Origin of the sequence: Micromonospora sp. HM5-17, assembly GCF_003762835.1 — a bacterium.
Taxonomy (GTDB): Bacteria; Actinomycetota; Actinomycetes; order Mycobacteriales; family Micromonosporaceae; genus Plantactinospora.
The window spans coordinates 1,090,736-1,147,399 of sequence record NZ_RJWA01000001.1 but is presented as its reverse complement, the minus strand read 5'-3'; the positions used below and the strand labels follow the sequence as shown (position 1 = coordinate 1,147,399).

At 72.8% G+C, this 56,664-nt stretch carries 53 protein-coding genes and 2 pseudogenes; 17 read left to right on the top strand and 38 right to left on the bottom strand.

Going from position 1 to position 56,664, the window contains the following annotated elements:
* Positions 1-289: 289 nt before the first annotated feature.
* Positions 290-1,210 carry an NUDIX hydrolase gene (locus EF879_RS05305; RefSeq protein ID WP_123555095.1) on the bottom strand — a complete coding sequence of 307 codons (921 nt, stop codon included), beginning with the start codon at positions 1,208-1,210 and terminating at the stop codon, positions 290-292.
* 237 nt (positions 1,211-1,447) lie between these two features.
* A complete protein-coding gene (locus EF879_RS05295) occupies positions 1,448-2,422 on the bottom strand; it encodes an NUDIX hydrolase (RefSeq protein ID WP_123555457.1) in 975 nt (324 codons plus the stop codon).
* 252 nt (positions 2,423-2,674) lie between these two features.
* Between EF879_RS05295 and EF879_RS28730 the strand changes: the two genes are divergently transcribed.
* The gene (locus EF879_RS28730; RefSeq protein ID WP_123555455.1) at positions 2,675-3,151 is read left to right on the top strand and encodes a PspC domain-containing protein; all 477 of its coding nucleotides are present in this window, start codon (positions 2,675-2,677) and stop codon (positions 3,149-3,151) included.
* A 29-nt stretch (positions 3,152-3,180) separates the two neighbouring features.
* Here EF879_RS28730 and guaA read toward each other — a convergent pair whose 3' ends face one another.
* Both guaA and EF879_RS05280 read right to left on the bottom strand, forming a co-directional pair.
* A complete protein-coding gene (guaA, locus tag EF879_RS05285; RefSeq protein ID WP_123555091.1) occupies positions 3,181-4,734 on the bottom strand; it encodes a glutamine-hydrolyzing GMP synthase in 1,554 nt (517 codons plus the stop codon).
* Positions 4,735-4,800: 66 nt separating this feature from the next.
* Positions 4,801-6,489: a GMC oxidoreductase gene (locus EF879_RS05280; RefSeq protein ID WP_123555453.1), complete on the bottom strand. Its 1,689-nt coding sequence runs from the start codon at positions 6,487-6,489 to the stop codon at positions 4,801-4,803.
* A gap of 153 nt (positions 6,490-6,642) precedes the next feature.
* Here EF879_RS05280 and EF879_RS05275 point away from each other — a divergent pair, with 153 nt between their 5' ends.
* On the top strand, positions 6,643-7,797 hold the full coding sequence (locus EF879_RS05275; RefSeq protein WP_233604217.1) for an LCP family protein: 1,155 nt from the start codon (positions 6,643-6,645) through the stop codon (positions 7,795-7,797).
* A 67-nt stretch (positions 7,798-7,864) separates the two neighbouring features.
* Here EF879_RS05275 and EF879_RS05270 read toward each other — a convergent pair whose 3' ends face one another.
* The 3 genes from EF879_RS05270 to guaB are packed head-to-tail and all read right to left on the bottom strand — an operon-like array spanning position 7,865 to position 12,026.
* Positions 7,865-9,271 carry a M1 family metallopeptidase gene (locus EF879_RS05270; RefSeq protein WP_123555087.1) on the bottom strand — a complete coding sequence of 469 codons (1,407 nt, stop codon included), beginning with the start codon at positions 9,269-9,271 and terminating at the stop codon, positions 7,865-7,867.
* A gap of 23 nt (positions 9,272-9,294) precedes the next feature.
* The gene (locus EF879_RS05265) at positions 9,295-10,413 is read right to left on the bottom strand and encodes a GuaB3 family IMP dehydrogenase-related protein (protein ID WP_123555085.1); all 1,119 of its coding nucleotides are present in this window, start codon (positions 10,411-10,413) and stop codon (positions 9,295-9,297) included.
* Between the two features lie 50 nt (positions 10,414-10,463).
* Positions 10,464-12,026, bottom strand: coding sequence for an IMP dehydrogenase (gene guaB / locus EF879_RS05260; protein WP_123555451.1), 1,563 nt, complete (start codon positions 12,024-12,026; stop codon positions 10,464-10,466).
* A gap of 239 nt (positions 12,027-12,265) precedes the next feature.
* Between guaB and EF879_RS05255 the strand changes: the two genes are divergently transcribed.
* Complete coding sequence (locus tag EF879_RS05255) at positions 12,266-12,679, top strand: DUF5319 domain-containing protein (RefSeq protein WP_123555083.1); 414 nt, start codon at positions 12,266-12,268, stop codon at positions 12,677-12,679.
* A gap of 105 nt (positions 12,680-12,784) precedes the next feature.
* Here the strand turns inward: EF879_RS05255 and EF879_RS27955 are convergent, their stop codons facing one another.
* Positions 12,785-13,864: a helix-turn-helix transcriptional regulator gene (locus EF879_RS27955; protein ID WP_233604216.1), complete on the bottom strand. Its 1,080-nt coding sequence runs from the start codon at positions 13,862-13,864 to the stop codon at positions 12,785-12,787.
* 264 nt (positions 13,865-14,128) lie between these two features.
* On the opposite strand from EF879_RS27955, the pseudogene EF879_RS28560 reads away from it, so the two are divergent.
* Positions 14,129-14,503: pseudogene (locus EF879_RS28560) on the top strand (WhiB family transcriptional regulator); the annotation flags it as partial.
* Between the two features lie 275 nt (positions 14,504-14,778).
* Here EF879_RS28560 and groL read toward each other — a convergent pair.
* Together groL and groES are read right to left on the bottom strand one after the other, a co-directional pair.
* Positions 14,779-16,422, bottom strand: coding sequence for a chaperonin GroEL (groL, locus tag EF879_RS05235; RefSeq protein ID WP_123555079.1), 1,644 nt, complete (start codon positions 16,420-16,422; stop codon positions 14,779-14,781).
* Between the two features lie 79 nt (positions 16,423-16,501).
* Positions 16,502-16,816, bottom strand: a complete 315-nt coding sequence (gene groES, locus EF879_RS05230) for a co-chaperone GroES (protein ID WP_109802944.1) — start codon at positions 16,814-16,816, stop codon at positions 16,502-16,504.
* Positions 16,817-17,064: 248 nt separating this feature from the next.
* On the opposite strand from groES, the gene EF879_RS05225 reads away from it, so the two are divergent.
* Positions 17,065-18,273, top strand: a complete 1,209-nt coding sequence (locus tag EF879_RS05225) for a methyltransferase domain-containing protein (RefSeq protein ID WP_123555077.1) — start codon at positions 17,065-17,067, stop codon at positions 18,271-18,273.
* A gap of 96 nt (positions 18,274-18,369) precedes the next feature.
* Here the strand turns inward: EF879_RS05225 and EF879_RS05220 are convergent, their stop codons facing one another.
* The 6 genes from EF879_RS05220 to EF879_RS05195 all read right to left on the bottom strand — a co-directional run bounded on the left by EF879_RS05220 (position 18,370) and on the right by EF879_RS05195 (position 21,832).
* Entirely contained in the window at positions 18,370-18,828 is a 459-nt protein-coding gene (locus EF879_RS05220) for a SitI3 family protein (protein ID WP_148086356.1), read from the bottom strand.
* A 23-nt stretch (positions 18,829-18,851) separates the two neighbouring features.
* Positions 18,852-19,310, bottom strand: a complete 459-nt coding sequence (locus tag EF879_RS05215; protein ID WP_148086355.1) for a SitI3 family protein — start codon at positions 19,308-19,310, stop codon at positions 18,852-18,854.
* 346 nt (positions 19,311-19,656) lie between these two features.
* Positions 19,657-19,959, bottom strand: coding sequence for a hypothetical protein (locus EF879_RS05210; protein ID WP_123555072.1), 303 nt, complete (start codon positions 19,957-19,959; stop codon positions 19,657-19,659).
* Between the two features lie 19 nt (positions 19,960-19,978).
* Complete coding sequence (locus EF879_RS05205; protein WP_123555070.1) at positions 19,979-21,124, bottom strand: WXG100 family type VII secretion target; 1,146 nt, start codon at positions 21,122-21,124, stop codon at positions 19,979-19,981.
* The gene (locus EF879_RS05200) at positions 21,121-21,441 is read right to left on the bottom strand and encodes a type VII secretion target (protein ID WP_123555068.1); all 321 of its coding nucleotides are present in this window, start codon (positions 21,439-21,441) and stop codon (positions 21,121-21,123) included. The genes EF879_RS05205 and EF879_RS05200 overlap by 4 nt, the downstream gene beginning before the upstream one ends.
* Positions 21,428-21,832, bottom strand: a complete 405-nt coding sequence (locus EF879_RS05195; protein ID WP_148086353.1) for a YbaB/EbfC family nucleoid-associated protein — start codon at positions 21,830-21,832, stop codon at positions 21,428-21,430. The genes EF879_RS05200 and EF879_RS05195 overlap by 14 nt, the downstream gene beginning before the upstream one ends.
* Before the next feature lie 168 nt (positions 21,833-22,000).
* On the opposite strand from EF879_RS05195, the gene ybaK reads away from it, so the two are divergent.
* The 5 genes from ybaK to EF879_RS05170 all read left to right on the top strand — a co-directional run bounded on the left by ybaK (position 22,001) and on the right by EF879_RS05170 (position 27,502).
* Positions 22,001-22,483, top strand: coding sequence for a Cys-tRNA(Pro) deacylase (gene ybaK, locus EF879_RS05190; RefSeq protein ID WP_123555064.1), 483 nt, complete (start codon positions 22,001-22,003; stop codon positions 22,481-22,483).
* Between the two features lie 428 nt (positions 22,484-22,911).
* Positions 22,912-24,000, top strand: coding sequence for a sugar ABC transporter substrate-binding protein (locus EF879_RS05185; RefSeq protein WP_123555063.1), 1,089 nt, complete (start codon positions 22,912-22,914; stop codon positions 23,998-24,000).
* 194 nt (positions 24,001-24,194) lie between these two features.
* Positions 24,195-25,016 carry an ATP-binding cassette domain-containing protein gene (locus tag EF879_RS05180; RefSeq protein WP_123555061.1) on the top strand — a complete coding sequence of 274 codons (822 nt, stop codon included), beginning with the start codon at positions 24,195-24,197 and terminating at the stop codon, positions 25,014-25,016.
* Complete coding sequence (locus tag EF879_RS05175) at positions 25,013-26,275, top strand: sugar ABC transporter permease (RefSeq protein WP_123555059.1); 1,263 nt, start codon at positions 25,013-25,015, stop codon at positions 26,273-26,275. Before EF879_RS05180 ends, EF879_RS05175 begins: the two co-directional genes overlap by 4 nt.
* Before the next feature lie 9 nt (positions 26,276-26,284).
* Positions 26,285-27,502 (top strand): ROK family transcriptional regulator, encoded by a 1,218-nt coding sequence (locus EF879_RS05170; protein ID WP_123555057.1) that lies wholly within the window; start codon positions 26,285-26,287, stop codon positions 27,500-27,502.
* 49 nt (positions 27,503-27,551) lie between these two features.
* Here EF879_RS05170 and EF879_RS05165 read toward each other — a convergent pair whose 3' ends face one another.
* From EF879_RS05165 to glmS, 13 genes and pseudogenes are all read right to left on the bottom strand, one after another.
* On the bottom strand, positions 27,552-28,028 hold the full coding sequence (locus EF879_RS05165) for a DUF6194 family protein (RefSeq protein ID WP_123555055.1): 477 nt from the start codon (positions 28,026-28,028) through the stop codon (positions 27,552-27,554).
* Positions 28,029-28,157: 129 nt separating this feature from the next.
* A complete protein-coding gene (locus tag EF879_RS05160) occupies positions 28,158-28,784 on the bottom strand; it encodes a Dps family protein (protein WP_123555053.1) in 627 nt (208 codons plus the stop codon).
* A gap of 192 nt (positions 28,785-28,976) precedes the next feature.
* Positions 28,977-29,231, bottom strand: a complete 255-nt coding sequence (locus EF879_RS05155) for a hypothetical protein (protein WP_123555051.1) — start codon at positions 29,229-29,231, stop codon at positions 28,977-28,979.
* A gap of 41 nt (positions 29,232-29,272) precedes the next feature.
* On the bottom strand, positions 29,273-30,319 hold the full coding sequence (gene tsaD / locus EF879_RS05150) for a tRNA (adenosine(37)-N6)-threonylcarbamoyltransferase complex transferase subunit TsaD (protein ID WP_123555049.1): 1,047 nt from the start codon (positions 30,317-30,319) through the stop codon (positions 29,273-29,275).
* On the bottom strand, positions 30,312-30,770 hold the full coding sequence (rimI, locus tag EF879_RS05145) for a ribosomal protein S18-alanine N-acetyltransferase (RefSeq protein ID WP_123555048.1): 459 nt from the start codon (positions 30,768-30,770) through the stop codon (positions 30,312-30,314). The genes tsaD and rimI overlap by 8 nt, the downstream gene beginning before the upstream one ends.
* Positions 30,771-30,778: 8 nt before the next feature.
* Positions 30,779-31,480, bottom strand: a complete 702-nt coding sequence (gene tsaB / locus EF879_RS05140; RefSeq protein WP_123555046.1) for a tRNA (adenosine(37)-N6)-threonylcarbamoyltransferase complex dimerization subunit type 1 TsaB — start codon at positions 31,478-31,480, stop codon at positions 30,779-30,781.
* Positions 31,481-31,547: 67 nt separating this feature from the next.
* Positions 31,548-32,234: pseudogene (locus EF879_RS05135) on the bottom strand (uracil-DNA glycosylase).
* An 85-nt stretch (positions 32,235-32,319) separates the two neighbouring features.
* Entirely contained in the window at positions 32,320-32,820 is a 501-nt protein-coding gene (tsaE, locus tag EF879_RS05130; RefSeq protein WP_123555044.1) for a tRNA (adenosine(37)-N6)-threonylcarbamoyltransferase complex ATPase subunit type 1 TsaE, read from the bottom strand.
* Positions 32,813-33,913 (bottom strand): alpha/beta fold hydrolase, encoded by a 1,101-nt coding sequence (locus EF879_RS05125; protein WP_123555449.1) that lies wholly within the window; start codon positions 33,911-33,913, stop codon positions 32,813-32,815. The genes tsaE and EF879_RS05125 overlap by 8 nt, the downstream gene beginning before the upstream one ends.
* A gap of 118 nt (positions 33,914-34,031) precedes the next feature.
* Entirely contained in the window at positions 34,032-35,150 is a 1,119-nt protein-coding gene (gene alr / locus EF879_RS05120; RefSeq protein WP_123555042.1) for an alanine racemase, read from the bottom strand.
* 46 nt (positions 35,151-35,196) lie between these two features.
* Entirely contained in the window at positions 35,197-36,666 is a 1,470-nt protein-coding gene (locus tag EF879_RS05115) for an NAD(P)H-hydrate dehydratase (protein WP_123555447.1), read from the bottom strand.
* Positions 36,667-36,715: 49 nt separating this feature from the next.
* Entirely contained in the window at positions 36,716-37,084 is a 369-nt protein-coding gene (locus EF879_RS05110; protein ID WP_123555040.1) for a holo-ACP synthase, read from the bottom strand.
* 40 nt (positions 37,085-37,124) lie between these two features.
* Positions 37,125-39,038 (bottom strand): glutamine--fructose-6-phosphate transaminase (isomerizing), encoded by a 1,914-nt coding sequence (glmS, locus tag EF879_RS05105; RefSeq protein WP_123555038.1) that lies wholly within the window; start codon positions 39,036-39,038, stop codon positions 37,125-37,127.
* A 246-nt stretch (positions 39,039-39,284) separates the two neighbouring features.
* Between glmS and EF879_RS27500 the strand changes: the two genes are divergently transcribed.
* The gene (locus tag EF879_RS27500; RefSeq protein ID WP_199736126.1) at positions 39,285-40,289 is read left to right on the top strand and encodes a hypothetical protein; all 1,005 of its coding nucleotides are present in this window, start codon (positions 39,285-39,287) and stop codon (positions 40,287-40,289) included.
* 140 nt (positions 40,290-40,429) lie between these two features.
* Entirely contained in the window at positions 40,430-41,620 is a 1,191-nt protein-coding gene (locus tag EF879_RS05090) for a pyridoxal phosphate-dependent aminotransferase (protein WP_123555036.1), read from the top strand.
* Between the two features lie 67 nt (positions 41,621-41,687).
* Here EF879_RS05090 and glmM read toward each other — a convergent pair whose 3' ends face one another.
* The 7 genes from glmM to EF879_RS05055 form a co-directional block, all read right to left on the bottom strand.
* Positions 41,688-43,040 carry a phosphoglucosamine mutase gene (gene glmM, locus EF879_RS05085; protein ID WP_123555034.1) on the bottom strand — a complete coding sequence of 451 codons (1,353 nt, stop codon included), beginning with the start codon at positions 43,038-43,040 and terminating at the stop codon, positions 41,688-41,690.
* A gap of 133 nt (positions 43,041-43,173) precedes the next feature.
* A complete protein-coding gene (gene rpsI, locus EF879_RS05080; RefSeq protein WP_123555445.1) occupies positions 43,174-43,626 on the bottom strand; it encodes a 30S ribosomal protein S9 in 453 nt (150 codons plus the stop codon).
* Between the two features lie 20 nt (positions 43,627-43,646).
* A complete protein-coding gene (gene rplM / locus EF879_RS05075) occupies positions 43,647-44,090 on the bottom strand; it encodes a 50S ribosomal protein L13 (RefSeq protein WP_123555032.1) in 444 nt (147 codons plus the stop codon).
* 391 nt (positions 44,091-44,481) lie between these two features.
* Positions 44,482-45,912: a NarK/NasA family nitrate transporter gene (locus EF879_RS05070; RefSeq protein WP_123555027.1), complete on the bottom strand. Its 1,431-nt coding sequence runs from the start codon at positions 45,910-45,912 to the stop codon at positions 44,482-44,484.
* A gap of 298 nt (positions 45,913-46,210) precedes the next feature.
* The gene (locus tag EF879_RS05065) at positions 46,211-46,516 is read right to left on the bottom strand and encodes a type II toxin-antitoxin system PemK/MazF family toxin (protein WP_199736125.1); all 306 of its coding nucleotides are present in this window, start codon (positions 46,514-46,516) and stop codon (positions 46,211-46,213) included.
* A gap of 49 nt (positions 46,517-46,565) precedes the next feature.
* Positions 46,566-46,820, bottom strand: coding sequence for a DUF6364 family protein (locus EF879_RS05060; protein WP_123555024.1), 255 nt, complete (start codon positions 46,818-46,820; stop codon positions 46,566-46,568).
* 96 nt (positions 46,821-46,916) lie between these two features.
* Positions 46,917-47,618, bottom strand: coding sequence for a class I SAM-dependent methyltransferase (locus EF879_RS05055; RefSeq protein WP_123555022.1), 702 nt, complete (start codon positions 47,616-47,618; stop codon positions 46,917-46,919).
* Positions 47,619-47,843: 225 nt separating this feature from the next.
* Between EF879_RS05055 and EF879_RS05050 the strand changes: the two genes are divergently transcribed.
* Genes EF879_RS05050 through EF879_RS05030 form a run of 5 tightly spaced genes read left to right on the top strand, consistent with a single transcriptional unit; the run spans position 47,844 to position 55,533 of the window.
* Complete coding sequence (locus tag EF879_RS05050; RefSeq protein WP_123555019.1) at positions 47,844-49,970, top strand: molybdopterin oxidoreductase family protein; 2,127 nt, start codon at positions 47,844-47,846, stop codon at positions 49,968-49,970.
* A 40-nt stretch (positions 49,971-50,010) separates the two neighbouring features.
* Entirely contained in the window at positions 50,011-51,477 is a 1,467-nt protein-coding gene (locus tag EF879_RS05045) for an FAD-dependent oxidoreductase (protein WP_305036037.1), read from the top strand.
* Positions 51,477-54,056, top strand: a complete 2,580-nt coding sequence (nirB, locus tag EF879_RS05040) for a nitrite reductase large subunit NirB (RefSeq protein ID WP_123555016.1) — start codon at positions 51,477-51,479, stop codon at positions 54,054-54,056. Before EF879_RS05045 ends, nirB begins: the two co-directional genes overlap by 1 nt.
* A gap of 2 nt (positions 54,057-54,058) precedes the next feature.
* Positions 54,059-54,445 carry a nitrite reductase small subunit NirD gene (nirD, locus tag EF879_RS05035; protein WP_123555440.1) on the top strand — a complete coding sequence of 129 codons (387 nt, stop codon included), beginning with the start codon at positions 54,059-54,061 and terminating at the stop codon, positions 54,443-54,445.
* The gene (locus tag EF879_RS05030; protein WP_123555014.1) at positions 54,445-55,533 is read left to right on the top strand and encodes a uroporphyrinogen-III synthase; all 1,089 of its coding nucleotides are present in this window, start codon (positions 54,445-54,447) and stop codon (positions 55,531-55,533) included. The genes nirD and EF879_RS05030 overlap by 1 nt, the downstream gene beginning before the upstream one ends.
* 109 nt (positions 55,534-55,642) lie before the next feature.
* Here EF879_RS05030 and EF879_RS05025 read toward each other — a convergent pair whose 3' ends face one another.
* The gene (locus tag EF879_RS05025; protein ID WP_123555012.1) at positions 55,643-56,275 is read right to left on the bottom strand and encodes an ATP/GTP-binding protein; all 633 of its coding nucleotides are present in this window, start codon (positions 56,273-56,275) and stop codon (positions 55,643-55,645) included.
* A complete protein-coding gene (locus tag EF879_RS05020) occupies positions 56,256-56,624 on the bottom strand; it encodes a DUF742 domain-containing protein (protein ID WP_123555010.1) in 369 nt (122 codons plus the stop codon). Before EF879_RS05020 ends, EF879_RS05025 begins: the two co-directional genes overlap by 20 nt.
* Between the last annotated feature and the right edge of the window lie 40 nt (positions 56,625-56,664).

Sequence of the window (56,664 nt, the reverse complement as noted above, 5' to 3'; positions counted from 1 at the left end):
CGACGTACGACGCCGACGCCATGGGGCTCTCGGCACGTCTCCTCCATCACGGATGAACTATGTCCGCCACGACGGCGGTCACCCGGCTCCTACGGACCGGGGGCTGCTCGGTCGGTCGACCGATTGCGGCCTACACCATTGCACAGACGGAGGGGATTCGCGATAGCCGTCTCGGGATATTCTTCGCAAACCTCGCGAGACACCTAAGACTTCCCAGCTCGGGACGTGTCGCCCGGTGGGTGCCGTACCGTCCTTTCCCCACTCTAGTCAAACCCGCCACACCACCCGATCAGCCGGGACTCTCCCCCCTGGCCAGGGCCAACGCGGCGTTGACCACCTCGGTACGGGGCAGCGCGGCGGCGTCGGAGAGCCGAAACCATCCGGCGTCGGCGGTCGATCCTCCGGCGGCCTCGGTCACCCGCGCCTCGGTCGGGGACTCGACCACGACACGATAGATCACCCGGACCCCGTGCCAGTCCAGCGGGCGCCCCTCGGGGCCGTACTCGGCCCGGCTGTGCCGGTGCGAGACATAGAGGAGGTCGCTGACCCGGCCCAGTTGACCCGTCTCCTCGACGAGTTCTCGGAGCAGCGCGGTGGCCGGCTGCTCACCGTGGTCGGTGCCGCCGCCGGGCAGGTGCCACCGGCCCGCCCCCGGGTAGCCGTCGGCGATCAGGGTCAGCAGGATCCGATCGTCCGGGTCGGTGACCAGTCCGTACGCCGCGAAGCGCTGGCGGCGGTCGACCGGCGGCTCCGCGGCCGCCACCGGCGGCGGCCCACCCTCGGGCAGCGCCCGCACCGGGCGACCGAGCAGTTCGGCGGTGAACGGCATCAGGGGAAGGCCGGTCAGGTCCTCCGGGGCGAACCAGGCCACCGCGTCGCTGCCGCCGGCCGCCTCGGGGCGGAGCGTGCCGCCGGTCACGGTGACGTCGTAGACGATCCGGTCGGTGTGTTCGGCGACCGGGCCGGCCGGGGCGGCCAGCCGGGCCACGTCGGCGACGGCGGCCCGGAGCCCGCTGGGGGTCACCGTCAGCCCGGTCTCCTCGTGGAACGCACGGAGCAGGGCGTCGGTCGGGTGCTCGCCGTGCGCCACGGTGCCCCCGGGAAGCTGCCAGTAACCGGGGAAGGGTGATGCCGGGGAGCCACGGACGAGCAGCACCCGCGCGCCGTCCCGGCACAGCCCGTACGCCCCGATTCGTCGTCGCCGATCCATGCCGCTCCCTTCCCACCGGCCCTGTCGATCATGCAGGTCCGGCCGGACCCGGCCGGAACCGGGGGCGGCGACATCGGCGGGGCGGACCAGCCCGGGCGCGAACTCCTCCGCCTCGTCGGCGGACGGTCCGGGGTGGCGGACGCCCGGTGCCGGTACGGCTGGCGAGGCGTTCCCGGCGAGGCCGAGGACGGCCGGGCGCGGAGCCGCATCGGGCCGCGCGTCCCCGGACGCCGGCGGTCAGCCCACGACGGCGGCGGGTTGTGGACGCCGTAGCCCGGCCGCCCGGACGGCCTCGGCGGTCACCTCGGTGAGCTGCTCCGGCGGCAGTTCCTCCAGCTCCTCGGGCCGGAACCAGCGGGCCTCGGCGGTGGAGCCGCCGACGTCCCGGACGACCGGTCGCACCGGCCGGTCGACCACGACCCGGTAGAACGCGCGTACGCCGTGCCAGTCGATCGGATAGCCCTCCGGGCCGAGCGAGGCGGCGTCCCGGTGGCTCGCCACACCGATCAGTTCGACCAGTCGGCCACGCTGACCGGTCTCCTCGACCAGTTCCCGGATCAGGGCCGCGCCCGGCTGTTCGCCGTAGTCGGTACCGCCGCCGGGCAGGTGCCAGCAGCCCGCCCCCGGATAGCCGTCGGCGATCCGGGTCAGCAGGACCCGGCCATCCGGGTCGGTGGCGACCGCGTACGCCGCGAAGCGCTGGGCTCGGTGCAGACCGTCCGGCCCCGGCACCGCGTGGAAGGAGGGAAACTCGGGAGCCTCCTCCGGGCGCAGGTCGAGGGGGACGCTCGGCAGCCCCAGCGCCCGGGCCGTGAACGGCCGCAGCGGCAGTTTCCGGGCCTCGTCCAGCGTGTGCCACCGGGCCAGGTCGGTCGGCTGGCCGACCCGGTCGGAGAGTGTCCCGCCCCGGACGGAGACCCGGTACAGCAGCCGGTCGGTGTGGATGGTGACGCCCCGGTGCGGCAACGACCTCATGTCGGCGAGGACGTCGTGCAGGCCGATGACGGACACGGAGAGGCCGGTCTCCGCGGCCGTCTCGCGTACCACCGTGTGGTTGGGGTCCTCGCCATGGTCGACGGCGCCGCCAGGCAGCGACCATACGCCGGGTGTTCCGGACCGGGACGAGGCCCGGACCAGCAACACTCGGCCGGTTGAATCGGTGCAAATCGCGTACGCCGCGATCCTGCGGATCGGTTCCAGCGCGGGGGTCACGGAACCGAATTCTCCCTTGATCATCTAAGCGCCCCGAGAAAAGAGTCGGATTCCTGACAGTAGGTCGCCACACCGGCCGGGACGCCACCGGCGGGACGGCGGGCGCCCCGGGATCAACCGCGGACGCACACCGGGGAGACCCTTCCCGGCACCCCGTCACGGGCCGCGCCCGAGGACCCTCAGGGGTTGGTCAGGGTCGAGATCCGGGCGGTCACGGAGGACGACGCCGCCCGACGGCCGGACCGTGGAGGTATGACACACCTGCCTCCCACCCAGCCTCCGTACAAGCAACTGCGCCGGCCGACCACGGACCGGATGGTCGCTGGTGTGGCCAGCGGGCTGGGGCGCTACTTCAACGTGGACCCGACCCTGGTGCGGGTGCTCTTCGCGGTGATCGTGATCTTCACCGGGGGTCTGGCCCTGCTGGCGTACCCGGTGCTGTGGTTCCTGATGCCGGAGGAGCCACCCGGCGCTCCCGCCTGGCCCCACCCGCCGGCCGGCGGCCCGGTCTGGCCGCCGAGCCCGCCCGGCACGCCTGTGTACCCCGACCCGGCGAGCGCACCCACCGCCCCTCCGGCGCCGCCCAGCCAGGCGACCCCACCTGGCGAGGCGTCGGCCAGCGGGCCGGGGACGTCGACGTCGGCCGGGGCCCCGGAGGCCGAGCCGCCGCGGCCGACCGCGACCGCGACACCGGCGGGCCCGCCGACCGGACCGTCACAGGACGGGTGAGGCGGCGCCGCGGACCGGGGCGGCCTGGCTCACTCCCACTCGATGGTGCCCGGGGGCTTGCTCGTCACGTCGAGCACCACCCGGTTGACCTCGGGCACCTCGTTGGTGATCCGGGTGGAGATCCGGGCGATCACGTCGTACGGCAGCCGCGACCAGTCGGCGGTCATCGCGTCGGAACTCGACACCGGGCGGAGCACGATCGGGTGCCCGTAGCTGCGCCCGTCGCCCTGCACGCCGACGCTGCGGACATCGGCGAGCAGCACCACCGGGAACTGCCAGACGTCCCGGTCCAGGCCGGCGGCGGTCAGCTCCTCCCGGGCGATCCGGTCGGCGGCACGGAGCAGGTCGAGCCGCTCCCGGGTCACCTCGCCGATGATCCGGATCGCCAGCCCCGGGCCCGGGAACGGGTGCCGCCAGACCATCGCCTCGGGCAGCCCCAGGGCCAGGCCGAGCTGGCGCACCTCGTCCTTGAAGAGGGTACGCAGCGGCTCGACCAGGGAGAACCTCAGATCCTCGGGCAGCCCGCCGACGTTGTGGTGGGACTTGATGTTGGCGGTGCCGGTGCCGCCGCCCGACTCGACCACGTCGGGGTAGAGCGTCCCCTGCACCAGGAACTCCACGTCCCCGGCGGCGGCGACCTCACGGGCCGCGGCCTCGAAGACCCGGATGAACTCCCGGCCGATGATCTTGCGTTTCTGCTCCGGGTCGGTCACCCCGGCCAGCGCGGCGAGGAACCGCTCCTCGGCGTCGACCACCCGCAGCCTGATCCCGGTGGCCGCGACGTAGTCCTTCTCCACCTGCTCGGCCTCGCCGGCCCGGAGCAGGCCGTGGTCGACGAAGACGCAGGTGAGCTGGTCACCGACGGCTCGGTGCACCAGTGCGGCGGCGACCGCGGAGTCGACCCCGCCGGAGAGGGCGCAGATGACCTCCTTGTCCCCGACGGTGGCCCGGATCCGCGCCACCTGCTCGTCGATGATGTTCTCGGGCGTCCAGGTCGGCTCGATCCCGGCGACGTCGTAGAGGAAGCGCTCCAGGATTCGCTGGCCGTACGCGGTGTGCTCCACCTCGGGATGGAACTGGGTGCCGGCCCGGCGGCCGGCGAGATCCTCGAACGCGGCGACCGGCGCCCCGGGCGACTCGGCGGTCACGGTGAACCCGCCAGGCGCCTCCGTCACACAGTCACCGTGGCTCATCCAGACCGAGATCTCGGCGGGCAGGTCCCGGAACAGGGCCGCCCCCTCGGGCCGGGTCCGCAGCGGGGTGCCGCCGTACTCCCGGCCGCCGGTGTGCGCCACCGTGCCGCCGAGCGCCTGGGCCATCGCCTGGAAGCCGTAGCAGATGCCGAAGATCGGCACACCCGCGTCGAAGAGCTTCGGGTCGACCTGCGGGGCGCCGGGCGCGTAGACGCTGGCCGGGCCGCCGGAAAGAATGATCGCCGCCGGGTCCCTGGCCAGCATCTCGGCCACCGGCATCGTGTGCGGGACGATCTCCGAATAGACCCGGGCCTCCCGCACCCGGCGGGCGATGAGCTGGGCGTACTGGGCTCCGAAGTCCACCACCAGGACCGGGCGCGGCGTGTTCATGTGAACGAAGCCTACCCAGGCGCCGGTCGGCCCTGGTAACGGCGGGCGGCACGCCCGGACGCCGCCCTACCGCCCGGGCCCGGAGGGGACGCGGCTCGGCAGCCGGACGTACGGCGCACCGAGCGGGGGCCTCGGGTCTGGTTCGTCCCGGTTCGGCCAGAACGACAGCGCCCGTTCCGCCTGCGCGGCGATGGTCAGCGCCGGATTCGCGCCGAGGTTCGCCGAGACCGCCGCCCCGTCGACGACGTGCAGGCCGGGATGCCCGAAGACCCGGTGGTACGGGTCGACCACACCCTCCTCCGGGGTGGCCCCGATCACCGCCCCGCCAAGCAGGTGCGCGGTGATCGACATGTCGAGCGGCTGGGTCAGCGGCGCGCCCGGCCGCCCACCGATCTCCTCGGCGAGCAACCGCGCCGCCTCGTTCGCGGCCGGAAGCCAGCTCGGGCTCGGCGCCCCCGGCCCCTCGCTGACGACCAGCCGTTCCCGGCCGAACCACCCCCGCCGGTGGTGCACCGTCACCGCGTTGTCCCGCGCCTGCATCGCCAGGACGATCACGGTCCGCCGGGACCAGTCCCGGACCGACCCCGGCGGCAGGTACGCGAACGGCCGACGTGCCAGCGCGGCGAGCCACCGGCGGCGTCGCCCCGGACCGCCGTCGACCAGCGCGGTGAGCAGCAGCGCCATCGCGTTGGCGCCGGGGCCGTACCGGACCGGCTCCAGGTGGGTCTCCGGATCGGGGTGGAAGGAACTGGTGATCGCCACCCCCTCGGTGAGGTCGACACCGCGCCGCCGGGCAGCCCGGAACGGCACGGCGGCGCCGACGATCGCCTCGGAGTTGGTCCGGGTGAGCGCACCGAGCCGGGACGAGAGGTGGGGCAGCGCCCCAACAGCCCGCATCCGGTGCAGCAGTCGCAGGGTCCCGATCGTCCCGGCCGCGAGGACCACCTGCCCGGCGTGGACCACCTGCCGGTGCCGCGGTGGCCAGGCGCCGGTCCGCACCGTCTCGACCCGGTAGCCCGCGCCGTCCGGCGCCGGCCGGACCGCGACCGCCGTGGTCAGCGGTCGCACCTCGACGCCGAGACGTTCGGCGAACCAGAGGTAGTTCTTCACCAGGCTGTTCTTGGCGCCATACCGGCAGCCGGTCATACAGGCCCCGCAGTGCAGGCAGCCGGTCCGCTCCGGGCCGGCGCCACCGAAGTACGGATCGGCGACCCGCTCCCCGGGACGTCCGAAATAGACACCGACCGGGGTCGGGTGGAAGGTCGCTCCCGCCCCCATCCGCTCGGCGACCGCCCGCATCGCCCGGTCCGCCGCCGTCTCACCCGGGTACGTCGTGACACCGAGCATCCGCCTCGCCTCCGCGTAGTACGGGGCGAGTTCGGCCCGCCAGTCGGTGATGTCCCTCCACTGCGGATCGGCGTAGAACGCGGGCAGCGGCTCGTAGAGGGTGTTGGCGTAGACCAGCGACCCGCCACCGACCCCGGCGCCGTGCAGCGCCAGCACGGTCGCCGGTGCGATGCCGGCCCGCCGCCCCACCGAGCGGAGCAGGGTGACCCGCTGGATGCCGTAACAGCCCAGCGCCGGGGCCCAGAGGTAGCGACGAAGCCGCCAGGAGGTCTCCGGCAGCTCGTGGTCGGCGAAGCGCCGCCCCGCCTCCAGCACGACGACCGAGTAGCCCTTCTCGGCCAGGCGCAGCGCCGCGACGCTGCCCCCGAAGCCGGAGCCGATCACCGCCACGTCGTACCGGTTGCCCATGCCCGCCATCATTGGTCAGCGGTCGTGGTCGCGCCAGGCGTCGGCGACCCCGTCCCGACGACTGTTCATCGGCCGGCGTGCAACGCCGACGCGGCGACGGCACGTCTACAGGAGCGGCGGGGCGAACCGCGGGCGCGGGAAGGGAGTGGGCGGGTGGCAGGCGACGGGGGCACCGGCGGCGAGCGCGGCTCCCGCCCGGCGGTGCGGCGACGCCGGGTCGCCGTGGCCGCGACGATCGTCGCGGTCGCGGTGCTGCTGGGCGGTGCGGCGTACGCGACGTACCAGCGGTGGGGCGGCGGCCCGGCCGCACCCCCGGCGGCCGGGCCGAGTGGCGTACCGACCCCGAGCCCGACCCCGTCGCCGACCCCGAGCCCGACCCCGGAACCCGGCGCCGACCTCACCGGCCCGCTCAACCTGCTGCTGGTCGGCGTCGACACCCGGGTCAGCGTGCCGGGCTGGGAGCCGCACGCCGACGCGGTGCTGATCCTGCACGTGACCGAGGCGCTGGACCGGGCCTACCTCTTCGCGCTCCCCCGCGACCTGGTGGTGGAGATCCCCGCCTTCCCGAAGGCGCGGTTCCCCGGTGACCGCACCAAGCTGACCCACGCGATGAGCTACGGCAGCCGGGGGCCGGGCCGGGAGAAGGAGCCGAGCACCGCCCAGGGCTACGAGCTGCTGGCCCGGACCGTGAGCGACTACACCGGCATCGAACGGTTCGACGCGGGCGCGGTGCTCACCTTCGGCGGCTTCAGCACCCTGGTGGACGCGCTCGGCGGGGTCGAGCTCTACATCGACCAGCGGGTCGTCTCCCGGCACCGGAAGCCGGACGGTACGCACCGGGAACTGCGTGGCGGCCGGTACGTCGGGCCGCAGATGGTCTACGAGAAGGGCACCCGGACGCTGAACGGCTGGCAGGCGCTGGACTACGCCCGGCAGCGCTACACCGCCGGCGGCGGCTACGCCCGACAACGGCACCAGCAGCAGCTCGTCAAGGCGCTCGTCGGAAAGATCCTCGACCAGAACCTGGCCCGGGACCCGGCCCGGCTCACCCAGGTGGTCGCCGCCCTGGACGACGCCCTCACCTTCCAGGGCAACGGGCGCGAGATCATCGAGTTCGGGTACGCCCTCAGCCGGCTCCGCCCCGAGGCGATCACCCTGGTGGACCTGCCGGGTGCCGGGATCGGCACCGGCAGCGCGTACCGGGGCGAGCAGCTCACCTCGACGAGCCGGAGGTTCATCGCCGAGCTGCGCGCCGGGCGGGCCGAGAAGTTCCTGGCCGAGCACCCGAAGCTGGTCATCCGCCGCTGACCCGGTCGGCGGGCGACTCTCGGGGCAGCGGCGGGGAACGTGCCCGTACCGGGTCGGCGGACGCGGGTCAGGGTCGCGGCGGCGCGGTGGTGCCGGTCAGCCAGGCGTCGAAGAACGCCGTCAGCGACCTGCCGGAGACCCGTTCCGCGAAGGCCACGAACTCGGCGGTGTCGACGGTGCCGTCGCGCCGCTGCGCCGCCCAGTCCCGCAGGATCCGGAAGAAGACGTCGTCCCCGACGGTACGCCGCAACGCGTGCACGGTCAGCGCGCCGCGCTGGTAGACCGCCCGGCCGAAGAGCGCCTCCCGGCCCGGATCCAGCGCCGGCTGGGACCAGTCGGTGGCGGCGTACTCCCGCTCGAACGCCTGCTGCGCCGACTCACCGCCCTCGTGCTCCGTCCACAGCCACTCCGCGTAGGTGGCGAAGCCCTCGTTGAGCCAGAGGTCGCGCCAGCTCCGGATCGAGAGGCTGTCCCCGAACCACTGGTGGGCCAGCTCGTGGGCCACCACCGTCGGGTTCGGACCGCGGGTGAAGAACGCCGGCCCGTACACCGGGCGGGTCTGGGTCTCCAGGGCGTACCCGATCCGCTCGTCGGCGACCGCGATCCCGCCGTACGCGGCGAACGGGTACGGCCCGAACCGGCTGGCCAGGAAGTCGGCGATCTCGCCGGTCCGGGCCAGCGAGCGTTCCGCGGCCCCGCCCGCCGGCAGGGTCGCCGCGACCGCGGTGACCAGCGGCCGACCGGCGTGACTGCCGGTGCTGACCCGGTAGTTCCCGATCACCAGCGTCGCCAGGTAGCTCGCCATCGGCGACGACTCGGACCAGCGCCACGTCGTCCAGCCGCCGGAGCGCTCGGTCCCCTCGGGAACGCCGTTGCTCAACGCGACCAGCCCGTCCGGGACGGTCACCTCGATCCGGTACGTCGCCTTGTCCCGGGGGTGGTCGTTGACCGGGAACCAGCTGCTCGCCGACTCGGGCTGGCCGAGCGCGATCGCCCCGTCGGCGGTGTGCAGCAGTCCGCCCGTGCCCAGGTCGGAGCTCTCGATCAGCGTCGGCGTGCCCGCGTAGCCGACCCGCACCCGGAACCGGCGGCCCTCGGCGATCCCGGCGGCCGGGGTGACCACCAGCTCGGCGCCGTCCCGGTGGTGCCTGGCCTCCGCGTCGTCGATCCGGACCGACGAGACCGTCAGCCCGGCCAGGTCGAGGTTGAACCGGGACAGGTTCTGGGTGGCGGTCGCCTCGATGGTGGCGTCGCCGGTGAGCTGGTCGGTCGCCGGGTCGTACCGGAGCCTGAGGTGGTAGCTGAGGACGTCGTAGCCCCCGTTCCCGGCGGTCGGCAGGTACGGGTCGCCGAGCCCGGCCGCGCCGGGCCGGAAACGGTCGGGGCCGTCGTCCCCGCGGCTGGCGATACAGCCGCCGGTCGACAGGGCCAGCGCCGTCACCAGCGCGGCGGCCAGGATGTGTCGTCGCGTCATCACCGGTTCAACGACCGTGCCGGCTACCGGTCGAGGACCAGCCCGACCCGCTGGAACTCCTTGAGGTCCCGGTAGCCACACTTCGCCATCGCCCGACGCAGCCCACCGAAGAGGTTGAGCTGCCCGTTCGGGTCGTCCGCCGGGCCGAACAGGAGCTGCTCCATCGAGCCCAACGGCTCGCCCGCCATCCCGTACGCCCCGCGCGGCAGCTTCGGGTGACTCGCCGCCGGATGCCACCAGGCACCCCCGGCCGGTGCCTCGACGCAGCGCGAGAGCGGCCTGCCGAGCATCACCGCGTCGGCGCCACAGCCGAGCGCCTTGGCGATGTCTCCGGAGGTCTGGATGTCCCCGTCGGCGATCAGGTGGACGTACCGGCCGCCGGTCTCGTCGAGGTAGTCCCGCCGGGCGGCGGCGGCGTCGGCGATCGCGGTCGCCATCGGCACCCGGATACCGAGCACCGACTCGGTGGTGGAGCAGCCGTCGCTGCCGAGCCCGACGATGATCCCGGCCGCCCCGGTCCGCATCAGGTGCAGCGCCGTCTTGTAGTCGGTGCAGCCGCCGGCGATGACCGGCAAATCGAGATCGGCGATGAACTCCTTGAGGTTGAGCGGTTCGTCGGTGGTCGAGACGTGTTCGGCCGAGATGATGGTGCCCTGGATGACCAGGATGTCGACCCCGGCGTCGAGGATCACCGGCGCGAGCGCCAGGGTGTGCTGCGGCGAGACCCGGACGGCGACGGTCACCCCGCCGTCCCGCATCTGCCGGACCCGCTCGGCGATCAGCTCCGGACGGATCGGCTCGGCGTACACCTCCTGCAGCCGCCGGGTGGCGGCCCGGCCCTCCTCCAGCCCGGAGAGCTCCTCGAGGATCTTGGTCGGGTCCTCGTACCGCGTCCAGAGTCCCTCGACGTTGAGCACGCCGAGACCGCCGAGCCGGCCCAGGGCTACCGCCGAGGAGGGGCTCATGGTCGCGTCCGACGGATGCCCCACGCAGGGGATCCCGAACTGGTACGCGTCGAGCTGCCAGGCCGTGGAGACATCGTCGACGTCCCGGGTACGGCGGCTCGGCACGATCGCGATGTCGTCCAGGTGGTAGCCGCGCTGTGCGGTCTTGCCCAGCCCGATCTCGACCACGTCACGCATGAGTCACTCCAGGGTAGAAGGGGGTGGTGGCGGTGGGGACGCGTGAGGTGTCAGCGGGTGTGGTAGTTCGGCGCCTCGACCGTCATCTGGATGTCGTGCGGGTGGCTCTCCTTGAGACCGGCCGCGGTGATCCGGATGAGCCGTCCACGGCGGTGCAGCTCGGGCACGGTCTCCGCGCCGACGTACCCCATCGCGAGCCGCAGGCCGCCGATGAGCTGGTGGGCGACCCGGGCCAGCGGGCCCCGGTACGGCACCTGGCCCTCGACGCCCTCCGGCACCAGCTTCTCCTCGCTGGTCACGTCGTCCTGGAAGTACCGGTCCTTGGAGTAGGAGCGGGCCTGGCCGCGGGACTGCATCGCGCCGAGCGAGCCCATCCCCCGGTACGCCTTGTACTGCTTACCGTTGATGAACATCAACTCGCCCGGGCTCTCCTCGGTGCCGGCGAACAGGCTGCCCAGCATCACCGTGTCGGCCCCGGCGACCAGGGCCTTCGCGATGTCGCCCGAGTACTGGATACCGCCGTCCCCGATCACCGGCACCCCGGCCGGGCGGCAGGCCCGGGCCGCCTCCATGATCGCGGTGATCTGCGGTACGCCGACCCCGGCGACGACCCGGGTGGTGCAGATGGCGCCCGGCCCGACCCCGACCTTGACCGCGTCGGCGCCGGCCTCGACCAGCGCCAGTGCCCCCGCGTACGTCGCCACGTTGCCGCCGATGACGTCGACCGGGGTGTCCTGCTTCAGCCGGCGGACCATGTCGAGCACGGCCCGCTGGTGCCCGTGCGCGGTGTCCACGACCAGCACGTCCACCCCGGCGTCGACCAGGGTCCGGGCCCGCTTGTACGCGTCCTCCCCGACCCCCACGGCGGCGGCGACCCGCAGCCGTCCGGCGTCGTCCTTGGTGGCGTTCGGGTACTGCTCGCTCTTGGCGAAGTCCTTGACGGTGATGAGTCCACGGAGCCGGTTGTCGGCGTCGACGATCGGGAGCTTCTCCACCTTGTGCCGGCGCAGTAGCGCCTGCGCCTCCTCCTTGGTCACCCCGACCGGCGCGCTGACCAGCGGCATCGGGGTCATGATCTCCCGCACCGGGGTGGCGCCGTCGGTGACGAACCGCATGTCCCGGTTGGTCACGATGCCGACCAGGGTCCCCTGGGCGTCGGTGACCGGCACCCCGGAGATCCGGTACCGGGCGCAGAGCGCCTCGACGTCCCGCAACGTGTCGTCCGGGCTGCAGGTGACCGGGTTCGTGACCATGCCGGCCTCGGAGCGCTTGACCAGGTCGACCTGGAGGGCCTGGTCCTCGATCGAGAGGTTGCGGTGCAGGACGCCGATGCCGCCCTGCCGGGCCATCGCGATGGCCATCCGGGCCTCGGTCACCGTGTCCATGGGGCTGGAAACCAGCGGGATCGCGAGGGTGACGGAGCGGCTGAGCCGGGTGGTGGTGTTGACCCGGCTCGGGATGATCTCGGACTCGGCGGGCTGCAACAGCACGTCGTCGAAGGTCAGCCCGAGCGGCACCACCCGGGCCGAGCCGGCCGGCAGTTCGGGAAGGTGCCCGGCGAGCTGCTCCGCGCCGGTGCCCAGCGGAAGGTCGTTGGTGGGTCCGTTCTCCACGATGTGTGTCCCCTGGCTGCTGTTGGTGTGGACGATCCTGGCCGACGGCGGGGCGTCGGCGTCGAACCGGTCGGACGGGCTCGTCGGCACCGTGGGCGCGTCAGCGGCTCGCCCGGGCTGGCGGCGCGATGGTTCATCGTACCCAGTGGGGTGCCCGGCGGCCGCAGGGCGCGGGCGGACCGGCGGTGCAGGCCACAACGGGTGACCACGCCGGGGGGTGTTGGGACTACGGTGGAGGGGTGCACGAGGAGCCGATCGACCCGTTCAAGGGTGACCCCGCCGATCCCTCCGCCGGCCTGAGCGACCCGGCCGAGGAGGTCGAACTCGACCCGCTCACCGAGGTCGAGCGGCAGGACGTGCTCGAAGACCTCGCCGACCTGGAAATCTACCAGGCACTCCTGGGTCCGGTCGGGGTGCGCGGCCTCGTCATCGAGTGCGAGGACTGCCGGGAACCGCACTATTTCGACTGGGATCTGCTCCGCGGCAATCTCCGGCACCTGCTGAACTCGGGCCGACCCCGGGTGCACGAACCGGCGTACGACCCCGACCCCGACCACTACGTCACCTGGGAGTACGCCCGGGGGTACGCCGACGGTGTCCACGACACCCTGACCGAGGCCGCCGAGGACAACGACGGCGACGGCGGGTCCTGACCGACCCGTCCCGCCCCGGCGAGTCCCCCCGCCCCGTCGGGCGCCGCGCGTCCCGGCGGGTCCGACCCCGGGCCGCCCCGGCCCACCGTGACGGTCCGGGGAGGCTCAGCTCACCAGCCCGGCACGGAAACCGGCGGCCACGGCGTGCGCCCGGTCGCGGGCGCCGAGCTTGCGGAACAGCCGACGGGCGTGGGTCTTGACGGTGTCCTCGGAGACGAAGAGTTCGCGGCCGATCTCCGCGTTGCTCTTGCCGTCGGCCATGCCGATGAGCACCTGCATCTCGCGCTCGGTCAGCAGCGGCCGCCGGGGTGGCCCAGCCCGCTCGGGTTCGGGCCGACTCTGGTCACCCGGGCCGCCCGTCCGGGAGTCACCGCCACGGGCCTCGGGACCGCGGCCCCGCGGGTCCGGCGCTGCCCGCCCGACCGGCTCCACCGGTACCCCGGTCGAGGTACCCTCGGACTCCGCCGGGTCGGCCGCGCCGTTCGGGTCGTCGCCGCGCTGCGCGGGCACCACCGCCGGACCGGTGAGCGCGTCCCCCGCCGTCGGGGCGCCCCGCACCCCCGGATCGTCGGCCCCGATCCGGTCCGCTCCGGCGCCGTCCCCGGGCGGTCCGACCGGGCCGGCGGAGCCGGGGCCGAGGTCCCCCGGTGCCCGCACCACGCTCCCCAACCGGTGGCCCACCGCCGGACCCCCGCCCTCGGCGAGATCGCCGGGCCGGACCTGGCCGGCCGCGCCGGGCATGGCGCCGCCGGCCGAGACCGCGCCGCCCGCCAGACTGGCCCCGGCGGCCGGTGAGCCTCCGGTCCGGCCGGACCGGCCGGCGGTGCCGAGCAACAGGATCGCCTTCGCCACCACGCTCACCAGGTCGTTGTCCCCGCCCTGGATCAGGCCACGGGCGCCGGCGGCGATCGCCGCCGCGGCCGCCGCCGGCTCCTCCGCGCCGAGCAGCAGGATCGCCGCCCCGGGCGAGCGGGCCAGGACCCGTCGGGTGAACCCGACGCTGTCCGGGCGGGTGAGGGCGGTATCGGCGAGTACCACGTCCGCGGGTCGCTCAGCCAGCCGCAGCATGGCCTCGGGATCGGACACCGCGGTACGGACCGCCGAGGCGACCCCGAGCCGGGCCGCCGCGGCCGCGACGCTCTGCGCGGCGAGCGGGGTCCGGACGCAGACAAGCACGGTACGCACGCTGCTCTCCTCCTCTCCGGAACGAGGAGACCACGGAGGGGAATGATCATGATGAGTTTCCACGGATGAAGAGCAAGTTTTTTGGACGATTCACCCCAGCGCACGCCTGGAGCGGAGGAACGTCGCGATCGGCGCGTGTGCGTCGACGGCGCGTGGGGTACCGGGAAACCCGAGGCCGGGGCGGTGCGCCGGCTCCGCCCGCCGCCCGCACTCCGACCCCCCGGCGGGTCGGCCACGGCGGTGCCGCGCGACGGGAGGGTGTTGATGTCGAACGTACGCAGGCTGCCTGGACCCATCGTCGAACTCTGGGACCGGCAGCGCCTCGGCGCCTGTCGGGGACGCGACACCGCCCGGTTCTTCCACCCGGACGGGGAGCGGGGGGCCTCCCGAAGGCGCCGGGAGGCGAGCGCCAGGGCGGTCTGCGCGACCTGTCCGGTCCGCGCCGAGTGCGCCGCCCACGCGCTGGCCGTACGCGAGCCGTACGGCGTGTGGGGCGGGTTCAGCGAGTCCGAGCGGCTCCGGCTGCTCGCCATCGGCTGGGAGGATCTGGCCGACCGCCGGCGCAGCCGGGTGGACGTGGCCCGGCTGGAGGCTCGGCTGGGCCGTCCGCACCGGTCGGCGGTGCCGGCGCAGCGCTCGGCGTACCCCTGCTCGGGGTCCGCGGGCGAGGCGCGTCCCCGCGCCGGGCGGCGCCAGCGGCGCGGATCCTCCTGACAGCGCGGATCCTCCTGACAGGGGGCGCGGGCGGCGGGTGACCGGTGCCCCGACACCGACGGCCCACACCGCCCCGGGAACACGAAGATCCGCGTGCCAGGGGGCTCGGACGCGACCGCGTCGGCGGCGCGCCGGAGCCGTGCCCCTGGGCACGCGGATCCCACGAGCGTTCCGGCCCGACGACCCGGGCCGGGGGTGACTCAGAAGCCGGGGCCGTGCTGGTGGCTGTGCCCGTGCCCGTGGCCGTGCCCGTTGGCGGCCGGCTCGGGCTTCTCCGGCTTCTCGACCACCAGGCTCTCGGTGGTCAGCAGCAGGCCGGCGATCGACGCCGCGTTGGCGACCGCGTTCCGGGTCACCTTCACCGGGTCGATGATGCCGGACTTGACCAGGTCGACGTACTCGCCGGTGGCGGCGTCCAGGCCGTGGCCCCACTTGCTCTCGGCGACCTGCCGCACGACCACGTAGCCGTCGTGCCCGGCGTTCTGCGCGATCCACCGCAGCGGCTCGGCGAGCGCGTTACGGACGATCGAGACCCCGATCTTCTCGTCGCCGGTGAAGCCCAGGTCACCGTCGAGCACGGAGGCGATCTGCGCCAGCGCCGCGCCGCCGCCCGGGATGGTGCCCTCCTCGACCGCGGCCTTGGTCGCCGCGATCGCGTCCTCGATACGGTGCTTGCGCTCCTTCATCTCGACCTCGGTCGCCGCACCGGCCTTGATCACGGCGACGCCGCCGGAGAGCTTCGCCAGCCGCTCCTGCAGCTTCTCCCGGTCCCAGTCGGAGTCCGACGCCTCGATCTCCTTGCGAATCTGCGCGATCCGCTCGGCGACGTCGCTGTCCCGGCCACGGCCGTCGACGATCGTGGTGCTGTCCTTGTCGACCACCACCCGCCGGGCGCTGCCCAGCACGTCGAGGCCGATCGACTCGAGCTTGTAGCCGAGTTCCGGCGCGACCACCTCACCGCCGGTGAGGATCGCCATGTCCTGGAGCATCGCCTTGCGGCGGTCGCCGAACCCGGGCGCCTTCACCGCGCAGACCTTGAGGGTCTTGCGGATCGAGTTGACCACCAGGGTGGAGAGGGCCTGCCCCTCGACGTCCTCGGCGATGATCAGCAGCGGCTTGCCCGTCTGGACGACCTTCTCCAGCAGCGGAAGCAGCTCCTCGATCGAGGAGAGCTTCTGGGTGGTGATCAGGATGTGCGGGTCGTCGAGAACCGCCTCCTGCGCCTCCGCGTCGGTGACGAAGTTCGGCGAGATGAAGCCCTTGTCGAACTGGAGACCCTCGGTGACCTCCAGCTCGGTGGCGAGGGTCGAGCCCTCCTCGACCGTGATCACGCCGTCACGGCCGACCTTCTCCATCGCCTCGGCGATCAGGTTGCCGATGGTGGCGTCCTGGGCGGAGATGGTGGCGACGTTCGCGACCGACTCCCGGCCGCCGACCTCGACCGCCTTCTCCAGCAGCGCGGTGGAGACCTTCTCGGCGGCCGCGTCGATGCCCCGCTTGAGGGCGGTCGGGTTCGTCCCCGCCGCCACGTTGCGCAGGCCCTCCCGGACCATCGCCTGGGCGAGCACGGTCGCGGTGGTGGTCCCGTCGCCGGCGACGTCGTTGGTCTTCGTCGCCACCTCCTTGACCAGCTGCGCGCCAAGGTTCTCGTACGGGTTGGTGAGCTCGATCTCCTTGGCGATGGTCACGCCATCGTTGGTGATCGTCGGAGCACCGAACTTCTTGTCGAGTACGACGTTGCGCCCGCGCGGGCCGAGAGTGACCTTGACTGTGTCCGCGAGCGTGTTGACACCGTGCTCGAGCTGGTGCCGGGCGTCATCCGAGAAGCTCAGAATCTTCGCCATTGGTTAACAGGGTCCCTTCACGCAGCGCTGCCCCGGCCCGGCAGGGCCGGTCCGGGGCAGCGTCACTGGATCAGTCAGATCACTTCTCGATGACGGCAAGGACGTCGCGGGCGGAGAGCACCAGGTACTCCTCGCCGGCGTACTTGACCTCGGTGCCGCCGTACTTCGAGTAGATGACCGTGTCGCCGACCTTGACGTCAACCGGGATCCGGTTGCCCTTGTCGTCGATGCGGCCCGGGCCGACAGCGAGGACCGTCCCCTCCTGCGGCTTCTCCTTGGCGGTGTCGGGGATCACGATGCCCGACGCCGTGGTCGTCTCAGCCTCGTTCGCCTGGACCAGGATCCGGTCCTCGAGCGGCTTGATCGCAACCTTGGTCGCGGTAGTCACGGGCATACCCTCCTGGGGTACATGGTTTCTGTGCCGGTCGCACGCCGACCGGCGTTGATCTGCCACATGCCACCTGGCGGGGCCGTCGTCGCGGGTGCCGGTCCGCCTGGCGTCTCAGCCTCCGGAGCTAGGCCCGGAAACTGGCACCCTCGACGCGAGAGTGCTAACCGCAGGTTATGTCGGCGGCTAGCACTCCGTCAAGGAGAGTGCCAACCCGACACGCCCCGGCTAGGGCGGACCGCCACAATGACCGGGTGAATCTCGACCAGCTCGCCGCCCTGCGTACCCCGGACGGAGCGGCCGCCCTGGCCATGGCGGCCGAGCTGGCCGACGGCGATCCCCTGGCCGCCGCCGCGGCGCTGCGCGGGGCCGGAACGCCCCCCGGCCTCGCCGCCGCCGCGCTGACCCAGGCCGAGCTGCGGCGCCGCGCCGCCGGCAAGTTCGGGCCGGACGCCGCGGGGATGTTCTTCACCCGGACCGGGCTGGAACAGGCCACCCGCGCCGAGGTCGCCCGACGCCGGGCGGCCCGGCTGCGCGCCGCCGGGGTCCGCACCCTGGTCGATCTTGGCTGCGGCCTCGGCGCGGACGCGATCGCCGCCGCCCGGGCCGGCATCCGGGTGTACGGCGTGGAGGCCGACCCGGTGACCGCGGCGATGGCCGCCGCGAACGCCGAGGCGACCGGGGTGGCTGACCGGTTCACGGTCCGCACCGCCGACGCGACCCGGACCGACGTCACCATGATCGACGGCGATCCGGTCGACGCCGTCTTCTGCGACCCGGCGCGCCGCCACGCCGGGACCGGCCGCCGCGTCTTCGACCCGGCCGCCTACTCCCCGCCCTGGGAGTTCGTGCTCGACCTGGTCGCGCGGGTCCCCCGGACGGTCCTCAAGGTCGCGCCCGGGATCCCCCACGCGATGCTGCCCGCCGGGGCCGAGACCGAATGGGTCAGCGTCGCCGGGGACCTGGTCGAGGCCACGGTCTGGGCCGGGCCGCTGGCCGAGGTACCGCGCCGGGCCACCCTGGTGCCCCGGGACCCCTCCGGGACGACCGACGAGTTGACCGGCACCGGGACCGCCCGCCCACCGGTCGGCCCGGTCCGGCGCTACCTGTACGACCCCGACGGCGCCGTGGTCCGGGCCCACCTGGTCGCCGAGTTCGCCGCCACGGTCGACGGCAGCCTCGCCGACCCGGAGATCGCGTACGTCTACGCCGACGCCCCCGCCCCGACCCCGTACGCCCGCTGCCTGGAGGTGCTCGACACCCTCCCGTTCTCGCTCAAGCGGCTGCGCGCCGCGCTGCGGGAGCGCGGCGTCGGCCGGGTGGAGATCCTCAAGCGCGGCTCCGCGCTGGAGCCGGAGCGACTCCGCCGTGACCTGCGGCTGAGCGGCCCGGAGTCGGCGAGCCTCGTGCTCACCCGGGTCGCCGGCGCGCCCACCGTGCTGGTCTGTCGTCCGGTCGCCTGACCCGCGGGTCGGGCGGTGACGGCGCGCTGTGCGTGCCTGTCGGCGACGCCGCGTCGGGCGGTGGCACGTGCTGGTGTCGGGCTCACCCGCCGCCGGTCACAGCAGGGGCTGGGGCAGCGGGCGGAAGTCGCGGCCGGCCCGGAGCATCCGCAGCCCGGCCAGCTCGGTCCAGTCCTCCCAGTCGCTGTTCACCGACACCTGCCCGGTCAGCTTCTGGAGCACGACCTCCTCGCCGTTGAACAGCAGCACCCCGTCGCCGGGATAGGTGTCGAAGAACGACAACACGGCTCGCATCATGAGCCCCACGTTGAGTTCCCGAACCTGCTCGGAGACCCGGTTGGAGAGGCGGAAGCTCGCGGTGACCCGGTGCGGAAAACCGAACACACTCGTCGCCACCCATGCCTCGTCACCGGTCTCGACCCGGTACGGGGTGACATCCAGTCCGTCACGGCGCACCCGGCCGTCGTCGCCAACCGTGCCACCCAGCTCCGCCGCCAGGAACGACACCAGTTGATCAGTTTCGAGATCAGCCGCCCCGTAAAGCCGGTACTCCACCGCCATACCGTCGTGCCGCCGGGTCACCGTAGGGGTTGGGGCAACGACCGGCGGTCGAGGCCGGCAACCACATGTGACATACCCGGCACCTCGGTCCAGTCCTCCCAGTCGCTGTCGATGACGACCGGCCCGTTCAGCGGTTGCAGAATTATTCGCGAGTCATCGTGCAGAAGCACCCCATCCGAGGGATAGCGCGTGAAGAACGACAGAACGGATCGGATCATCGCGCGGGTGGCCTCATCGCGCGCCTCGTCGGTGGCCCGGCTCGACAGCCGGTATGTCGCGGTCACCCGGTGCGTGAAGCCAAGCATGCCACCGATCGGCGCTTCATCACCCGGGTCGTCCCGATAGGCTGTGACCTCGAGCGCGTCGCGCCGCACGAAGGTGCCCACGATCTCACCACCGACAGCGTTGGCCATGAACGCGAGAATCTCCTCTGTGGCCACATCGGCGGATGCGTACAGGACATATTCCAATGCCACTCAATAGCACCTATCTCGTGAACGGATAGAAGGGAATTACCTTGCCGTCCTTGACTATGATAATCTCTTTCAACCCGTCAATCGGCTTCCGCCGCAAGACGCTCGCGATCTCGTCTGGCGAACGTGGACAGTCATCAAGGTTCAGAATTTTCCGCTCGGCTTCGGCAGCGGGTTCCGCTCGACGTCATACCCATGTCGGGCGAGGGCGTCTGCCGACTTGTTCTCACGTCGGAGGGGACCGGTCCTCGCTGATCTGCCGCCGGTACGGTACGTAGGCGCCGAGAATCACCGTGTCCCCCGCAGGCATACCGTGCTCCTGACACCGAGAGGAGACGACGTCGTCCGTTCATTCGACGGGACGGGCGCCTCCGACGCGACCGTCAAAGTAGGAGACGCGGAAGCGGGCCCCGACCTCATCCGCCAACCGCCTGGCGAGACGGTCGCCTCGATCGTAAAAGGCGTTCTCGGCGTCGCCGTCGACGAAGCCCGAGGCGGCCGGGTCACTGGTGTCGAGGGTGGCATCGTACTCCTCCGCCCACCCGGTCAGGGCGTCACGGAGTTCGGGCGAGATGTCGAGCGTCGCCGGATCGACGTTCCGCAGTCCCCGGCCGGAACGCAGCCAGAGCGGATAGCAGCCGTAGTCCGCCATGAGCTCAAGCATCGGTACGTCAGCGCCCAACGGGATTCGCCCCCACGATGAAGCCATTGTCTCCAACGGTGACCGCGACCCGGTAGATCCTGCCTTCGAAGACCACTTCGTATATCGGTCGCGTACGTTGCATTCCGACCACCTTCCCCTCGGTCACCGCCGAAAACACCAGGTTTGCGATCTTCTCTTCGGCAACCCCGACGTCGGCGAAGTCAGCGGCGTGCCGCTCTGTGATGTGGCGGAGGCCAGCACGGGAGTTGCCATTCTCCAGGAAAATTATCTTTCCCGTGCCGTCCTTGCCGATGAGCACGATGTCGTCTGGATTGTGCTTGATCCCCTGACGGCTCAGTTCCTCCAGCAACTCCTGCCGACTGGGGCCGTTCGGCCGCACCGGCCGACGGTTCCCGCCCCGCAGCCGATCGAGTATCCGCCTGAGCGCCTCGATCAGCTTGCCGAGGCGGCTGACGAAGGATGCGAACGTGCGCAGGCTGCTCAACAGGGCGCGCAGCCAGCGGGCGATCTTCGCGGCGCAGGAGCCGATGAGGGCGGTGACCTGTTCCAGCACCAGTGGCGCGGCGGCACCGGCCGTGCCCAGCAACTCGGCGGCGTAGACGACCAGGCGGGAGACCAGGGCGGCGATCGCGTCCCGGACCAGCATCCGCACGCCAGCGATCAGTTGACCGGCGCTCTCGGTGGCGACGGCCATGGTGTCGGCCGCCTTCGCCAACCCGCCGATGGCGTCCTGCTGGTCCTTCGCCCACGCCCGGTAGGCGTCCCCGGCGCTGCCCGTCCACTCGGCGACGTCCATCCGGACCTGCTGCGACAGGTCCGCGACGCTGTCCCGCAGCGCGCCGGCGACGTTGCGCCAGGTCTGGGCGTACGCGGCGATCTGCGCCGGGTCACCGGCCAGCCAGTCCAGCGCCTCGCTCAGCGGCTTGACATGCTCGATCAGCCAGGCGATGCCGTACTGGAGCAGCACTCCGGCCGGATCGGTGACCAGGGCGAGGGCGTCCAGGCCGGCGCTGACGCCACCGAGAACGCCGTCGATCCAGCTACCGTTCTCGATGCCCTGGATGAGCAGCTCGATATCCTCGGCGATCCAGATGCCCGACCACGGGCTCGGCGAGGCTTCCCTCGGGGTCGCCACCAGCGGGTTGGCGCTCATCCGGGGCTCCTGATCCGGTTGAACCTGGCCGAGCTGCCGTCGTCGCTCTCCCGGTAGTTGTCAGCCGCCGACCGCACCCGCGCGGCGGTGTCGCGTACCGAGTCCACCGCCGCCCCGATCCCCTCCACCAGCGTCGAGTGCAGGTGACCGAGGACCGACGGCACGATCACACAGAGCCGTCCGTACGCCTCGGGGCCCGGCCGGGTCGTCTCGCCCGCCTGCTTCGCCATCGCCAGGTCGCCCGCTATCTGGTCGAGATGCCCGGCATGCGCGACCAGGTCCGCGGCGGTGACCTGGAAGCTCTCACCGCCCGCCATCGTCGTCCCCGGAGCCGGCGGCCGGGATGCGGCTGGCGAAGGACGAGATCACCGCTCGGCCGGTCTCGCTCTGCGCGCCCACCGTCTCCTCGGTCACCTGGCCGACCCGGTCGGCCAGCTCCGCCATCGCCCGCCGCAGCGCCACGAGAATCTGCTCGGCGGTCCGCGTCGCGGGCTGGCGACGGATCCCCTCGTCCAGCCAGAGACCGGTGACCATGCCCGACGATCCGACCCGGACCTCCACCAGGCCGTCGGCGCTGCGGCCGATCGCGGTCAGCTCCGACACCCGTTGCGACAGCTCGCGTGCCTGCCGCAACCGCTCCTCGAGCTGCGTCTCCCAGGAGTCGACCCACCGCTCGGCTGCGGCGAGATCTCCCTCACCACCCAGCATCCGGTCCTCCGCCACTCGGGTGGCGCCTCCGCGATCACCGACAGCCACCGACTGATGACGATGAATCGATGCTGCCACGACCTGCCGGCACGCGGAAGTGCCGGCCACGCCGCTGTCCCGGGTCGCTCCACCGAGGCGGGCACGCGAACCGGCGATAGGGTACGGGCCGTGGCAGGCAAGGGAACTCCGGCGACCGCGCTGCTGACCCGGCAGCGGGTGCCGTACACCCTGCACCCGTACGACGTCGCGCCGGACACCCCGAACTACGGCGCCCAGGTGGCCGCCGCGCTCGGCGTACCGCCGGAGCGGGTCTTCAAGTCACTGGTCGCCGAGGTCGACGGCGAACTGGCGGTGGCGGTCGTACCGGTCACCGGCGATCTGGACCTCAAGGCGTTGGCGGCGGCACTCGGCGGTAAGCGGGCCGCGCTCGCCGACCGAACCCTGGCCGAGCGGACCACCGGGTACGTCCGGGGCGGGATCAGCCCGCTGGGTCAACGCAGGCGGCTGCGTACGGTGGTCGACGCCTCTGCCGAGCGCTTCCCGACGGTGTACGTCTCCGCCGGTCGCCGCGGCCTTCAGCTGGAGATCGCCCCGGCGGACCTGATCCGGCTCACCGCCGCCGTCACGGCCCCGCTCGCGACCGCCGCCTGAACCCGGCAGCCCTCGCACCACGCCGCGGCCGTCTGGGCCCGACACCCCCATCCCACGGCCGGCCCTCGCCGCGCCGGCCGCTCCCGAACGGCCCGACCGCATCCGGTCGGGCGGTGGCGAGGGATCGTCAGGGCGGCGCCCCTGCCCACCGGCACGTCGTCGGCGCCGGCTCGGTCATCGCCGCCGCCCCGGGTGGCCCCGCCCGCCTCGTGCCAGATATCCGGCGTGTTGCCGAATTGTTATCGCCAGCGCCGGATTCCATTGACCGTTTCCTTGCCCTGCTCCCCCCGCGCACAATACGTTGCCGGACACAACAAAAGTGACGCGGACCGGTCGCCACCACCGCCCAGGAGTGGCGCCGGTTCGCTCGGAGTACCACCGCACAGCCCGACCCGATACACCACACCCACCGCGAAAGGACCCGTGCAATGCGCAGAGGGATCCTCACCATCGCCGCCGTCGGCCTGCTGACCACGGGTGGCCTCGCCGCCTGTGGCGAGGATTCCGACAGCGGCGGTGGCACCACGACCCCGAAGATCGGCGTCATCCTGCCCGACAGCGCCTCCTCTGACCGCTGGGAGACCGCCGACCGCAAGTACCTGGAGGCGGCGTTCAAGGCCGCCGGCGTCGAGTACACGATCCAGAACGCCCAGAACGACAAGGCGCAGTTCCAGACGATCGCCGAGCAGATGATGACCGACGGCGTCAACGTACTCATGATCGTCAACCTCGACTCCGGTACCGGCAAGGCGGTCCTGGACAAGGCCAAGAGCCAGGGCGTGCTCACCATCGACTACGACCGGCTGACCCTGGGCGGCTCGGCGGAGTACTACGTCAGCTTCGACAACGAGCGGGTCGGCCGGCTCCAGGGCGAGGGCCTGGTCAAGTGCCTCACCGACAAGGGCGTGCAGAAGCCGGTCATCGCGACGCTGAACGGCTCGCAGACCGACAACAACGCCACCCTGTTCAAGAACGGCTACGACGGCGTGCTGAAGGCCAAGTACGACTCCGGCGAGTACGTCAAGGGCCCGGACCAGTGGGTCCCGGGCTGGGACAACACCCAGGCCGGCACCATCTTCGAGCAGATGCTGACCCAGCAGAGCGGCAAGATCGATGGTGTCCTCGCCGCGAACGACGGGCTGGGCAACGCGGTCATCTCGGTGCTGAAGAAGAACAAGCTCAACGGCAAGATCCCGGTCACCGGCCAGGACGCCACCGTGCAGGGCCTGCAGAACATCCTCGCCGGCGACCAGTGCATGACGGTCTACAAGGCGGTCAAGCAGGAGGCCGACGCCGCCGCCGAGCTGGCGATCGCGCTCGCCAGGGGTGAGCGGAAGCAGACCGGCCAGACGGTGAGGGACCCGGAGACCGGTCGGGACGTACCCTCGGTGCTGCTGGACCCGAAGGCGATCTACAAGGAGAACGTGAAGGACGTCGTCGCGGACGGCTACGTCACCAAGGACGAGCTCTGCGCCGGTTCCTTCGCCACCCTATGCGCCCAGGCCGGGATCAGCTGACCGACCCGCGTCGGCCCTCCCGGCCCGCCGACGAGCGGCGCCGACGGTGTGGATGACACACCGTCGGCGCCGCTCGGCCGGAACCGGACCCGATCGCACCCGCGGTCGGCGCCGGATCCGGACCCAGATCGATCCCTGGACCGGACCCGCCACCGGACCCCGCCCTCGGACACCCCGTGCGAAGGAGACCCACCGTGTCCGCGAAACCCCTGCTGGAACTGCGCGGGATCGACAAGAGTTTCGGTCCCGTCCAGGTCCTGCGCGACGTCGACTTCTCCGTCAACGCCGGAGAGGTGACCGCGCTCGTCGGCGACAACGGCGCCGGCAAGTCCACCCTGGTCAAGTGCATCAGTGGCATCTACTCGATCGACGCCGGAGAGATCATCTTCGACGGTCGACCGGTACACATCAACAGCCCCCGGGACGCCGCCACACTCGGTATCGAGGTCGTCTACCAGGATCTCGCGCTCTGCGACAACCTCGACATCGTGCAGAACATGTTCCTCGGTCGGGAGAAGCGCAGCGGCCTGGTCCTCGACGAGCCGACCATGGAGCAGATGGCCGCCGAGACCCTGGCCGGACTCTCCGTCCGGACGGTGACGTCGCTGCGCCAGCACGTCTCCAGCCTCTCCGGCGGCCAGCGGCAGACCGTGGCGATCGCCAAGGCGGTGCTCTGGAACAGCCGGGTGGTCATCCTCGACGAGCCGACCGCCGCCCTGGGCGTCGCGCAGACCGCGCAGGTTCTCGAACTGGTCCGCCGGCTGGCCGACAACGGGCTCGCGGTCGTCCTCATCTCGCACAACATGAACGACGTTTTCGCCGTCTCCGACCAGATCGCCATGCTCTACCTCGGCCAGATGGTCGCGCAGTTGCGCACCAACGACGTCACCCACGCCCAGGTGGTCGAGCTGATCACCGCCGGCCGCAGCGACGGGCTCGGCCTGACCGGAACCAACGGCGCCGGCCGGCACGACACCCCGCCCACCGAGACGACACCCACAGGAGCCGACAGATGAGCGCCCCCACCACGACTGCGGCGAAGCCGGTCGACGTGCCGGCCGCGCCGGTTCCGACCGTCGGCAGCCACGTCCGGGACTACCTCGCCCGGGTACGCGGCGGGGACATGGGCTCGCTGCCGGCCGTACTCGGGCTGATCGTGCTCTGTCTGGTCTTCTCCGCCCTACACGACAACTTCCTGACCGAGGGCAACTTCGCCAACCTCTTCACCCAGGGCGCCGCCGTCACGGTGATCGCCATGGGTCTGGTCTTCGTCCTGCTGCTCGGCGAGATCGACCTCTCCGCCGGCTTCGCCAGCGGGGTCTGCGCGGCGGTGCTGGCCCAGCTCGTCACGCTGAGGGGCCTCCCCTGGTACGTCGCCGTCCTCGCGGCGATCGCCACCGGCGTGCTGATCGGGCTCGTCCTCGGCTTCCTGGTGGCCAAGGTCGGCATCCCGTCCTTCGTGGTGACCCTCGCCGCGTTCCTCGCCTTCCAGGGCGTCGTGCTGCTGCTCATCAAGGGCGGCACCAACGTCTCGGTCCACGACGAGGTCATCCGGGCCATCGAGATCCGGAACATGCCGCCCTGGCTCGGCTGGACCATGGCGGTCGTCGGGATCGCCGGGTACGCCGCCGCGCAACTGCTGCGCCACCGCAACCGCACGGCGCGCGGGCTGGTCACGGAGCCGCTGGCCGTGGTGCTGTTCCGGATCGGCGGGCTGGCGCTGATCGTCGGCACCGCCGTCTACATCCTCAACCTGGAACGCGGCCACAACCGGCTGGTCTCGCTGCGGGGCGTCCCGATCGTGGTGCCGATCATCGTCCTGCTGCTGATCCTCTGGACCTTCGTGCTGAACCGCACCGCGTACGGACGGCACATCTACGCGGTCGGCGGCAACCGGGAGGCGGCCCGCCGGGCGGGCATCAACGTCGACCGGATCAGGATCTCCGCCTTCGTGATCTGTTCCTCGATGGCGGCGGTCGGCGGCATCATCGCGGCCAGCCGAGGCGGCTCGGTCGATGCCAACACCGGGGGCAGCAACGTTCTGCTCTACGCTGTCGGAGCGGCGGTGATCGGCGGCACCAGCCTGTTCGGTGGCAAGGGCCGGGTCGTCGACGCAGTGCTCGGCGGCGCGGTGATCGCGGTCATCGACAACGGCATGGCCCTGATGAACGCCAGCTCCGGTGTCAAGTTCGTCTTCACCGGACTGGTACTGCTGGCCGCCGCCAGCGTCGACGCGCTGTCCCGACGCCGCGCCACCGCGACCGGGAACCGATAAAGGGGCACGATGCGCGTGGGGCCGAGCCAGGAGGAGATTCGCCGACAGAATCTCGGCGCCCTGCTGCGCTACGTCCACGTGCACGGCGCCACCTCCCGGGCGGAGCTGACCTCCGCGCTCGGCCTGAACCGGAGCACGATCGGGGCACTCACCGCCGAACTCGCCGCCGCCCGGCTGGTGAGCGAGCGGGCACCGCGGGAGACCGGCCGGGCCGGACGACCGTCGCTGGTCGTCCGGCCCGAATCGGCCCGGGTCTTCGCGTACGCGTACAGCATCGAGACGGACCGGTTGCGGGCGGCCCGGATCGGGCTGGGCGGCGTGGTCCTCGACCGCCGGCAGGCGGCCCGACCGCCCGGCCTGCCGCCCGAGGAGTGCCTTCCGGTGCTGGCCGGCCTCCGCAAGGAGATGCACCGGTCGGTCGCGGAGGGGTCGGTCTACGTCGGCAGCGGCGTCGCCGTCTCCGGCCGGCCGCGCCACCCGGACGGCCCGGGCCGCCGCCGCGCCGAGGGCGCGGTGCCGCGCCAGCCGGACCGGGACGACCGCACCGGCGGCGGACCGGAACCGCCGCTGGAGAAGGCGCTGGGCGAGGTGCTCTCCCCGGACCGGCCGATCCTGGTCAGCAACGTCGCGGACGCGAGCGCGGTGGCGGAGCACGTCCGGGGCGCGGCGGCCGGCTACGACACCGTGATCTACCTGCACCGGGACGGCGGGGTCGAGGCCGGGATCATCGTCCGTGGCCAACGGCTGACCGGTTGCGGTGGGTACGCCGGCGAGGTCGGGCACATGGTGGTGCAGCCCGGCGGCCGGCCCTGTCGCTGCGGCTCGTACGGCTGCTGGGAGACGGTGATCGGCGAGCATGCCCTGTTGCAGGCGGCCGGCCGGGGCGACGCCGCCGGCCGGGACGCGGCGCTGCGGGTGGTGGACGCGGCGGCCCGGGGCGACGCCAGCGCGCAGGCCGCCGTGCGCCAGGTCGGCGACTGGCTCGGGTTCGGGGTGGCGAACCTGGTGAACATCTTCAACCCGGACATGGTCATCTTCGGCGGCACGCTCCGCGAGGTCTACCTGGCCGCCGCCGCCCGGGTCCGCAGTCGGCTCAACTCGATGGCCCTGCCCACCGCCCGCGAGCAGGTACGGCTCCGGACGCCCCAGCTCGGCGAGGACGCGGCGCTGATCGGCGCGGCCGAGCTGGCCTTCGAACACCTGCTCGCCGACCCGCTGGACCGGTAGACCACCCGGGCGTCGAGACCGGTTCGCCCGGGTGGCCGACCGGTCGGTGCTAGGCCCGCTCACGCTGGCCCTGGCGGGCCCGGTGGTTGGCGTACTTCCGGGCCGCGAACGTGTGCGCCTCGCGCAGCAGGTCCCGCACCTCGGGCAGGCTCGCCGCGCCCGGGTTCACCACGCAGACCCAGTACTGTGGCGCGTACTCCGGATGCGGCATCAGCACGTCCAGCGCGGCGTAGTCGGCCCCGGCCTCCCACACCCCCCGACCGTCACGGCGGGTCGGCGGCGCGCCGAACCGGGACAGGTACGTCGCCTTGGTCAGCCCGAGGTTGAGCCGGTAGGTGTTCGGCCGGGCCAGGTCGGAGACGCTGTCGTACCGGTCCCCGGTCACGATCGTGGCGAACGGCATCTGGCGTTCCGGCGGCAGGTCGTGGTGGGGGTCGTAGAGAAAGAACAGGTCGTCGAAGGCTTCCAGGACGCGGACGCCCTCGAACGTGTCGCGGATGTAGCGGGTCATCTCGTCGGCATTCATGCCGTCAAGCGTCTCATTGAACCAGCATTTTACACTTCTGCCCGATCTTGCCCTTGATTGCCCGGACAAACCCTCAACCTGCAGGTCAAGGACGAGGGATAACCCACCGCCCGTTGGGGAACGGTTCGCTCAGACCTCGCTGCCGATCCGGGTGGCCGGTACGTCCACGAGATGCTCCGCGATGAACCACACCTGGAGTTCGTTGGTGCGCAGGACGTCGCTCACCAGGATGTCGTTCGTCCCGGCGTCCCCGTTCTCGCTGGTCCTGTCCGCCGCGTCCCGGACCTTCGTGATCACGATCTCGTGTGCCTCCAGCAGCCGGGAGAGCATGGCCGGCACCTGCTCCACCCCGTTGGGAGGACGTGGGATCGTGGTCACCTCGGCCACGTGCCGGGGGTCGGCGATCGCCACGCCGCCGAGCGTCTGGACCCGTTCGGCCATCAGGTCGACGAGCTTGAGCTGTTCCTCGGCGTGCTTGTCGAGCAGCAGGTGGAGCTGGTAGAAGGTGTGCCCGCGCACCAGCCAGTGGTGCTTCTTGTACAGGTTGTACAGGATGATCGAGTCGGCCAGAATGTGGTTCAGCAGCTGGCAGCTCTGACTCCGGGCCTCGAAACTCAGGGCGATCGGGAACAGGCGTACGTCGCCGAATCGCTGCACCTCCGCCCCGTACTGGTGCAGCAGCGGCTGGCTGCCCCGCACCCGGCCGTCGCCCGTCTCCGGTGCGGTGAACGGATCAGCGTGCTGTGGGTTGGCCATGCCTCGTTCCCTCCCGATGCCGGCTTCCGACCGGTGCCGCGACTGGCCAGCGCTATACCCCGTCAGGCGCGACCATAACGTCCGGGACGAGTCGGATCTGCCCTGGTCAGGCACCCGGCGCCGGTGAGGACGCGGCCGGAGGCCGGCCGGCTCGGAGACCAGGGCCGGACGACCGAGGGATACGGGGTGTGGTCAGCGGTCGACCGGGGTGAAGTCCCAGTGGTGCGGCGGACGGGCGACCAGCCGCAACGGAGGCTCCGGCAACGGCAGGGGCTCGCCTCGCCACCGGGAGATGACCACGACCCGCTCGTCGGCGGAGGAGAAGACCTCGCTGGAGATGTGCAGCGGACTGTGCTCCACCTCCGGAAGCGCGGTGTCGCAGACCCAGGAGACCAGTTCGGCGGTGCGGCCCCGCTCGGCCCGGGCCTCCCACATCCGTACGATCACGTCGGTCAGCTCTCCCTCCCGCCTGTATCGCCGCCGGAACCCTACACGCTGACGGTCGTCAACGGCATCGCGGAGTCGGCCGGCAGGTCCAGCCGGCTCGGCGCCACCCCGGCGGCGACCAGGTGTGACCCGAGCGCCGCCACCATCGCCCCGTTGTCGGTGCAGAGCTTCGGCCGGGGCGTCCGTACCCGGATGCCGGCCCTCGCCGCCCGTTCCTCGGCCAGGGCCCGCAGCCGGGAGTTCGCCGCCACCCCGCCGCCGAGCACCAGCGTCTCGACCCCGTGGGTCCGGCACGCGTCGATCGCCTTGCTGGTCAACACGTCGCAGACCGCCTCCTGGAAGGACGCAGCCACGTCCGGGACCGGCACCGGCTCGCCGGCCCGTTCCCGCGCCTCGACCCAGCGGGCGACCGCGGTCTTCAGACCCGAGAACGAGAAGTCGAAGCGGTGCTCCGCCATGTCGCGGGGCGCCGTCAGACCGCGGGGGAAGGCGATCGCGTCCGGTGACCCGCCCCGGGCCTCCCGGTCGATCGGCGGGCCGCCCGGGAACGGCAACCCGAGCAGCCGGGCCACCTTGTCGAACGCTTCGCCGGCCGCGTCGTCGATGGTGGCGCCGAGCGGGGTCACGCTCGTCGCCAGGTCGTCGACCAGCAGCAGCGACGAGTGCCCGCCGGAGACCAGGAGCGCGATCGCCGGCTCGGGCAGCGGCCCGTGCTCCAGGGTGTCGACCGCGACGTGGGCGGCGAGGTGGTTGACCCCGTACACCGGCTTCTCGGCGGCGAGGGCGTAGCCCTTGGCGGCGGCGACCCCGACCAGCAGCGCGCCGGCCAGCCCGGGGCCGGCGGTCACCGCGATGGCGTCGACGTCGGCCAGGGTCACCCCGGCCTCGTCGAGCGCCCGCTGCATCGTCGGCACGATCGCCTCCAGGTGGGCCCGGCTGGCCACCTCCGGCACCACGCCGCCGAACCGGGCGTGTTCCGCCACACTGGACGCGAGCGCGTCCGCGAGGAGGGTGTGCCCACGGACGACACCGACACCGGTCTCGTCGCAGGAGGTCTCGATCCCGAGGACCAACGGTTCGTCAGCCATTCGCCTGCCCCAGTTCGGCCTGCATCACCAGCGCGTCGGTGTTGCTCGGTTGGTAGTAGCCCTTACGCACCACGACCGGCTCGAAGCCGTAGGTCGCGTAGAGCCGCTGTGCCGGCGCGTTGTCGACCGCCACCTCCAGCAGCACGCGGCGTACGCCCCGGCGGGTCGCCTCGGCCATCAGCTCGGTCAGCATCATCCGGCCGATGCCGCCGCGCTGCAGGTCCCGGCGTACCGCGACGTTCTGCACCCACGCCTCGTCCGGCGGGGCGACCGCGAGGCCGGCGTAGCCGACCAGCGCGTCCGAGTCGTCCAGCGCCGCCACGTAGTAGTGCCCGTTGGCCAACTCGTTCCAGAACATCGCCGCCGACCACCGCTCGGCGCCGAACAGGTCGTTCTCGATCGGCAGCGCGTCGGCGATGTGCCACCACCGGAACCGGCTCAACCTGGCCACCGGCGCCCCTACCGCAGCACCGGCTTGCGTCCGGTCGCCGCCACGGCGTCCGGACGGCGCAGGTAGAGCGGGGTCAGCCGGTCACCCGGCGCCCCCGCCCGGATCCGCTCGGCCGCCAGCTCCGCCAGGGCGTACGCCGGGGGGTGGTCCAGCCCGCCCCGGAGCGGCAGGCCGAGGACGTCGGCGTATCGTCGGGCGCCCTCGCCGACCGCGACCCGGACGCCCTGCTCGCGGGCCCGCTCCGCGACCACGGCGGGGACGTCGACCGCCGGCCCGACCAGCCGCCCACCGGCCGGGTCGTAGACCGCCCAGTAGACCTCGCGCCGCCGGGCATCGGTCGCGACCAGCACCGGGCCGGCCTCGGGCGCGGCGTCCGGGCCCGGACGGGTGGCGGCGTGGCCGAGGGCGTCGAGCGAGCCGACGGCGTACGTCGGGATGCCGAGCACCTGGCCCATGCTGGCGGCGGTGACGAGGCCGACCCGGAGCCCGGTGAACGGACCGGGGCCGACCCCGGCGACGACGGCGGCCAGCGCGGCCGGGCGGATCCCGACCTCGGCGAGCACCTCGGCCACCTGCGGGGCGAGGAGTTCGCCGTGGGCGCGGGCGTCGACCCTGCTCCGCTCGACACGCGGGACGACAGCGTCGGCGGTGATCTCCGCCAGTGCGGCGGTCACCGCCGGAGTCGACGAGTCGAGCACGAGTACGAGCACACAGGCACCCTAACCGGGCGGCCCGGACCGGCTCGCGGGACCCGCCCCGGCACGGCCGGCACCGACGTCAGCCGGCCGTCAGGTCCCAGTCGATGGTGGGGAGACCGGCGTCGGCCAGGGCCTTGTTGGCGGCGCTGAACGGGCGGCTGCCGAGGAAGCCCCGCGGGTTCATCGGGCTCGGGTGCCCCGCCTCCAGCACCACGTGCACCGGGTTGGTGACCAGCGCCGCCTTCTTCCGGGCGTACCCGCCCCAGAGCAGGAAGACCACCCGTTCCGCGCGGGCGTCGAGGGCCCGGATCGTGGCGTCGGTGAAGTCCTCCCAGCCCTTGTTGGCGTGCGAGCCCGGGCTGGCCTGCCGCACCGTCAGCACCGCGTTGAGCAGCAGGACTCCCTGGCGGGCCCAGGGGGTGAGGTTGCCGCTGCGGGAGACCGGCACTCCCAGGTCGTCGGCGAGTTCCTTGAAGACGTTGCGCAGCGACGGCGGGACCGGAACGCCGTCGCGGACGCTGAAGCTGAGGCCGTGTGCCTGGCCAGGCTTGTGGTACGGGTCCTAGCCAAGGATCAGCACCCGGGTCTGCTCCGGCCCGCAGAGCCGGTACGCGGCGAAGAGGTCCTCCAGGGGCGGGAATACGGTCTGGGTCTCGTACTCCCGGGCGACGAACTCGCCCAGCGCGGCGGTGGCGGCGGGGTCGAGATACGGCTCCAGCGCCGTACGCCAGGCCGGGGGCAGCAGGGCGGGAAGATCCAACGTCATGGGTAGCCTCTCGGAATCCGCGATCGTCCCCCGCACTCTAGAAGTCCGGTACGACACCCCGGATTCCCCCGTGCGGGCCCTGCCCTCAGAGCCCGGCGAGCCGCTCGGCCCAGTCACCGCCGACCGGGGTCAGCGTGACCCGTCGGGTGTCGTCGTCGCGCCGGTCGAGCCGGATCCGCAGATGCGCGTCGGCCAACTGCTCGACCATCCCCTCACCCCACTCGACCACGGTGACCGACTCCTCCACCGAGGCGTCCAGGTCGAGGTCGTCGATCTCGGCCCGCGGATCCGCCGCGTCCCCGAGCCGGTACGCGTCGGCGTGCACCAGCGTGACCCGGCCGCCCCGGGCGCGGTCCGGCCGGTGCACCCGGGCGATCACGAACGTCGGCGACGTCACGTCGCCGACAACCGCCAACCCGGCGGCGATTCCCTGCACCAGCACGGTCTTCCCGGCCCCCAGCGGCCCGGTCAGCACCAGCAGGTCGCCGGGGCGGAGCAGGTTGGCGAGGAGACGCCCGAACGCCCGGGTGTCCGCCACGGTGGGCAGGTCGCGGACCAGCGCCGCGTCGCGCAGGGCGTCAGTCATCCGAACCGACCGCCTTCGTCGCGCGTCCCGGCAACCGGTCGAGGAAGTCCAGCAACGCCGTGTTGACCTCGTCGGCGTGCTCCAGCATCACCACGTGCCCACTGTCGGGCACCTTGACGTACTCGGCGTCGGGAAGCCAGCGGAGGATCTCCTCGGAGTGGGTGACCGGTGTGATCATGTCCCGCTCACCGACGATGACCAGCGTGGGGGCGTTCCGGAGCGCGGCCAGGGCCGGGTAGCGGGCGTGCGAATAGAGGGTACGCAGGTAGCGGGCCACCGTCTCGGTGGAGGTCCGGGCGTTCATCCGCTCCACGTAGGAGACCAGCGCCGGGCTCGGTGACGGGCTGCCGAAGCCGTACCGGCGGGTGAGGAGCCAGGCGAGGTTGGCCGACGCCCGCCGGGCCCGGTCGAGCACGCTGCCGGTCAGCCGGGTGGCGTTGTCGACCACCGGCAACAGTGGGGCACCGGCCCGGGCGATGATCGCCGGCAGGCCGAACCTCGTCTCCGCGACCAGCCCGCCCGAGGTCGCCATCAACACCGTGCCGACCACCCGGTCGCCGAACATCTCCGGGTACCGCTCGGCGAACGCCATGATCGTCATACCGCCCATGGAGTGTCCGATCAGCACCAGCGGGCCGGTCGGCACGGTCCGGTCGATCACCGCGCGCAGCGTCTCGCCGAGGGCCGCGAGCTGGTACTCCCCCGACCTCAGCCGGCCGGAGCGGCCGTGTCCGGGCTGGTCGTAGAAGACCATCCGGTCCTCGCCCCGCTCGGTGAGGACCCGCCGCTGGAAGTGGAAGGTCCCCATGTCGAGGCAGAAGCCGTGCACGAAGACCAGGGTCGGCCGATCCGGTCCGGGGGGTGGGCCGACCAGCTCGACGTGGATGTCCGTGCCGTCCGCGGTCGTGATCGTGCACGACTCGTCGTACGGCAGCGCGCCGAAGGGCTCGTCCGCGTACGGGTCGTCGGGGGTGGCCCGGGAGCGCCGGACCACGGCCCGCTCGGCGGCGACTCCGGCGGCGATTCCGGCCGCCGCCACCCCGGCCGCCGCGCCGATGATGCCGGCGACCCGGAGCAGCCCGGAACGTCCCACGAAGCGACGCGCGGGCTGGCGCTGCGCCGGGATGAGCCCGGTCGCCGTCCGTCGAGCGCTCACCGGGGCCCGCCGTCCGGTCGTACCCACGACGCCCGCGGGCCCGGCCCGCTCGCGCTCACCCGGACCACCCGTCGTAGCTGCGGGTGACCCGGACCCCGCCGAACCGGGTGACGATCTCGTAGTTGATGGTGCCGACCGCCTCGGCCCAGTCGTCGGCGGTCGGCTCGCCGTCCGCCCCGCTGCCGAAGAACGTCGCCACGTCGCCCGGGGCGACCGGGTCGTCGCCGCAGTCCAGCACGATCTGGTCCATGCAGACCCGGCCGGCGATCCGGCGCACCCGCCCGCCGAGCTGGACCGGGCCGACGTTCGAGGCGTGCCGGGGCACCCCGTCGGCGTAGCCCAGCGGCACGACGGCCAGGGTCGTCTCCCGGTCGGTGACGTAGGTGTGTCCGTACGAGACACCGGCACCGGCCGGCACCCGTTTGGTCAGCATCACCCGGGCGCGGGCGGTCATCGCCGGCCGCAGCCCGAACCGCTCCCCCGGCACCGGCGAGAGCCCGTAGAGGGCGATACCCGGCCGGACCAGGTCGAAGTGGGTGTCGGGGCGGGTCAGCGTGGCCGCCGAGTTGGCCAGGTGCCGGTAGCGGGGCCGCAGGCCGGCCCGCTCCGCCATCGCCAGCCCTTCCTGAAAGACCGCCACCTGTCGGTCGATCGTCGGGTGGCCGGGGGCGTCGGCGTACGCCAGGTGGCTCCACACCCCGACCACCTCGATCACCCCGTCGGCCTGGGCCTTCGCGGCAGCGTCGAGCAGGTCGGGCCAGTCGTCCGGGGTCGCGCCGCCTCGGGAGAGGCCAGTGTCGATCTTCAGATGCACCCGGGTCGGGCGCCCGGCCCGCTCCCCGGCGGCGGCCAGCTCGGCGAGCTGCGCCACGCTCGCCCCGGCCAGATCCACCCCGGCCACGACCCCCTCGTGCAGCGGCAGCCCGGGAGAGAGGAGCCAGGCCAGCACCGGGGCGGTGATCCCCGCCCGGCGCAGGGTCAGCGCCTCGTCGAGCGTGCAGACACCGAGCCACGCCGCCCCGGCGTCGAGCGCGGCCCGGGCCGCCGGGACCATGCCGTGGCCGTACCCGTCGGCCTTGACCACGGCCATCAGCTCGGCGTTCGTCCCGGACCTCAGCCGGGCGACGTTGTCGCGGATCGCGTCGAGGTCGACGCGTACCTCGGCCTGCCACATGCGCTCAGCGTACTGCCCGGTAGATCGACGTCGCCGACGGTGGGGATTATCGGAGCAGCTCGGCGACGACCGGCCGCAGCGCGTCCACCACGTCGGACGCGCTCACCGGACCATGCCGGGCCGCCTCCCGGCCGGCCAGGCCGTGCAGGTACGCCGCCGCCAGCGCCGCCCGGTCGGCCGCAAGCCCGGCGGCCAGCAGCGAACCGAGCAGCCCGGCCAGCACGTCCCCGGTCCCGCCGGTGGCCAGCGCCGGAGTGCCGGTCGGGTTGACCGCCGCCCGCCCGTCCGGGGTGGCGACCACCGTCCGATCCCCCTTGAGCAGCACGACCGCGTTCATCCAGCTCGCCATCCGCAGCGCCGCCTCCACGCGGTCCGCGCCCGGCGCCTCGCCGGCCAGCCGGGCGTACTCCCGGTCGTGCGGGGTCACCACGGTCGGCGCCTTCCGCTGCCGCAGCCACTCCGCCATTGATCCGTCGACCAGCAGCGTCAGCGCGTCCGCGTCCAGCACCACCGGCACCGGGGCGGCGAGCACCGAACGCAGCTCGGCGGCCGCGGCCTCGTCGGTGCCGAGCCCGGAGCCGCAGACCCAGGCCTGCACCCGGCCGGCGTCGGCGACCCGGTCGGTGGCCACCACCGACGGGTACCGGCGCAGCACCTCGGCCCGGGCGCCGCCCGCGTACCGGATCATGCCGGTCGGCCCGGCGAGCGCGCCGCCGACCGAGAGCACCGCCGCCCCCGGGTACGTCCGTGAGCCGGTCGCCAGCCCCACCACGCCCCGGCTGTACTTCTCGGCCTCCGGCCCGAACCGGGGCCACCAGTCGACCACGTCGGACCACTCGGTGACCCGCAGCGCCGCAGCGGCGCGCAGCCACGGGCCGAGGCCGATGTCGACCAGCTCGACCCGGCCGGCGCGGGCGGCGGCCGGCCCGACGACCAGGGCCGGCTTGAGGCAGCCGAAGGTCACCGTGACATCCGCGGTGACCGCGGTCGGCAACCCGTCCCCCCGGGGTACGTCACCGGTGTCCACCGCGACCCCGCTCGGTACGTCGACGGCCACCACCGTGGCCCGCCTCCCGTCCCGGCCAGGCAGCCCGGGCAGCCCGGCCACCAGCCGAGCGGCGGGCTCGCGCAACCCGCCGGTGCCGCCGATCCCGACGATCCCGTCCAGAACCAGGTCGGCCCCGGACGGCAGCTCCGTCACCACCCGCCCGCCGGCAGCCCGGAACGCGGCCAGCCCGCCCCGGTGGGCCCGCTCGGGAGTGAGGAGCAGGGCCGCGACGGCGGCCCCCCGGCCGGCGAGCCGGGCCCCGGCGTAGAGGGCGTCGCCGCCGTTGTCGCCAGACCCGACCAGCAACAGCACCCGGGCGCCGTACACCCCGCCCCGCCCGGCGAGCAACCGTGCACAGTGTCCGGCCAGTCCAGCGGCGGCCCGCCGCATCAACGTTCCCGGCGGCAGGGTCGCCATCAGGGCCTGCTCCGCCGCGCGGACGTCCGCCACCCGCCAGACCGGCCTCATCCGGACCCCCCGCTCCCCGTCGGTGCCGTCGACCGACCCCACGACGTCGTCATCGCTCCGCCACCACCATCGCCGAGGCGATGCCGCCGTCGTGTGACAACGACAGGTGCCAGCGCTGGACCCCACGCGCGGCGGCGGCGGCCGCGACCGTGCCCGCGACGGTCAGCCCCGGCCGGCCGTCGGGGTCGGCGACGACCTCGCAGTCGTGCCAGCGCAGCCCGGCCGGGGCACCGAGCGCCTTGGCCACCGCCTCCTTGGCGGCGAACCGGGCGGCGAGCGACTCGGGCCGCCGGGGACGGCCCGCGGGGGTGACCCGTTCCGCCTCGGTGAAGAGCCGGTCGGCCAGCAGCGGCGTCCGGGCGAGCGCCCGGGCGAACCGGTCGACCCGTACGACGTCGATGCCGACTGCGACGATCACGCGCCTCACCCTACCGGCGTCCGCCGCACGCGGACGCCCGCTACTCCACGGTGACCGACTTGGCCAGGTTGCGCGGCTGGTCGACGTCGTGCCCGCGGGCGGCGGCGATCTCGCAGGCGAGCACCTGCAACGGGACCGTGGTGACCAGCGGGGCGAGCAGGGTCGGGGTCCGTGGCACGGGGATCAGGTGGTCGGCGTACGGCACCACGGTCCGGTCGCCCTCCTCGGCGATCACGATCGTCCGGGCGCCCCGGGCCCGGATCTCCTGGATGTTGGAGACGATCTTGTCGTGCAGCACCCCGCGACCGGCCGGGGAGGGCACGATGCAGACCACCGGGGTCCCCTGGTCGATCAGGGCGATCGGGCCGTGCTTCAGCTCACCGGCCGCGAACCCCTCGGCGTGCATGTAGGCCAGCTCCTTGAGCTTCAGCGCCCCCTCCAGCGCGACCGGGAACCCGACGTGCCGGCCGATGAAGAGCACCTGCGGTGCGTTTCGCAGCTCCCGGGCCAGCTCGCGGACCGGCTCGATCCCGGCCAGCAGCCGGCGCAGCTTCTCCGGCATCTCCTGGAGCTGCGCGACCACCGCGGCGACCTCGTCGGCGTACTTGATGCCGCGCACCTGCGCGAGGTGCAGGCCGATCAGGTAACAGGCGACGAGCTGGGTGAGGAACGCCTTGGTGGAGGCGACCGCGATCTCGGGGCCGCCGTGGGTGTAGAGGACGGCGTCCGACTCGCGTGGGATCGTGGCGCCGTTGGTGTTGCAGATCGCCAACACCCGGGCCTTCTGCTCCTTGGCGTGCCGCAGCGCCATCAGGGTGTCCATCGTCTCGCCGGACTGGGAGATCGCCACCACCAGGGTGGAGCGGTCCAGGACCGGGTCGCGGTAGCGGAACTCGCTGGCGAGTTCGACCTCGCAGGGGATCCGGGTCCAGTGCTCGATGGCGTACTTGGCGACCATGCCCGAGTGGTAGGCGGTGCCGCAGGCGACAATGAAGATCTTGTCGACGTCCCGCAGGTCCTGGTCGGTGAGGCGGACCTCGTCGAGCGCGATCTCGCCGCTCTCGGTGAGCCGGCCGAGCAGGGTGTCGGCGACCGCCTGCGGCTGCTCGGCGATCTCCTTGAGCATGAAGTAGTCGTAGCCGCCCTTCTCGGCGGCCGAGGCGTCCCAGCCAATGTGGAAGTCCTTACCGCTCGCCGGCCGGCCGGCGAAGTCGGTGATCTCGATGTCGTCCGCGGTGATCAGGACCACCTGGTCCTGTCCGAGTTCGACCGCGTCCCGCGTGTGCTCGATGAAGGCCGAGACGTCACTGGCCAGGTAGTTCTCGCCGACACCCCGACCCACCACCAGCGGCGAGTTACGCCGCGCGCCGACCACCGCGCCGGGGATCCCGGCGTCCACGGCGAGCAGGGTGAAGGCGCCCTCCAGCCGTTGACAGACCTGTCGCATCGCCGCGGCCAGCAGGTGCGGACCGTCCGGCTCGCCGGCGGCGCGGAGCCGGGCCAGCTCGCCGGCGAGCAGGTGCGCGGCGCACTCGGTGTCGGTGTCGCTGACGAACTCGACGCCCTGGCGCTCCAGTTCGGCCCGGAGCTTGGCGAAGTTCTCGATGATGCCGTTGTGGATCACGGCCACCCGGCCGTCGTGCGCGCGGTGCGGGTGGGCGTTGCGGTCGGTGGGGCCGCCGTGGGTGGCCCAGCGGGTGTGGCCGATCGCGGTGGTGCCGAGCGCGATTCCGGCGCCACCGTCGAGATCGGAGCCCGGCTCCACCGTCGACCGCTCGGACAGCGCCTTCTCCAGGTTGGCCAGCTTGCCGGCCTTCTTCTCGGTCAGCAGCTCGCCGTCGTGGACGACCGCCACCCCGGCCGAGTCGTAGCCGCGGTACTCCAACCGGCGCAACCCGTCCAGCACGATGCCCAGCGCCGGCCTGGCACCGGCATATCCCACGATTCCACACATGGACCGCAGCCTAACCTAGATTCGCTCATCGGACATGCGCGAAAGCCATTCGTTCGATCACCGCGCCTGCTCGATATGTCGGTGGCCGGGACCAGTCGGCGAGCACCCTGTCACCCACCGCGCCCGACCCTTACCGGTACCTCGCCACCAGCACGGACGCGGTACGGTGACTGGCGCATCGGCCTACATAGCCCTCGGGCACCACCTCGCCATACCCTTGCTGTCCGCAATCTGGAGCTAACCCCGATGACCGAGCCTCCTTCCTCCTACGACCCGTTGTCCGCGCCGGAGCCGCCGACCACCCGGTTCGGCCCGGCATCCGGGTCGGGATCCTCCGACGAGGAGAACGCACCGACCACGAAGTTCGCCCCGCCATCCCCGCCGGGCAGCGCCGAGGAGGAAAACGCCCCGACGACCCGCTTCAGCCCGCCCCAGCCGACGACGTACGGCCAGGGCGGGGTGGTCTCGCCCTACGCGCCGACCCCACCGCCGCCCAACCCGTACGGGCCGCCGGCCACCGGCGCCGGGGCCACTCCGCCGTACCCGACGGGCAGCCCGCCGGCCGCGGCCTACCCGACCAGTGGCACCCCGGCATCGCCATACCCCACCAGCGGCGCGCCGAACCCGGGCACCGGGGGGTACGGGCCGCCCCAGCCCTCGACGCCGCAACCGCCGGCCGCCGGCGGGCCGTACCAGCCGTACCAGCCCGGCGGTCCGGGTGCGCCCGGATACCCGTCCGGTCCCGGATACCCGCCGGGGCAACCCGGACAACCGGGCCAGCCCGCCGCCCCGGCCAAGAAGTCGAAGACCGGTCTGATCATCGCGCTCGTCGTGGTCCTGCTGCTCTGCTGCGTCGGCGGCCCCGTGGGCGGCTACTTCCTCTACCAGAACCTTTCGGGGGAGAGTTCGGCCGAGGGCACCGGTGGGACGGACGGGACCGGTGGGACGGCCGCTCCGGGGGATTCCGGAGGCGGCTCGGGCGACGGCCGGCTGGTCTACGAGATCGACGGCGAGGGGAGCGCCTTCATCAACTACCTGCCGAGTGAGAACGGCCGGACGCCCGTGGCAGCTGAGAAGGAGCTTCCCTTCCGCGTGGCGGTCGACGTGCCCTCGGGCGTGCCCCTCGCCACGCTCGTCGCCACCCGCCGCAGCGGTTCCGGGGAGATGACCTGCCGAATCATTTTCGACGGCAAGCAGGTCGACACCCGCTCGGGCCGCGGTTCGGTGGGCTGCAGCGCCAACCTCTTCTGACCCGGTCGGGCGCCCCGTGCCCGTCCGGGCCCCGCGTTCATGGAGCGGGCCCGACGGTGATCGCCACCATCGCGGTGGCGGTCACCGTCGCGGACAGCCTGCCTTCTGGCTCGCCTCCGCCATTCGCCTAGGGTGAATGGGTGACGACGAGCACCGATGACCCCTTGGTGCGCCGGATGCGCCCGTTCGGCACCACCATCTTCGCGGAGATGTCGGCGCTGGCGGCGCGTACCGGCGCCGTCAACCTCGGCCAGGGGTTCCCGGACACGGACGGCCCGGCGGAGATGCTGGCTGCGGCGGTCGATGCGCTGCGCAGTGGGCAGAACCAGTATCCGCCGGGCCCTGGCATCCCCGCGTTGCGCGCGGCGGTCGCCGCGCACCAGCGGCGGTTCTGGGGCCTGGAGTACGACCCCGACGGCGAGGTGCTGATCACCGCCGGTGCGACCGAGGCGGTCGCCGCGGCGATCCTCGGCCTGGCCGAGCCGGGCGACGAGGTGGTCTGCTTCGAGCCGTACTACGACTCGTACGCGGCGTCGATCGCGCTCGCCGGCGCGGTCCGCCGCCCGGTCACGCTCCGGCCCGGCGCCGACGGGCGGTACGGGTTCGATCCCGCCGACCTGCGGGCCGCGTTCGGCCCGCGAACCCGCCTGGTGCTGCTCAACTCGCCGCACAACCCGACCGGCAAGGTCTTCGGCGCCGACGAGCTGGCGCTGATCGCCGAGCTGTGCCAGGAGTACGACGCGTACGCGGTCACCGACGAGGTCTACGAGCACCTCGTCTTCACCGACGCCGGCAGCCCGCACCTCCCGTTGGCCGGCCTGCCCGGGATGCGGGAGCGCACCCTGCGGATCTCGTCGGCGGGCAAGACCTTCTCCTGCACCGGCTGGAAGATCGGCTGGGCCAGCGGGCCGGCTCCGCTGGTCGCCGCCACCCTGCGGGTGAAGCAGTTCCTCACCTTCGTGAACGGGGCGCCGCTGCAACCGGCGGTCGCGGTGGCGCTGGGCCTGCCGGACAGCTACTACCACGGGTTCCGGGCCGGCCTCCAGGCGCGCCGCGACCAGCTCGTCGCCGGACTGCGCGAGGCGGGGTTCGGGGTGCTGCCGCCGGAGGGGACGTACTTCGTCACCGCCGACATCAGTCCACTCGGCGGCCGGGACGGGGTGGAGTTCTGCCGTACGCTGCCGGAGCGCTGCGGGGTGGTGGCGGTGCCGACCCAGGTCTTCTACGACGACGTCGAGGCCGGCCGACGGCTGGTCCGGTTCGCCTTCTGCAAGCGGCCCGAGGTGCTGGCGGAGGCGGCCTCCCGGCTCCGCCGACTCACCTCCCACTGACCACGGAGTCGCCCCGAGGCCGGGCGGCTTCGGGGCGACGAGCCACGATCGGCGCGGAGGGCCGGGGCTACACCGGGCTGGCCGCGCGTACCTGGGCGGCGATCCGCTCCGCGACGCTCTGGGCGAGCTCCCGGGTCGGCGCCTCCACCATCACCCGGACCAGCGGTTCGGTACCGGACGGGCGGAGCAGCACCCGGCCGGTCTCGCCGAGTTCGGCCTCGGCCTCGGCGACCGCACCGAGCACCGCCGGCGCCCCGGCTCCCACGGTCCGGTCCCCGACCGGCACGTTGATCAACACCTGGGGCAGCTTCGTCACCACGGCCGCCAGCTCGGCGAGCGACCTGCCGGTCGACGCCACCCGGGACATCAGGTGCAGGCCGGTGAGGATGCCGTCGCCCGTGGTGGCGTACGCCGGCAGCACCAGGTGGCCGCTCTGCTCGCCGCCGAGCGCCAGCCCGGAGGACCGGAGTTCCTCCAGGACGTACCGGTCGCCGACCTTGGTCTCGACGAGCCGGATCCCGGCGGCGGACATGGCGAGCCGCAGGCCGAGGTTGCTCATCACCGTGGCAACCAGGGTGTCCTGGGTCAGTGTGCCGGCCTCCCGCATCGCGAGCGCGAGGATCGCCATGATCTGGTCGCCGTCGACCTCCGCACCGTCGGCGGTCATCGCCACGCACCGGTCCGCGTCGCCGTCGTGCGCGACGCCGAGGTCCGCACCATGCTCCAGCACGGCCGCGCGGAGCGCGTCGAGGTGCTGCGAGCCGCAGTCCTCGTTGATGTTGAGGCCATTGGGCTCGGCGTGGATCGCGATCACCTCGGCCCCGGCCTGCCGGTACGCCATCGGGGCGACCTCCGAGGCAGCGCCGTTCGCGCAGTCAACGACGATCCTGAGGCCGTCCAGCCGATGCGGGACCGTATCGACCAGGTGCTGCACGTAGTGCTCGGCCCCGTCCGGCAGGTCGTGGACTCGGCCGACGCCGGCCCCGGTCGGACGGGTCCAGCCCGCCGCCTCGTTCGCCTCGACGGCCGACTCGATCCGCAGCTCGACCTCGTCGGGCAGCTTGTGCCCGCCCGCGGCGAAGAGCTTGATCCCGTTGTCGGGCATGGGGTTGTGCGAGGCGGAGAGCATCACGCCGAAGTCCGCCTTGGTCTCGCCCACCAGGTACGCCACCCCGGGTGTCGGCAGCACCCCGACTCGGACCACGTTGGCGCCGGCGCTGGTGAGCCCGGCGACCACCGCCGCCTCCAGCATCTCGCCGCTGGCCCGGGTGTCCCGGCCGACCACCGCGAGGGGCGGGTGGCTGCGGTCGGACTCGGCGAGGGTGTGTGCCGCGGCGACCGCGATCGCCAGCGCCAGCTCAGGAGTCAGGTCGGCGTTCGCGCGTCCGCGTACGCCGTCAGTGCCGAACAGCCGCCCCATGTGCGGAAACCTCCGGAGAGCACACCGATGGAAACTCCAGGAAAGGGCCGAACGGCCGGCACCGCCACCGCAGGAGGGGGCGGTACCGGCCGTTCCGGTCGGACGTGCGCGTGGCCGCTGGGGTGCGGCGCACTCAGCGCTTCGAGTACTGCGGAGCCTTGCGAGCCTTCTTGAGGCCGTACTTCTTGCTCTCCTTGACCCGGGCGTCGCGGGTGAGAAAGCCGGCCTTCTTCAGGGCGGGGCGGTCATCGGGGTCGTTCGCGACCAGCGCCCGGGCGACCGCGAGGCGCAGCGCGCCGGCCTGGCCGGTGATGCCGCCACCACGGAGGTTGGCGATGACGTCGAAGGTCTCCGTCTTCTCGACGGTCACCAGCGGCTCCTTGATCATCTGCTGGTGGACCTTGCTGGGGAAGTACGCCTCCAGGTCCCGCCCGTTGCAGATGATCTTGCCGCTCCCGGGGACGATACGGACCCGGACGATCGCCTCCTTGCGGCGGCCCACGGTCTGGATCGGCCGGTCGCCGCGGGGAGCCCGGACGACCGGGGCGAGCACCGGAGCGTCGGCGGTCGCGATGGTGTCGGTCATGCTGTTTCCTTCGCCCGCGCTCACTGCGCGATCTGCTTGATCTCGAACGGCACCGGCTTCTGCGCGGCGTGCGGGTGCTCGGCACCGGCGTAGACCTTCAGCTTCTTGATCAGCTTACGGCCGAGCTTGTTGTGCGGGAGCATGCCCTTGACGGCAAGCTCGACGGCGCGCTCGGGGCGCTTCGCGAGCAGCTCGTCGTAGCCGATCCGCTTCAGTCCGCCCGGGTAGCCCGAGTGCCGGTAGGCGATCTTCTGCTGCCGCTTGTTGCCGGTCAGCGCCACCTTGCCCGCGTTGATGATGACAACGAAGTCGCCGGTGTCGACGTGCGGCGCGAAAGTCGGCTTGTGCTTGCCCCGCAGCAGCGTGGCGGCATGGGTGGCCAGTCGGCCCAGCACGACGTCAGAAGCGTCGATGACGTGCCACTGACGCTCAATTTCACCCGGCTTCGGGCTGTACGTACGCACAGGTCTACCTTGTCTCGTCGTCGGTCTGGGGTCACGCACCGGTCGCCAGGCGCGCACAAACGACCAAGCGTACCTGAGGCACGTCCGCACCTGAGGGCACGCTTTAGGCTGTCACGTGAAAACTTGGTTGTCACACAACAGCAGGCAACGATACCCGGTCCCCTCCGGCGGGGTCAAAACGGGCCCGGTCGTCCCGCCCCGACCCCGCCGCACCCGACGGCCTCCGGCACGGCGGCCCGGAGAGAGCCCGTCCGGGCGGGTAGGCCGGCCCCGGCCGGGAACCGATCCGGGCCGGGCGCCAGCCGCGGTCGGGGAAGCCGGTCGGGCACGTCTGCCGACACCGGTCCTTCAGAACCTACCGGCACAGAATAGGTAGAATCAGGAAGAAGCGTCACACCCCCGGCAGGGTGGTCCGCGACGGCCGCAGGTAGACCGCCCAGGTCACCAGAAAACAGACCGCATACCAGGCGATGAAGGCGAGGTAGGCGGCGTCGGCGCTGGCGTACGCGAGGAACGACTGGCGGAACGCGATGTTGACCAGTACCCCACCGAAGGCCCCGACCGCGCTGGCGATCCCGATCAGCGCCCCGGAGAGCCGCCACGCCCACCGCTGCGCCGTCTCGGCGTCGAGCTCCCCCGCCGCGACCGCCCGGGCCGCCCTGGCCCGGAAGATCGCCGGGATCATCTTGTACGTCGACCCGTTGCCGATCCCGGAAAAGACGAAGAGCCCGACGAACCCGGTCAGGTAGAGCGGAAGCGAGCGCTCACCCGAGGCGACGTAGACCAGCCCGGCACCGGCGGCCATCGCCGCGAAGTTCCAGAGGGTGACCCGGGCTCCGCCGAACCGGTCGGCCAGCCAGCCGCCGACCGGGCGGATCAGCGAGCCGACCAGCGGCCCGAGGAAGGTCAGGTACGCCGCGTCGACCGGCGTGGCGAACTGCTCCCGGAACTGCACCTGGAGTACCTGGCCGAACGCGAAGCCGAACCCGATGAACGACCCGAAGGTGCCGATGTAGAGCAACGACATGATCCAGGTGTGCGGGTCCCGGGTCGCCTCGCGCATCGCCCGCCTTTCGTTCCGGGCCCCGGTGATGTTGTCCATGTAGTGCGCCGAGGCGAGCGCGGCGGCCACGATCAACGGGATGTAGACCGCCGGCACCAGCCGCGGGTGCGCGGTGCCGGCCGTGGCCAACACGGCCAGCCCGACGAGCTGGACCGTCGCGACCCCGATGTTGCCGCCGCCCGCGTTCAGCCCGAGCGCCCAGCCCTTGCGGTGCTGGGGGTAGAAGAGGTTGATGTTCGCCATCGACGAGGCGAAGTTGCCGCCCCCGACCCCGGCGAGACACGCCAGCACCATCAGCGTGCCGTACGAGACTCCCGGCTCGATCAGGATCGCCATCGGCACCGTCGGCACGAGCAGCAGCAGCGCGCTGACGATCGTCCAGTTCCGGCCGCCGAAGCGGGCCACCGCGAGCGTGTACGGCAGCCGCAGGACCGAGCCGAGCGCGGTCGGCACGGCGGTGAGCAGGAACTTCCCGGCCGGGTCGATGCCGTACTCGGGACCGAGGAAGAGCACCATCACCGACCAGAGGCTCCACACCGAGAAGCCGACGTGCTCGGAGAAGACCGAGACGAGCAGGTTGCGCCGGGCGATCGGCGCCCCCGTGGTGCGCCAGAAGTCCGGGTCCTCCGGGCGCCAGTCGTCGAGCTGGTGCCGGCGACCCGACCGGCTGGCCCCGGCGCCGGCCGCCGAGACGGTGGCCGGACTGCCGGCGCGGTCGGGGACGGCCGTCGTGCCCGTACGGGCGGCGGTGTCAGTCATGCCGCCCGACCGTAGGAGCGGCGGGTTTCCCGGTCGTTCGCGCTCCGCGTCGGGCCGGCAACGGTCCGCGCACGACACGGGCGGTCAGGTCGTGAGGTGGTGCCGCTCGGGGCGTCGGCCGGCTGTGACGGGTCCAGCGCGTACCCCTGGCCCGGCCGCCGTGCGGCGGTGACCGGGGTGCTGGGGTCCGGCGGACGTACCGGTTTTGGGTGCGCGCCCGGAGATCTGGCCCGACGAGGTCCGGGCGGCGGGCCACACCGGTGCGCTGTCCGCGGGCCGCTCAAAGGTCCTGGAGCGCTCAGAGGTCCTGGAGGATGCGGAGTGCCCGGCTGACCCGGGACATGGTGTCGGAGTCGGCGACCCCGACACGTTCGGTGAACCACTTCTTCAGTGGTGACGAGAGCCGGTCCGGCATCACCACGTGCTCGCCCATGGCGACGGCGAGCGGCGAGTCCCGGAGCAGCTGTTCCTCGACCACCTCGGCGACGATCACGATGGGCACCTCGGTCGAGTTGTAGATGTCGGAGCTGATGACCAGGCCGAGGCGGCTCCGCGCCCCCTCGATCCGCCAGATCTCGCCCCTGCGCAGCAAGCCCACCCCCACGTGGCCGACCCGTCCCTGCCCAACCCTCCCGCCCGTCCGCGCTCCCGTGTCAGGCGGCGTCGCGCCGACCCAGGTACGCCGCGTTGACCAGCTCGGCCTCCTGGGCGTCGGCGAGGGCGGCGGCCTCGATGTCGAGGCCGGCCCGGTTGACCACCGCCGCGTGCTCGGCGAAAACCTCCCGCAGCGCCTTCTCCCGGGCGGCCTGGTCGATCCAGGCGGAAAGCGACATTCCTTCGCGTTTGGCGAACCGTCGCGCCGCTTCGATCGTCTCGTCCGAGAACGAGAGGGTCACCTTGGCAGTCATAGCGGCCAGCCTACTCCGGGTATGACCCACGGGGATGCCATCCGGTGGTAGGAGGCCGGGCCGGGCCGAACGTACGCCGGCCCCGCGCGGAACGCCTCAGTCCAGTTCCCGTCGACCGCCGAAGACCGCGAACCGCCACGACTTGTAGAAGCAGTCGACCCCGACGAAGCCGGCCTCGGTGAGCCAGCGACACTGGTCCGCCACCGGCGCCGGGCGGTCGTACGCCATCCGTTCCCGGGCGGCGGCGATCTCCGCCTCGGTGGCGCCGAGCGCGACGACCTGGGCCAGCCACACCTCGTCGTACCGGTGGTCCAGGTCCGGCGTCGGGCCGGCCACCTGCTCGGCGTTGACGAACACCCCACCCGGGCAGAGGATCTGCCGGATCCGCCGGTAGAGGTCGCGCTTGCCGGCGTCGTCGAGGTGGTGGATCGCCAGGGCCGAGACGACCGCGTCGTACGGGCCGCCGGGCAGGGCGTCGGTCAGGTCCGCGACGACCATCCGGTGCGGTATCCCACGCTGGGTGAGCAGCCTCTCGGCGACCGCGAGCATCGCCGGCGCCGCGTCCAGCAGGGTCGGGCAGGTCCCCGGTACGGCGACGGCGAGCAGCAGGGAGAGCAGTCCGGTGCCGGCGCCGAGGTCGAGCAGGGTCGGGGTACGCCCGAACGCGCGTGCTCGGCGTAGCGGCGGGGCGGCCACCTCGACCGCCGTGCCGTAGAAGTCGTCGAAGCAGGGCACCAGCCGGCGCCGGGACTCGTCGTATGACCCCGCGACGGCATCGAACAGGGAGGCCACCGCCATCGACAACTCCTGATATATGGAACCAGGATCTCATGATATAGACGGCGCGACCGGCTCGGCAAAGGGCCGCGACACGCCCGGGACCACCCGCCACGGCCCGCTCCGACGGCATCGACAGATCCGGATACCGGCCGACCGGCTGCCCCGAGCCTGTGTGAGCGGCTCTTGACAGGCCCGAAACACACGGGACCCGATGGTGAAACGGGCCGCCGGCACGCTTCGGACATGACAGACGGTGCACGAGCTGCGACGCATTCGGCGGATGTGTCCCAGGACGTCGCCACCCACTGCCCATACTGTGCGTTGCAGTGCGGCATGACGCTGCGCCGTACCGACTCCGGGGTTCGGGTGCTGCCCCGGCGGTTTCCGACCAACCGCGGCGGGCTCTGTCAGAAGGGCTGGACCGCCGCCGAGCTCCTCGACCACCCGAACCGGCTCACCACGCCCCTGCTGCGGGACCGACCCGACGGCGACCTGCGGCCGGCGAGCTGGACCGAGGCGCTGGACCGGGTCGAGGCCGGGATCCGACGGGTCCAGACGGCGTACGGCCGGGACGCGGTCGCGGTCTTCGGCGGCGGCGGCCTGACCAACGAGAAGGCGTACGCGCTCGGCAAGTTCGCCCGCGTCGTCCTCGGCACCCGCAACATCGACTACAACGGCCGGTTCTGCATGTCCTCGGCGGCGGCGGCCGGCAACCGCGCCTTCGGCGTCGACCGGGGCCTGCCCTTTCCACTGGCCGACCTCGCCACCGCCGACACCCTGCTACTGGTCGGCGCCAACGTCGCCGAGACCATGCCGCCCCTGGTCCGCTACCTGGTGGAGCAGCGGCAGCGCGGCGGCACCCTGATCGTCATCGACCCCCGGGTCACCGCCACCGCCCGGCAGGCCACCCTGCACCTGCAACCCACCCCCGGCACCGACCTCGCGGTCGCCAACGCGCTGCTGCACATCGCGCTCGCCGAGGGCTGGCTCGACAAGGACTACATCGCCGCCCGGACCACGGGGTTCACCGAGGTCCGGCGGGTGGTGGCGAGCTACTGGCCGGCCCGGGTCGAACAGCTCTCCGGGGTGCCGGTGGCCGACCTGGAGGCGGCGGCCCGGGCCCTCGGCACCGCCGAGCGGGCGATCATCCTCACCGCCCGCGGAGCCGAGCAGCACGCCAAGGGCGTCGACACGGTGACCGCGTTCATCAACCTCGCGCTGGCGCTCGGGCTCCCCGGCCGCCCCGGCTCCGGGTACGGCTGCCTCACCGGACAGGGCAACGGGCAGGGTGGCCGCGAGCACGGGCAGAAGGCCGACCAGCTCCCCGGCTACCGGCGGATCGACGACCCCGCCGCCCGCGCCCACGTCGCCGCGGTCTGGGGCGTACGTCCCGAGACGCTGCCCGGGCCGGGCCTCTCCGCGTACGAACTGCTCAGCGCCCTCGGCACCGCCGACGGTCCGAAGGCGCTGCTGGTCTTCGGCTCCAACCCGGTGGTCTCGGCGCCCCGGGCCGCCCGGGTCACCGCACGGCTGCGCGCCCTCGACCTGCTGGTCGTCGCCGACTTCGTCCGCTCCGAGACCGCGGAACTCGCCGACGTGGTCCTCCCCACCGCGCAGTGGGCCGAGGAGGACGGGACGATGACCAACCTGGAGGGACGGGTGCTGCGCCGCCGGGCGCTCCGCCCACCACCGGCCGGCGTTCGGACCGACTTGGAGATCCTCGCCGACCTGGCCGGGCGGCTCGCCCCGGTGACGGCGGCCGGCGCCGGTCTCCGCTTCCCGGTGGAGCCCCGCGAGGTCTTCGCCGAACTGCGGCACGCCTCGGCCGGCGGGATCGCCGACTACGCGGGGATCAGCTGGGAACGGATCGACGCCGAGGACGGGGTCTTCTGGCCGTGCCCGGAGCCAAACCTGCCGGGCTCGCCCCGAATGTTCACGGACCGGTTCCCCACCCCGGACGGACGTGCCCGCTTCGTTCCGGTGGAGTACCGCCCGGCCGACGAGGAGCCGACTCCCGACTACCCGCTCTACCTCACCACGGGTCGGGTGCTGGCGCAGTACCAGTCCGGGGCACAGACCCGGCGGATCGCGCCCCTGCGGACGGCCGCGCCGGGCGCCTTCGTGGAGCTCCACCCGGACCTGGCGGTCCGGCTCGGCATCGACGACGGCGACGAGGTTCGGGTGACCAGTCGCCGGGGCGAGATGCGGGCCCCCGCGCGGCTCAGCCCGGGCATCCGTCCCGACACCGTCTTCGCCCCGTTCCACTGGCCGGGTACGGCCCGGATCAACTCGGTGACCAGCGACGCTCTGGATCCGGTCTCTCGGATGCCGGAGTTCAAGGTCTGCGCGGTGCGGGTCGAGAAGGCGTGAGCCGGGTGGCAGCAACGTGCGTGAAGGAAGCGAGGTGACCGTGGGTACGTCAGGCAACCGGATCGTCATCGTCGGACACGGCATGGCCGGGGCCCGGTTGGCAGCCGAGCTACCGGCCCACTCGCCCGACGTCAAGGTGACGGTGCTCGGGGCCGAGCCGCACCGTGCCTACAACCGGATCATGCTCTCCAGCCTGCTCGCCGGCACGGTCGACGAGTCCGGTGTGGAACTGGCCGAGGCGGCGGGGCACGGGATCGCCGTCCGGCCCGGGGTCCGGGTCACCGCCGTCGACCCGGCGGCCCACACCGTCGCCACCGACCGGGGCGACATGCTCGGCTACGACCACCTGGTGCTCGCCACCGGCGGCCGGGCGCTGGTCCCGCCGGTGCGTGGGCTCGACCCGGAACGGCTGCCGGCGCGGGTGGCGGTCTTCCGGACCCTGGACGACTGCCGCCGGATCCTCGCCGTCGCGGCCCGGGCGCGCCGGGCGGTGGTGCTCGGCGGCGGGCTGCTCGGGCTGGAGGCGGCGCGGGGACTGGCGGCCCGGGGGCTGGACGTTCAGGTCGTGCATCCGGTCGGACACCTGATGGAACGGCAGCTCGACCCCGCCGCCGGCGCGGTGCTGGCCCGGACCCTGGCCGGGCTCGGCGTCACCACCCACCTGGAGGTAGCGGCGACCGCGGTCGACGCCGGGCCCGACGGGGTACGCCTGGCCCTCTCCGACGGACGGGAGCTGGAGACCGACCTGCTGGTCCTCTCCTGCGGGGTCCGCCCCGAGGTGACGCTCGCCCGCGCCGCCGGGCTGACCGTGAACCGGGGGGTGGTGGTCGACGACCGGCTGCGCACCAGCGACCCGGACATCTCGGCGCTCGGCGACTGCGCCGAGCACGACGGGGTGGTGACCGGGCTGGTCGCGCCGGCCTGGGAGCAGGCGCGGGTGCTGGCCCGGGTGCTGACCGGGGAGAACCCGCGGGAACGCTATCGTCCCCGGCCCCCGGTGACCCGGCTGAAGGCCGCCGGCATCGACCTGGCGGCGATGGGCGACCCGGAGGGCGGCGGCGATCCCGACGTCGAGGAGCTGAGCTTCTCCGACCCGGCCCGCGGGACGTACGCACGGCTGCGGATCGTCGGCGAACGGCTGACCGCGGCGATCATGCTTGGCGACAACCCGTCGGTCGGCACCGTCATCCAGCTCTTCGACCGCGGTGCCCCGGTGCCGCTGGACCGCCGGACCCTGCTGCTCGGCCGCAGCCGCGACGCGGCGGCCCCGACCACGACCGAGTCGCCGGCGCTGATGCCGGACGCGGCGACCGTCTGCCAGTGCAACACCGTGCGCAAGGGCGCGCTGGTGCGCTCCTGGCGCGCCGGAGCCCGGACCATGGACGACCTGGTAGCCGCCACCCGGGCGACCACCGGCTGCGGCAGCTGCCGGGACGCCGTCGAGGGGATCCTCGACTGGCTGTCCGCGGTAGACACACCCGACACGGCGGAAGAGGTGGCAGCCTGATGCGCAGCGAGAAAACGAGCGGACGACTCGTCGTCGTCGGCAACGGCATGGTGGGCCAGCGCTTCGTCGAGGCGCTACGCTCCCGGGACACCGCCGGCCGATGGCAGGTCACGGTCCTCGGTGAGGAGGCCCGGCCGGCGTACGACCGGGTCCGGCTGTCCGCCTTCTTCGACGGTGTCAGCGCGGAGGAACTCAACCTGCACCGCCCCGACGACGGGGTCGACCTGCGGCTCGGCGAGCCGGCCCTCGCCATCGACCGGGACCGCCGGGTGGTCCGCACCGGGGCCGGCGAGTACCGGTACGACGCGCTGGTGCTGGCGACCGGGTCGTACCCGTTCGTGCCGCCGATCGACGGCGTGTACGTCGACGCGGGACCGGACGCCCCCGGGCCGACCCCGCGGCTACGTCCGGGCGTCTTCGTCTACCGCACCCTGGACGACCTCGCGGCGATCCGCGACTTCGCCAAGGGCCGGCGGACCGGCGTGGTGATCGGAGGCGGTCTGCTGGGCCTGGAGGCGGCGAACGCGCTGCGGCTGCTCGGCCTCGGCACCCACGTGGTGGAGTTCGCGCCCCGGCTGATGCCGATGCAGGTCGACGAGGCGGGCGGGGCGATGCTGCGCCGCTACGTCGAGGAACTGGGCGTCACTCCACACCTCGGGGTCGCCACCACCGCCGTCCGGTCCCGGCCGGACGGTGGGCTGGCCGGGCTGACCCTCTCCGACGGTGGTTGGCTCCCGGCCGACCTGGTCGTGGTGGCGGCCGGAATCCGACCCCGGGACGAGCTGGCCCGGGCCGCCGGGCTGGAACTCGGCGAGCGTGGCGGTGTCCGGGTCGACACCACCTGCCGTAGCACGACCGACGAACGGATCTGGGCCGTCGGCGAGTGCGCCGCCGTCGAGGGGGTCTGCTACGGCCTGGTCGCGCCCGGCTACGCGATGGCCGAGGTGGTGGCCGACCGGCTGGTCGGCGGCACGGCGCGCTTCCCGGGCGCTGACACCTCGACCAAGCTCAAGCTGCTCGGGGTGGACGTCGCCTCCTTCGGCGACGCGCACGGCCGCAGCCCGGGCTCGCTCGACGTCACGTTCGTCGACCCGGCGACCCGGGTCTACGCCAAGCTGGTCCTCTCCGACGACGCCAAGACACTGCTCGGTGGGGTGCTGGTCGGCGACGTCACCGCCTATCCCACGCTGCGGGCCAGCGTCGGCGGCCCGCTGCCCGGCCCGCCGCTCGCCCTGCTCGCCCCGTCCGGCGACGGCACCGGGACCGGCGCCGGGATCGCCGCGCTGCCCGGCAGCGCCCAGGTCTGTTCCTGCAACGCGGTCACCAAGGACCAGCTCGTCGGGGCGATCGCCGAGGGGTGCCGCGACGTACCGGCGCTGAAGGAGTGCACCCGGGCCGGGACGAGCTGCGGGTCCTGCGTACCGATGCTGAAGCAGCTGCTCGCCGACTCCGGAGTGCCGCTCAGCAAGGCGCTCTGCGAGCACTTCGACCACAGCCGGCAGGAACTCTTCGACATCATCCGGGTCCGCGGTATCACCTCCTTCTCCCGGCTCGTCGCGGAGCACGGCCGGGGGCGGGGCTGCGACATCTGCAAGCCGGTGGTGGCGTCGATCCTCGCCTCGCTCGGTAACGGCTACGTGCTCGACGGCGAGCAGGCGTCGCTGCAGGACACCAACGACCACTTCCTGGCCAACATCCAGCGGGACGGGACGTACTCGGTGGTGCCGCGGATCCCGGGTGGGGAGATCACCCCGGAGAAGCTGATCGTCATCGGCGAGGTGGCCCGGGACTTCAACCTCTACACGAAGATCACCGGCGGGCAGCGGATCGACCTCTTCGGGGCCCGGGTCGAGCAGCTTCCGAAGATCTGGAAGCGGCTGGTCGACGCCGGCTTCGAGTCCGGCCACGCGTACGGCAAGGCGCTGCGCACCGTGAAGTCCTGCGTCGGCTCCACCTGGTGCCGGTACGGCGTACAGGACTCGGTCGGGCTCGCCATCGCCCTGGAACTGCGTTACCGGGGGCTTCGCGCACCCCACAAGATCAAGGCAGCGGTCTCCGGCTGCGCCCGGGAGTGCGCCGAGGCCCGGAGCAAGGACTTCGGCATCATCGCCACCGAGCGCGGCTGGAACCTCTACGTCGGCGGCAACGGCGGATTCCGGCCCCGACACGCCGAGCTCTTCGCCGCCGACCTCTCCACCGAGGAGCTGGTCCGCTACGTCGACCGGTTCCTGATGTTCTACATCCGCACCGCGGACCGGCTCCAGCGCACCGCCGCCTGGATCGAGGCGCTGGACGGCGGGCTGGACCACCTGCGGTCGGTCATCGTCGACGACGCGCTCGGGCTCTGCGCCGAACTGGACGCCGCGATGGCCCGACACGTCGAGTCGTACACCGACGAGTGGCGGGAGACCCTCGCCGACCCGGACCGGCTGCGCCGGTTCACGTCCTTCGTCAACGCGCCGGACGTACCGGACCCGTCGATCACGTTCGAGGTGGAACGGGGACAGCCCGTTCCGGCCCGTCCGGACCGCCGGCCGGTGGCGCTCGGCCTTCCGACCAGGATGGGGGTAACGAATTGACTCTGGACGCCACGATCACCGACGGCCTGCGGTGGACGGTTGTCTGCCCGTACCCCCGACTAGAGCCGGAGCGTGGCGTGGCCGCGCTGGTGGACGGCGAACAGGTCGCCCTGTTCCGCACCTACGACGGCGCGCTCTACGCCATCGGCCAGCGGGACCCGATCGCCGGCGCCTACGTGATGGCTCGGGGCATCGTCGGGACCCGGGGCGACATCCCGACGGTCGCCTCCCCGCTGCACAAGCAGGTCTACGACCTGCGCACCGGTGAGTGCCTCGACGTGCCCGGGGTGGCGGTGCCGACCTACCGGGTACGCTGCCGCGCCGGCCTGGTCGAGGTGGCCACCCCGGCCGTGTCCCGCCCGATGGCCGACGTCGGCGGAGCCCGCTGATGGCCGACGAGCTCTCCGGATTCACCATCGGGGTGACCGCGGACCGGCGCCGCGACGAACTCACCGCGATGCTGGAGCGGCGGGGAGCCCGGGTCGTGCTGGCCCCGGCCCTGCGCATCGTGCCGCTCGCCGACGACACCGAGCTGCGGGCGGCGACCCGGGCCTGCCTCGACAACCCGCCGGACATCCTGATGGCGAACACCGGCATCGGCATGCGCGGCTGGCTGGAGGCGGCCGAGGGCTGGGGGCTGGCCGAGGCGCTGCGCTCGGTGCTCTCCCGGGCCTACATCGTCAGCCGCGGGCCGAAGGCGCGGGGCGCCATCCGGGCCGCCGGCCTGCACGACGAGTGGTCGCCCGCGTCGGAGAGCTGCGACGAGGTGATCGACCACCTGCGGCGGCGTGGGGTACGTGGGCAGCTCATCGCCATGCAGCTGCACGGCGAACGACAGCCGGAGTGTACGGCCGCACTGGAGGCGGCCGGCGCCACGGTGATCGAGGTGCCGGTCTACCGCTGGGCGCCGCCGACCGATCCGGCACCGTTGCACCGGCTGATCGACCTCATCGCCGGAAGGCTGGTCGACGCCGTGACCTTCACCTCCGCGCCCGCCGTGACGGCGCTGCTCCGCGCCGCCGGGCCGAGTACCGACGCGGTGCTGGACGCGCTGCGTACCGATGTCCTCGCCGCCTGCGTCGGGCCGGTCACCGCGGCCCCGCTGCGCCGGCACGGCGTACCGGTGGCGATGCCGCACCGCGCCCGACTCGGCGCCCTGGTCCGAACCATCGTGGACGAGCTGCCGCAACGGGCGGTCAGTATCAAGGTGGCCGGTCACCTGCTGACCCTGCGCGGGCACGCGGCGATCCTGGACGGCGAGCTACGCCCGCTGGCGCCGGCGCCGATGGCGGTGCTACGGGCGCTGGCCGCCTCGCCCGGGCGGGTGATGTCCCGGGCCGCCCTGCTGCGGACGCTCCCGCGCGGCGCCGACGAACACGCGGTGGAGATGGCCGTGGCCCGGCTCCGGGCCGGGCTCCGTACCTCCGGGCTGGTACAGACCGTGGTCAAGCGCGGCTACCGCCTGTCGGTCGACTGACCGCCCGGACATCGCCGCCGCCCCGGACCAGCCGGCGGGCCGGGCCGCGACTTCCGGCGCAACGTGCGTCGGCCGGCGTGGCGGGGCCACGCCGGCCGACGCACGACGGTCAGCCGACCGGCGTGGGCTGCCCGCGGCCGTGCTCCGCCCGGAGCGTCGCCATCGCGTGCTGCACCACGTTGACCAGCACGTGCTTGACCGACTCGCGCTGCCGCGCGTCGCACATCACCAGCGGTACGGACGGCGCGATCGCCAACGCCTCCCGTACCTCCTCCGACTCGTACTGCGGGGCGCCGTCGAAGCAGTTCAACGCCACCACGTACGGCAACTTCCGGTTCTCGAAGTAGTCGAGCGGTGCGAACGCGTCGGTGATCCGCCGCGCATCGACCAGCACCGCCGCACCGACCGCGCCACGGATGATCTCGTCCCACATGAACCAGAACCGAGTCTGTCCCGGAGTACCGAACAGATAGAGGATCAGGTCCTGGGCCATCGTGATCCGGCCGAAGTCCATGGCGACCGTGGTGGTCTCCTTGCCCGGCACCTTGGAGGGATCGTCGATGCCCACCCCGGCGGCGGTCATCACGGCCTCCGTGGTCAGCGGGGTAATCTCGGAGACGGCGCCCACGAGCGTCGTCTTGCCCACCCCGAAGCCGCCGGCGATGACGATCTTGGCGGAGGTGATCCCTCCACCGCCACCGCTGCGGCGTGACCGGGCCGGGTCATAGCCTGCGAAGTCCACTTAGCACCCTCTCAAGCAGTTCCATCCGCTCCTCGTACGCCTCCGCCGGTGGAGCGGCACTGTGCAGCGTCAGCAGGCTCTCCGCCACCATGTCGGCGACCAACACCCGGGCGACACCCAACGGCAGCCGGGTGTACGCGGCGATCTCCGCCAGCGACTGCGCCCGGCCCTCGCAGATGGTGGCGATGCGGTGCTTGTCGTGACCGGCGAAGCGGGCTTCGACGACCGCAGCCGGGCTCGCCGAGAGTACCGCTTCGAGAGCGATCTCCTGACGGGGCTCGGTGCGGCCACGAGTGACCGCGTACGGCCGGACGAGGGCACCCCGCGGATCCTCACGTCGTCCCTCCATCTTGCGGTCACCTCCTCGTGGTCAGGGTTGCGGCTGCACC

Excerpts from the sequence above, each read along its gene's own strand:
- EF879_RS05265 (WP_123555085.1), bottom strand. The coding sequence starts at position 10,413 with ATGCGTGACGTGGTCGAGATCGGGCTGGGCAAGACCGCACAGCGCGGC.
- guaA (WP_123555091.1), bottom strand. The coding sequence starts at position 4,734 with ATGAACACGCCGCGCCCGGTCCTGGTGGTGGACTTCGGAGCCCAGTAC.
- nirB (WP_123555016.1), top strand. The coding sequence starts at position 51,477 with ATGCGCAGCGAGAAAACGAGCGGACGACTCGTCGTCGTCGGCAACGGC.
- EF879_RS05270 (WP_123555087.1), bottom strand. The coding sequence starts at position 9,271 with ATGACGCGACGACACATCCTGGCCGCCGCGCTGGTGACGGCGCTGGCC.
- glmM (WP_123555034.1), bottom strand. The coding sequence starts at position 43,040 with ATGGGGCGGCTGTTCGGCACTGACGGCGTACGCGGACGCGCGAACGCC.
- EF879_RS05070 (WP_123555027.1), bottom strand. The coding sequence starts at position 45,912 with ATGACTGACACCGCCGCCCGTACGGGCACGACGGCCGTCCCCGACCGC.
- glmS (WP_123555038.1), bottom strand. The coding sequence starts at position 39,038 with ATGTGTGGAATCGTGGGATATGCCGGTGCCAGGCCGGCGCTGGGCATC.
- groL (WP_123555079.1), bottom strand. The coding sequence starts at position 16,422 with ATGGCGAAGATTCTGAGCTTCTCGGATGACGCCCGGCACCAGCTCGAG.
- groES (WP_109802944.1), bottom strand. The coding sequence starts at position 16,816 with ATGCCCGTGACTACCGCGACCAAGGTTGCGATCAAGCCGCTCGAGGAC.
- tsaE (WP_123555044.1), bottom strand. The coding sequence starts at position 32,820 with ATGACTGACGCCCTGCGCGACGCGGCGCTGGTCCGCGACCTGCCCACC.
- EF879_RS05175 (WP_123555059.1), top strand. The coding sequence starts at position 25,013 with ATGAGCGCCCCCACCACGACTGCGGCGAAGCCGGTCGACGTGCCGGCC.
- EF879_RS28730 (WP_123555455.1), top strand. The coding sequence starts at position 2,675 with ATGACACACCTGCCTCCCACCCAGCCTCCGTACAAGCAACTGCGCCGG.
- rpsI (WP_123555445.1), bottom strand. The coding sequence starts at position 43,626 with ATGACCGACACCATCGCGACCGCCGACGCTCCGGTGCTCGCCCCGGTC.
- EF879_RS05185 (WP_123555063.1), top strand. The coding sequence starts at position 22,912 with ATGCGCAGAGGGATCCTCACCATCGCCGCCGTCGGCCTGCTGACCACG.
- EF879_RS05160 (WP_123555053.1), bottom strand. The coding sequence starts at position 28,784 with ATGGCCAACCCACAGCACGCTGATCCGTTCACCGCACCGGAGACGGGC.
- EF879_RS05305 (WP_123555095.1), bottom strand. The coding sequence starts at position 1,210 with ATGGATCGGCGACGACGAATCGGGGCGTACGGGCTGTGCCGGGACGGC.
- EF879_RS05280 (WP_123555453.1), bottom strand. The coding sequence starts at position 6,489 with ATGGGCAACCGGTACGACGTGGCGGTGATCGGCTCCGGCTTCGGGGGC.
- EF879_RS05200 (WP_123555068.1), bottom strand. The coding sequence starts at position 21,441 with ATGGCGGGCGGTGAGAGCTTCCAGGTCACCGCCGCGGACCTGGTCGCG.
- EF879_RS05195 (WP_148086353.1), bottom strand. The coding sequence starts at position 21,832 with ATGCTGGGTGGTGAGGGAGATCTCGCCGCAGCCGAGCGGTGGGTCGAC.
- EF879_RS05170 (WP_123555057.1), top strand. The coding sequence starts at position 26,285 with ATGCGCGTGGGGCCGAGCCAGGAGGAGATTCGCCGACAGAATCTCGGC.
- EF879_RS05030 (WP_123555014.1), top strand. The coding sequence starts at position 54,445 with ATGGCCGACGAGCTCTCCGGATTCACCATCGGGGTGACCGCGGACCGG.
- EF879_RS05115 (WP_123555447.1), bottom strand. The coding sequence starts at position 36,666 with ATGAGGCCGGTCTGGCGGGTGGCGGACGTCCGCGCGGCGGAGCAGGCC.
- EF879_RS05060 (WP_123555024.1), bottom strand. The coding sequence starts at position 46,820 with ATGACTGCCAAGGTGACCCTCTCGTTCTCGGACGAGACGATCGAAGCG.
- EF879_RS27500 (WP_199736126.1), top strand. The coding sequence starts at position 39,285 with ATGACCGAGCCTCCTTCCTCCTACGACCCGTTGTCCGCGCCGGAGCCG.
- EF879_RS05210 (WP_123555072.1), bottom strand. The coding sequence starts at position 19,959 with ATGGCGGACTACGGCTGCTATCCGCTCTGGCTGCGTTCCGGCCGGGGA.
- tsaD (WP_123555049.1), bottom strand. The coding sequence starts at position 30,319 with ATGGCTGACGAACCGTTGGTCCTCGGGATCGAGACCTCCTGCGACGAG.
- EF879_RS05055 (WP_123555022.1), bottom strand. The coding sequence starts at position 47,618 with ATGGCGGTGGCCTCCCTGTTCGATGCCGTCGCGGGGTCATACGACGAG.
- EF879_RS05165 (WP_123555055.1), bottom strand. The coding sequence starts at position 28,028 with ATGAATGCCGACGAGATGACCCGCTACATCCGCGACACGTTCGAGGGC.
- EF879_RS05205 (WP_123555070.1), bottom strand. The coding sequence starts at position 21,124 with ATGAGCGCCAACCCGCTGGTGGCGACCCCGAGGGAAGCCTCGCCGAGC.
- EF879_RS05020 (WP_123555010.1), bottom strand. The coding sequence starts at position 56,624 with ATGGAGGGACGACGTGAGGATCCGCGGGGTGCCCTCGTCCGGCCGTAC.
- EF879_RS05050 (WP_123555019.1), top strand. The coding sequence starts at position 47,844 with ATGACAGACGGTGCACGAGCTGCGACGCATTCGGCGGATGTGTCCCAG.
- alr (WP_123555042.1), bottom strand. The coding sequence starts at position 35,150 with ATGTGGCAGGCCGAGGTACGCGTCGACCTCGACGCGATCCGCGACAAC.